This is a genomic window from Brevundimonas sp., assembly GCF_035627055.1.
Taxonomy (GTDB): domain Bacteria; phylum Pseudomonadota; class Alphaproteobacteria; order Caulobacterales; family Caulobacteraceae; genus Brevundimonas.
Genome location: NZ_DASPMM010000011.1, coordinates 1 through 48,628, shown reverse-complemented (window position 1 = coordinate 48,628; position 48,628 = coordinate 1). Strand labels below are relative to the sequence as shown.

Genomic DNA, 48,628 nt, shown 5'->3' with positions numbered 1-48,628 from the left:
CGATCGAGGAGGCCGTGCAGAAGGCGGCCCGCACGCGCTACGGCGCCGAGCACGACATCCGCGTGCACATCGACCCGAAGACCGGCGAGACCACGATCAAGCGGATCGTCACCGTCGTCCCGGACGACTACGGAACCGCAGAGGTCCCAGAGGGTGAAGAGCCGACCGAGGTCTTCAACGACTACGCCATGCGCCGGCTCTCCGACGCCAAGGCCAGCGATCCCTCCGCCGAGATCGGCACGACCTACGAGGAGGTCCTGCCGCCGTTCGAGTTCGGCCGGGTGCAGACTCAGATGGCCCGCCAGGTGGTCACGGGAAAGGTCCGGGAAGCCGAGCGCGAGCGTCAGTACGAGGAGTTCAAGGACCGGGTCGGCGAGATCGTCAACGGCGTGGCCAAGCGCGTCGAATACGGCAACGTCATCGTCGACCTCGGCCGCGGCGAAGGCATCATGCGGCGCGATCAGTCGATCCCGCGCGAGCAGTTCAACATCGGCGACCGCGTGCGCGCCTACATCTACGACGTCCGGCGCGAGACCAAAGGCCCGCAGATCATGCTGAGCCGCGCCCACGGCGGCTTCATGGCCAAGCTGTTCGCCCAGGAAGTGCCGGAGGTGTACGACGGCGTCATCGAAATCCGCGCCGTCGCCCGCGACCCGGGCAGCCGCGCCAAAATGGCGGTCGTCTCCAACGACTCGTCGATCGACCCCGTCGGCGCCTGCGTCGGCATGCGCGGCTCGCGCGTGCAGGCGGTGGTCGCCGAACTGCAGGGCGAGAAGATCGACATCATCCAGTGGAACAGCGACGAGCCGACCTTCATCGTCAACGCCCTGGCGCCCGCTGAAGTGTCCAAGGTCGTGCTCGATGAAGAAGCGGACCGGGTCGAGGTGGTGGTGCCGGACGAACAGCTGTCGCTGGCCATCGGCCGCCGCGGCCAGAACGTCCGTCTCGCCTCGCAGCTGACCGGCTGGCAGATCGACATCATCACCGAGTCGCAGGACTCGGAGCGTCGCCAGCGCGAGTTCACCGAGCGCACCGCCCTGTTCCAGGAAGCCCTGGACGTCGACGAGGTCATCGCCCAGCTGCTGGTCACCGAAGGCTTCGCCACGGTCGAGGACCTGGCCTTCGTCGAGCCCTATGAAATCTCCGACATCGAAGGCTTCGACGAGGATACGGCTGAAGAGCTGCAGGCCCGCGCGCGCGACTTCCTCGACCGCCAGGCGGCCATTCTCGACGCCAGGCGCAAGGAGCTGGGCGTCGAGGACGGCGTGCTCGAAGTTCCGGGCGTCAGCCTGCAGATCGCCGTCGCCCTCGGCGAAGGCGGGGTGAAGACCGTCGAGGACCTGGCCGATCTGGCCACCGACGAAATCCGCGGCGGCTACGAGGTCAAGAACGGCGAACGGGTCAAGGTCCCGGGCGTGCTCGAGAGCTTCAACCTGGCCCAGGAAGAGGCCGAGATGCTGATCCTGCAGGCCCGCGTCGCGGCCGGCTGGATCGACGCCTCGGAACTGCCGCAGCCCGAGCCGGAGCCGGAATACGAGGACGAGGGCGAATACGACGCCGACGCCGTCTTCGCGCCCGCCGAGGGCGAGGAGGCGCCGCAGGCTGACGAAGACCTGGGCGACGAAGACGAGGTCCTCGCCGAGGACTCCGATCAGCCCGAAAACGCGTGATGGGAGACCGGGCCCTCCATGAGTCTGCGCGAAGCGACGATCGATAGGGAACGCCGGGACCTGGTGACGCACCAGGTCATGGACGAATCTCGCCTGATCCGCTTCGTCGCCGCTCCGGACGGCTCGGTCGCTCCCGACCTGGCGCGCAAGCTGCCGGGCCGCGGCCTGTGGGTCGCGGCCGACCGCGCCTCGGTCGAGGCGGCGGTGAAGAAGAACCTGTTCTCGCGCGCGGCCAAAGCCCCCCTGAAGCCCGCCGCCGACCTGTCCGGACTGGTCGAAAGCCTGCTGTTCCGGCGCTGTCTGGACCAGCTGGGGCTTGCCCGGCGCGAGGGCGTGCTTATCTCTGGCTTCGAAAAGGCGGCCGCCGCGATCCGTTCCGGCAAGGCCGCATGGATCGTCGAGGCCGCCGACGGGTCGGCCGACGGACGGGGCAAGCTGCTTTCCCTGGCGAAACACCAGCAACCGCCCCCGAAAGTCTGCGGCGCCTTCACGGCGGACGATTTGAGTTTGGCCCTCGGGCTGGAAAATGCGATACACGCCGTCCTGCTTGAGGGCGGGCGGGCCGATCGCTGGACCTTCGAGGTCGAACGACTGGCGGGATTTCGACCGCTTCTGCCCCCGGAGTGGGGCGAGAGGCCGGCTGAGGACCCGGACAAGGATTTGAGCGGGCGGGGTTCTGCTCCCTAGGGGGCAGGGCGCCGCGCGACTTTTTGTGTTTGAACGAGACGAGGACGGATCTCCCGCCCTCCCGAGTAAAGCGACCGGATGACTGACGAGAACGACAAGACCAACGACGGCCCGCAGACCCCGACCGGGACTCCGTCCCAGACGGGACCGCGCGCGCCGCTGAGCCTGAAGCCCCGGCAGGCGGGATCGGTTTCGACCGGCACCGTGCGCCAGAGCTTCAGCCACGGCCGCACCAAGACCGTGGTGGTCGAGACCAAGCGCCGCGTCGGCGCAGTCCCCGGGCATCAGCGCCCGCAGGGCTTCGACGTCGCGCGTCCGAAGACCGAGGCGCCCGCCGCCCCGCGTCCGGCCGCCCCCTCCCGCGAAGCCGGCGGCCTGTCCGCGTCCGAGCAGGAGGCGCGCCGTCGCGCCATCGAACTGGCCACCCGCCAGCAGGCCGAGCGCGAACGCGCCGCCGCCGAGGAACGCGCCCGCCGAGACGCCGCCGCCCGCGAGCAGGCCGCCGCCGCCGACAAGGCCGCCAACGCCGCCCAGGCCGAGGCCGCCGCGGCCCGCGCCGCCGCCGAAGCCGCCCGCGCCGAAGCCGCCAAGCTGACCGCCGCCGCTCCCGCCAAGGCGCCGGCGAAGGCCGCCGCCAAGCCGGCTGCGCCCGCGCCCGAGCCGACACCCGCTCCGACGCCGGCGCCCGCGCCGACCGAGGCCGCCGCGCCTCCGGCCCGTCCGGCTCCGCCGGCGCGCCCGGTGGTCAATTTCGGCCAGCGCGCGCCCAAGCCGCAGGCCCCCGGCCGCGCCGCGGCGGAGCGTCCCGCCTTCGGCGGCCGCTCGGCCCGCGAAGCCGCCATGGGCGGCGGCGAACGCAACTACGCCGAACGTCCGCAGGCCGCCGGCCGCCCGCAGGGCGGCGCCGCCCGTCCGGCCGAGCCGGTCCGCTATTCGGCCCTCAATCCGCGTCCGGCTCCCGGCGCTGCCCGTCCCGGCGGCGCGCGCACCGGCCCCGGCGGCCGTCAGGCTCCGAACGCCCCGCCCGCGACGCCCGACGTCGCCCGTCCCGTCCGCGCCGGCTTCGGCCGCCCCGCGGGGTCGAAGGCCGAGGAGGATCGCGACAAGCGCTTCTCGGACGCCGGTCCGGGCAAGGCCGTCAGCCGCACCCGCGGCGAACCCAAGCGCCGTGAAGGCCGTCTGACCATCCAGGCCGTGGCCGGCGGCGACGAGGACGCCGCCGAACGGATGCGCTCGCTCGCCTCGGTGCGCCGGGCCCGCGAACGCGAGAAGGAAAAGCGCAAGGGCGGCTCGACCGACGCGCCGAACCGTCCGCGCGAGGTGGTCATCCCCGACGTCATCACCGTGCAGGAACTGTCCAACAGGATGGCCGTGCGCGGCGTCGACATCATCAAATTCCTGATGCGTCAGGGCCTGATGATGAAGATCAACGACGTCATCGACACCGACACGGCCGAACTGGTCGCCGACGAGTTCGGCATGGCCGTCAAGCGCGTCTCGGAGTCCGACATCGAGACCGGCTTCCTGTCCGACGCCGTCGACGACGAGGCGACCACGCCGCGCGCGCCGGTGGTGGCCATCATGGGACACGTCGACCACGGCAAGACCTCGCTGCTCGACGCGCTGCGCACCACGGACGTGGCGGCGGGCGAGGCCGGCGGCATCACCCAGCACATCGGCGCCTATCAGGTGCGTCTGGAAAGCGGCGACCGCGTCACCTTCCTCGACACGCCGGGCCACGCGGCGTTCAGCGCCATGCGCGCGCGCGGCGCCAATGTGACGGACATCGTGGTGCTGGTCGTGGCCGCCGACGACGGCGTCATGCCGCAGACCATCGAGGCCATCCAGCACGCCAAGGCGGCCAACGCCCCGATCATCGTGGCGGTCAACAAGGTCGACAAGCCGGACGCCAATCCGCAGAAGGTCGTCAACGAGCTGCTGCAGTACGAGGTCATCGCCGAAAGCCTGGGCGGCGACACCCAGATCATCGAGGTCTCCGCCAAGGAGCGCACCAACCTCAACGGTCTGATCGACGCCATCCTGCTGCAGGCCGAGGTCATGGACCTGAAGGCCGATCCGGAACGCACCTCGGAAGGCGTGGTCATCGAGGCCAAGCTGGACAAGGGCCGCGGCCCGGTCGCCACCGTGCTGGTCAAGCGCGGCACCCTGAAGCGCGGCGACATCGTCGTGGCCGGCTCGGCCTGGGGCAAGGTCCGCGCCCTGCTCGACGAGCGCAACGCCCAGCTGACCGAGGCCGGTCCGTCGGTTCCGGTCGAGATCCTCGGCCTCGACGAGGCGCCGTCTCCGGGCGAGCCCTACGCCGTGGTCGAGAGCGAGGCCCGCGCCCGCGAGCTGACCGAGTACCGCGCCCGCGTGAAGCGCGAGAAGGCCACCGGCGGCGTCAACCAGGTCTCGCTGGTCGACATGATGTCGAAGCTGCAGTCCAAGAAGGTCTCGGAACTGCCCGTGGTCATCAAGGCCGACGTGCAGGGATCGGCCGAGGCCATCGTCGGCTCGCTCGACAAGATGGGCAACGAGGAGGTCCGCGCGCGCACCGTCATGTCGGGCGCCGGCGGCATCACCGAGAGCGACGTGCAGCTGGCCAAGTCGGCCGGGGCGCCGATCCTCGGCTTCAACGTCCGCGCCTCGAAACAGGCCCGCGACCTGGCCGAGCGCGAGGGGGTGGAGATCCGCTACTACGCGATCATCTACGACCTGCTCGACGACATGAAGGGCGTGCTCTCGGGCATGCTGGCGCCGCTGCAACGCGAAACCTTCCTGGGCAACGCCCAGGTGCTGCAGGTCTTCGACATCTCCAAGACCGGCAAGATCGCCGGTTGCCGGGTCGCCGAGGGCGTGGTCCGCAAGGGCGCCAAGGTCCGCATCATCCGCGACGACGTGGTGGTGCTGGAGCTGGGCACCCTCACGACGCTCAAGCGCTTCAAGGACGAGGTCAACGAGGTCCCGTCGGGCCAGGAATGCGGCATGCATTTCCAGGGCTTCCAGGACATCAAGGCCGGCGACTTCATCGAGTGCTTCACGGTCGAAGAGATCAAGCGCACGCTGGACTAGGAGAACGGCGGCGCGCCCGCGCCGCCGTTTCGCCTTATCCTTCACGGATCAACGCCCCATGCGCCGCATCCTGATCCCCGTTCTCGCCCTGGTCTCCGTCGCCGGACCGGCCGCGGCCGAGACCCGCTACCTTGCGTTTGACGCCGCCGATCGGGTCACCCAGGCGCTGACCCGCGGCGTGACGCTGGAGGCGGACCGGGGCCTGTTCGGCGCCATCAGCGTGCGGCGGATCATCTCCACCTCGCAGCGCGGCGCGGCCGACATCCGCCGCGGCGGCCCGGACGCGGTGCGCCGCGCCCTGCCGGCGGGGGCGACGGAAAGCGCCATCTACCACGTCTCGCCGGACGGCGACGGCCGCGGCCTGTCGCGCGCCCTGTGCCCGGGCTCGGACGACGTCTGGCTGGTCGCGGGACAGGTCCGGCTGGGGCGGCCGCTGACCCTGCAGGCCGTCGGACGCTGGCCGGACGGGGCCTACCGCCACTGCGTCCAGCTGTCCTATTCGTGGCGCGGCGAGTGGTTGATGCCGCCCGCCCAGCCGCTCGACGACTCCGGCGCCCCTGTGGGGGGATAGGCGTTCACCTCGCCGCCGACCCTCGCTAGGGTTGCGGCCATGACTGCCGCGACGGCCCGTTCACAGACCGCGCTGAAACGCCTCGCCGGCGCGCTGTCGTTCGTCTGCCTGGTGCTGTTCCTGCTGGCCATCGAGCAGCGCCAGACCGTGGCCGCCTGGGAGGCGATACGCCACGAGGCCGCGCCGGCCGCCGACCGGATTGTCGCCTGGGCCGGGCGTCTGCCCGCGGCGACCGCCGACGCCTTCGAGGGGGTCAAGGCCGCGGCCCGGGGCGAGAGCCGGCCGGTCGCCGCCCGGCGCGGATCGGACGCCGTGCTCAGCGGTGAGTACGGCCCCGCCGACGTGGCGACGCGCGAAGCCGCCGGCTCCCTGACCTTCGTCGCCGCCGAACTGCGCTTCGAGACCGGCGAGCGCCTGCGCACCCGGCCGCTGCGCATCGCCTTCGGCCGCGACGCCTTCACCCCGGGCCAGACCTTCGCCGCGCGGCTGAACGCCCCTGCCGACGCCCAGATCGAGCTGCGCGAGGTGGTCGCCCCCGTCCGGGGCCGGGCCGCGGCGCCGATCAGCCTGTGCGGCGGCGAGCCGGCGCATGCGGCGGCCCTGCTGCATCGCGGATCGCGCGTCGACCTGATGCTGTTCCGCACCCCCACGATCGGGCCGGACACGCCGCCGTCGGCGCTGTGCGGCGTGTGGAGCTTCACCGCCCGATGAAACGGCCGAAACGACAGAGGACGCGCACCGGGCTCGGCCCGATCGCCGCCGCCGCCCTCGTCGGCGTGATCGCGGCGCTGTGCAGCTGGACCACGCCGGGCGATCCGGCCCTGTGGCGCGCCGGCCCGGGAGCGCCGGGGATCGAACTGCACCTCCTCGACAACGGCTTCCACACCGATCTGGCGGTTCCGCGCGCGGTGCTGGAGGCCCGGCCGGGACCGCTGGCGGGGGCGGTGCGAGCCCTGCCGCCCGGCGACTGGATCCTGATCGGCTGGGGCGACGCCAAGTTCTACGTCGACCAGAGCCCGATGGAGGGCCGCCTGCCGGACGGGCTGCGGGCCTTCTTCCGGCCGGGCAATCCCTCGGTGATCATGCTCGACCCGGCCCAGCGCGATCCGCGCGCCCTGTTCGCGGAGGACGGCCGCCGCAGCTTCCGCCTGACCCCCGCCGGCTTCGAGGCCATGGCCGCCCACGTCGAGGCGTCGCTCGACCTGTCGTCGGGAGGACCCCGCATCGCCGCCGCCCGGACCGGGGATGACGCCCGCTTCTTCGCCAGCCGGGAGACCTTCTCGATCGCCCACCTGTGCAATCACTGGACGGCGGGCGTGCTCCATGCCGCGGGCCTGCCGGTGCGCCCGTTCCGCTCCATCGTCTCGTCCGAGCTGCTGGCCGCCATCGACCGGGCCGAACTGGACACCGCCGCCCCACGCGCCTAGACCGCCGGGCTTCGCTTGCCCGTGCCGGGTCCGAACCCCGGCGGGCGATCAGGAGCCACCCCATGAGCACCCGCAAACCCAATCCGAAGGCCGGCACCGTCAGCCAGCGCCAGCTGCGCGCGGCCGAGCTGATCCGCCACGCCCTCGTCGACGTCCTGCGCGAGGAGGACATCCACGATCCGGCCCTCAAGGAGGTGTCGGTGACGGTCACCGAGGTGCGCCTGTCGCCGGACCTGAAGCACGCCACCTGTTTCGTCGAGCCGCTGGGCGCCGGCGTCGACAGCGCCCCCGTCGCCGGCCACGTCGACGAGATCATCAAGGCGCTGAACGCCCATGCGAAATTCCTGCGCGGCGTGCTGGGGCGGCGCATCGACATGCGCTTCACCCCCGACCTGCGCTTCCGCCACGACGAGAGCTTCGCGGCGGCCGAGCGGCTGAACCGCCTGCTCGACGACCCGCGGGTTCAGGCGGATATCGCCAAGCCCGACGCCGACGATCTCTGATGGGCCGCCGCAGGAAGGGAGACGTCGTCAATGGCTGGGTCTGCCTCGACAAGCCGCTGGAGATGGGGTCGACGGACGCCGTGTCGAAGATCCGGCGGCTGTTCAATGCCCAGAAGGCGGGGCACGCCGGGACGTTGGACCCCTTGGCCTCGGGCATCCTGCCGATCGCGCTCGGCGAGGCAACCAAGACCGTGCCTTTCATGATGGATGCCGAGAAGGTCTATCGCTTCACCATCAACTGGGGCGTCTCGACCGACAGCCTCGACCGCGAGGGCGAGATCACGGACTGCTCCGATGTGCGGCCGTCGGTGGAGGCGGTGCGCGCCGCGCTGCCCGCCTTCGTCGGCGAAATCGATCAGGTGCCGCCGCAGTATTCCGCCATCAAGGTCGACGGCCAGCGCGCCTATGACCTGGCCCGGGACGGCGTGGAATTCGAGCTGGCGACACGGCGGGTGACCATCCGCGAGGCGGCGGTGACGGATGCGCCCGACGCCGACCATGTCGAGATCACCATGCGGACCGGCAAGGGCGTCTATGTGCGCTCGCTGGCCCGCGACCTGGCGGCGGCGCTGGGGGCCGAGGGGCACGTTTCGGCCCTTCGCCGCGAGCGGGTCGGACCGTTCTCGACGGAAAACGCCGTATCGCTGGATTTCCTGACCGATCTGGTGCATAGGGACGCCGCCTCGGAAGGCTTGCTTCCCGTCGCGACCGCCCTGGACGACATCCCGGAGCTGGCCGTGACGGATCAAGACGCCTTCTCGCTTCGGCAGGGACGGCCGATCGTTCTGCTCCCCAGACAGGTCGAAACGTTGAAGAGCCGCCTTCGGGAGGGCTCCAGAACCGTTTCAGCCTTTCAGGGCCAGACCCTCGTCGCTCTCGGTCAGTTGCGGGCCGGTCGCTTTGAACCCGACCGCGTATTCAACCTCCAATAAGGAGTTACCCGATGTCGATTACTGCTGAACGCAAGCACGAAGTCATCGCCGACAACGCCCGCAGCGAAGCGGACACCGGTTCGGCCGAGGTCCAGGTCGCGATCCTTTCGGAACGCATCGCCAACCTCACCGAGCACTTCAAGACCCACAAGAAGGACAACCACTCGCGCCGGGGCCTGCTCAAGATGGTCTCGCAGCGCCGTCGCCTTCTTGACCACCTGAACAAGGTCGATCGCGAGCGCTACACGGCGCTGATCACCAAGCTGAACCTGCGCCGCTAAGGGGCGCCGGACGACGCGGAAGAGTTTTTTCGAGGCGCGGGCCATGTCCGCGCCTCGTTCCGCATCCAGAACCAACCGCGCGCCGCGGCAGTTTCCGGCGCAGACGCGAGGGCTGAAACCGGTCCTCAACCACTCCCGGACGGTTCGCGATGGCGCGGCCGTTCATGGACCGAAGGACTGAACGCCCGACGCTCCACCCACTGATGGGACCCCGCGCGGAATCCGCCCGCGGGATACGAAAGACGAAACATGTTCGATATCAAACGCAAGACGATCGAGTGGGCCGGACGCCCGCTGACGCTGGAAACGGGCCGCATCGCCCGTCAGGCCGACGGCGCCGTGCTGGCGACCTACGGCGAGACCGTGGTCCTGGCCACCGTCGTCTACGGCCGCGCGCCCAAGCCGGGCCTGGACTTCTTCCCGCTGACCGTCAACTACCAGGAAAAGACCTTCGCCGCCGGCAAGATTCCGGGCGGCTATTTCAAGCGTGAAGGCCGTCCGACCGAGAAGGAGACCCTCGTCTCCCGCCTGATCGATCGCCCGATCCGCCCGCTGTTCGTCAAGGGCTTCAAGAACGAGACCCAGGTCATCGTCACCGTCCTCCAGCACGACATGGAGAACGACCCGGACGTGCTCGGCATGATCGCCGCCTCGGCCGCCCTGACCATTTCGGGCGTGCCCTTCATGGGCCCGATCGGCTCGGCCCGCGTCGGCTACATCGAGGGCGAGCTGGTCCTCAACCCGACCCTCGACCAGATGCCCGAGAGCGAGCTCGACCTCGTCGTCGCCGGCACCCAGGACGCCCTGATGATGGTCGAATCCGAGGCCAAGGAGCTGTCGGAAGAGATCATGCTGAACGCCCTGATGTTCGCGCATCGCGGCATGCAGCCGGTGATCGACGCGATCATCGACCTGGCCGAACACGCCGCCAAGGAGCCGTTCGACTTCCAGGCCGACGACGTTTCGGACGTGGTCGCCTCGATCCAGTCGCTGGTTGGCGAGGACATCAAGGCCGCCTACACCCACGTGGGCAAATACGACCGCCGCTCGGGCGTCGACGTGGCCAAGAAGAAGGCCGCCGAGAAGCTGGTGAAGACCGAAGAGAACCCGGACGGCGTCGACGCCTCCAAATTCTCCACGGCCTTCAAGGAATGCGAAGCCCACGTCCTGCGCCGCGACATCATCGAGAACGGCCATCGCGTCGACGGCCGCGCCCTCGACAAGGTCCGTCCGATCGTCTCGGAGGTCGGCGTCTTCCCGCGCACCCACGGCTCGGCCCTGTTCACCCGCGGTGAGACCCAGGCCATCGTCGTCGCCACGCTGGGCACCGGCGAGGACGAGCAGTACGTCGACGCCCTGAGCGGGACGTACAAGGAGAAATTCCTGCTCCACTACAACTTCCCTCCCTATTCGGTCGGCGAGACCGGACGGATGGGCGGCGCGGGCCGTCGGGAAATCGGTCACGGCAAACTGGCCTGGCGGGCGATCCGTCCGATGCTGCCGTCGTCGGAAGAGTTCCCCTACACCATCCGTCTGGTGTCGGAGATCACCGAGTCCAACGGCTCCTCGTCAATGGCCACGGTCTGCGGTTCGTCGCTGGCCCTGATGGACGCCGGCGTGCCGCTGAAGCGTCCGGTCTCCGGCATCGCCATGGGCCTGATCCTCGAGCCCTCGGGCGAGTTCGCCATCCTGTCCGACATCCTGGGTGACGAAGATCACCTCGGCGACATGGACTTCAAGGTGGCCGGCACGCGCGAAGGCATCACCAGCCTCCAGATGGACATCAAGGTCGCGGGCATCACCGAAGAGATCATGCGCAAGGCGATCGCCCAGGCTTCGGCCGGCCGCCTGCACATCCTCGACGAGATGGACAAGGCCATGGAGGCGCCGCGCGCCGAACTGGGCGAGTTCGCTCCGAAGATCGAGCAGATCAAGGTTCCGACCGACAAGATCCGCGACATCATCGGCACGGGCGGCAAGATCATCCGCGAGATCGTCGAAAAGACCGGCGCCAAGATCAACATCGAGGACGACGGCACCGTGAAGATCGCGGCGTCCGAGCAGGAGAAGATCGACGCGGCCAAGGCCTGGATCTCGTCGATCGTGTCCGAGCCCGAGCCCGGCATGATCTACTCCGGAAAGGTCGTGAAGGTCGTCGACTTCGGCGCCTTCGTGAACTTCTTCGGCGCCAAGGACGGCCTCGTCCACGTGTCGCAGATCTCGATGGAACGCGTCGCCAACCCCGCCGACGTCCTGACCGAAGGTCAGGACGTGAAGGTGAAATTCCTGGGCATGGACGACCGCGGCAAGACCAAACTGTCGATGAAGGTCGTCGATCAGGAAACCGGCGAGGACCTGACCGACAAGATCAACGCCGAGCGCGCCGAGCGTGGCGAGCCCCCGATGTCGGAAGACACCGGCGGCCGTCCGAAGCGTGAAGGCGGCGGTGATCGCGGCGGCGACCGCAGCCGCGGCCGTCGCCGGGACTAGGCTCCGGCGTCATCGCTGAAACGAAGAAGGCCCCGGCGGAAACGCCGGGGCTTTTTTCACGCCTTGCGGCGTCCTCCAGCCCGCAGCCCCACGCCCACGGCGAAGAGCAGGGCGAACCCCGCCACCAGCAGCGAATAGGCCAAGACAAGCAGGAGTTCGGCCCAGGACGGCGCCGTCACCTCGATCCCGACAGGGCCGACACCTCTGAGAGCGGCCTGGATGTTGATCCAGCCGTAGGCGGCGGCGAGCAGACCGAGCAGGACGGAGGCCGCCGCGGCCATTCGCAGGACCATCACCATCGGTCGCGCCGCCTCGCGCGCCAGCAGGCCAATGAGGCCGATGACGGGAACGGGAAGAGTCAGCAGCATGAGCAGGAGCATCACGAGCTTGGCGATGATGTCGGCGTCGAGGAACAGACCAGCCGGCGACGCACCCGGCGCATAGGTCGACAGGAGCCAGTTCATGGCAGTGAAAGCCGCCGTGAACGCCGCGGCGACGAGCGCCAACGCGATGAGATCGATCTTCATGCCTTCCCCCACCCAGCGCGGGGAGAGTGCCTGCCGGGGCCGGCGGCGGCAAGAACCGCTCAGCGCGGCGCGCGCTTGGCCAGGATGCGCTGCAGCGTCCGCCGGTGCATGCCGAGGCGGCGCGCGGTTTCCGAGACGTTGTGGTCGCACAGCTCGTAGACCCGCTGGATGTGCTCCCAGCGGACCCGGTCGGCGCTCATCGGATTCTCCGGCGGCTCCGGGGCCTCGCCGGTGGCCAGCAGGGCCTTGACCACGTCGTCGGCGTCGGCGGGCTTCTGCAGATAGTCGACCGCGCCGGCCTTGACCGCCGCCACGGCGGTGGCGATGGCGCCGTAGCCGGTCAGCATGACGATGCGGGCGTCCTCGCGCCGGTCGCGGATGGCCTCGACGACCTTGAGCCCGTTGCCGTCCTCCAGCCGCATGTCCAGCACGGCGAAGGCCGGAAGGGTGGTGCGCAGCGCCTCGCGGGCCTCGGCCACGGAGGCGGCGGTGGTCACCTCGAAGCCGCGGCTCTCCAGCGCGCGCCCCAGCCGGGTGCGCAGGGCGTTGTCGTCGTCGAGCAGCAGGAGGGTCCTGTCGGGCAGGGCGGCGATCCGGTCTTCGGTCTCGGGCATCGGCGGTCTCCTTGGCGCTGTGGTCGGTAACGGCGCGCCTGCGGTCAAGGTTCAGATAGGGGGTGCGACATCACGGCGAAACCTCCAGCGCGGGCCGGGGCCAGCGAATGGCGACGCGGGCCCCTCTGGGCTGGCCCTTCTGCGGAGTTGGGCCGCCATCGCCGGCCCCGACCGACACGCGGCCGCCGGTGCGTTCCAGCAGGGTGCGGGCGATGAAGAACCCCAGCCCCATGCCGCCCTGGCTGGGCGCGATCTTCTCCGCGGCCGGGGCGGCCTTTTCCTTCTTCCCCTTGCGGCCCGGCGCGGCGGCGGCGACAGAGGCGGCGATCTGGGCGGCGAGGGCGCGGCGCGCCTTGCCCTGCGGCCGGCTGGTCACATAGGGCTCGCCGAGGCGGGGCAGGATGTCGGGCGGGATGCCGGGGCCGTCGTCGACGACCTCGATCTCGATGAAGCCGGCGTCGACGAGGGCATGGACCCGCACCCGGCTGTTGGCGAAGTCGGCGGCGTTCTCGACCAGGGTCGACAGGCCATGCACCACCTCGGGCAGGCGGCGCACCCGGGGCGCGGCCTCGCCCGATGCGGTCCGCACCTCGACCTCGAAGGCCAGGTCGAAGCCGCGGTGCGGCTCAACGACCTCTTCCAGCAGGGCCTTGAGCCCGACCTCGGCGAAGGCGGCGTCGCCCTCCTCGGGCTGCTGGGACAGCTGTTTGAGGATGTCCCGGCAGCGTTCGGCCTGCTGCAGGATCAGGGCCGCGTCCTCGGCGGCGGCCGCGTTGCCGGAGGACTCGCGCAGCAGTTCGCGCGCCACGACCTGGATGGTGGCCAACGGCGTGCCCAGCTCGTGCGCCGCCGCCGCCGCCAGCCCGCCCAGCGCCGCCAGCCGCTGCTCGCGCTGCAGCACATCCTGGGTCGTGGCCAAGGCCAGTTCCAGCTTCTCGGCGTCGGCCGCCACCCGCCAGGCGTAGGCGGCCGTGAAGACCACGCCGGTGATCAGGGCCAAGCCGACGCCGAAGCGGTACAGCGGCGGCAGGTCCATCTCGGTCCCGGCCTGCCACGGCAGGGGCATGGAGAAGAAGAACAGGCCGACGGTGGCGGCGAGCACCAGCAGCCCCATCAACGCCGCCTGCCGGCCCGGCAGCGAGGCCGCCGCCACCGTCACCGGGGCGACCAGCAGCAGGCAGAACGGGTTCTGTAGCCCCCCGGTCAGGGCCAGCAGGGCCGACAGCTGCAGAATGTCGAAGCCGAGGTGGGCCGCCGTCAGCGTCCCGTCCGGGGCCGAGCCGTCGCTGCGCCTGAGCCGGGCGGTGGCGTTCAGGTTCATCGCCACGCTGGCGGCGATGACGGCGAGACAGCCCCACAGCGGCAGGCGGAAATGGAACCAGGCGGTGGCCACGGCCACCGTCGCGCTCTGGCCGGCGATGGCCATCCAGCGCAGGATCACCAGGGTGCGCAGCGACAGGCCGCGGCTGCGGCGCGGCAGGTTGCGCCAGCCGGCGAAACGGCCGCCGCCTTCCTCGATGAGGGACTGCGACGACAGGGGGTCTTGGGTCGGGCTCACCGCTCTTCTATAGACCAGCCGCGCCCGTGTGGCGCGTTCGCCCGGGGGTCGTGATGCCGCGTCGTTCCATCCTGCTGTTCGCCGCCGCGTGCGTCGCCATCGCCGCCGCCCTGATCGTGGTCACCCTGGTGGTCGTCAACCGCCCGGACCGCGGCCTGCAGCCGGGCGAAGTGGTCTCGACCGGACAGGCGGATATCGGCGGGCCGTTCCAGCTGGTCGACCACAACGGCCGCCCGGTGGACCAGACGATGCTGGAGGGCCGGTGGTCGCTGGTCTTCTTCGGCTTCACCTACTGCCCCGACTACTGCCCCACCACCCTGCAGGCGCTCGACGCCACGAAGCGGCGGCTGGGCGACAAGGGCCGGGACCTGCAAATCGTCTTCGTCAGCGTCGATCCGCAACGCGACACGCCGCAGGCGCTGAAGGATTATCTGTCGGCGGACGGCTTCCCCGAGGGGGCCATCGGCCTGACCGGCACGCCGGCGCAGGTCCGCGCCGCCGCCGACGCCTACAAGGTCTATTACGCCCGGTCGGGCGAGGGCGAGGACTACACCATGAACCACTCGCTGGGGGTCTATCTGATGGGGCCCGACGGCAGGTTCCGCACCACGGTCGCCGAGCAGCTTGGGCCCGAGAATTCCGCGCGGGTGATCGAGCAGGCCATGGCGCGGGGCTGAGTCCCCCCGGAACGGAACCTGCGCCGTTCACGACAAACTGATCGCCGATAATCTTTTTGCAGTGCGGCGCGTTCTATGCTGCCCTGCCATATAACGGCGGGGGCCGTCTCAGGACACGCATGCTGTATTCGCTTCACGAGCTCGCCTACGCCTCGGCGACGCCGTTCCGGTTCGGGGCCCAGATGGCCCGCCAGTTCTGGAGTTCACCGCTCAATCCGGCCGCCGACACCGCCCTGGGGCGGACGGCCTACGCCTCGGCCGAACTGTTCGAGAGCGTCACCCGCCGCTACGGCAAGCCCGACTGGCGTCTCGAGACGATCGAGATCGGCGACCGCAAGGTGCGCACCACCGAACAGGTGGTCTGGTCGTCCCCGTGGTGCCGGCTGGTGCGGTTCGCGCGTCACCTCGGCGACCTGAAGCGGGCCGGCAAGCCGGCGGCGGCCCCGGCGGTGCTGATCGTCGCGCCCCTGTCCGGCCACTACGCCACCCTGCTGCGCGGCACCGTCGAGGGCTTCCTGCAGGACCACGACGTCTATGTCACCGACTGGACCAACGCCCGCCAGGTCCCGATGTTGGAGGGGCGGTTCGACTTCTTCGACTATGTGGATCACGTGCGGACCATGCTGGGCGTGATCGGTCCGCGGGCTCACGTCGTCGGGGTGTGCCAGCCCGGACCGCCGGTGCTGGCCGCCTGCGCCCTGATGGCCGAGGACGGGGATCCCAACCGGCCCGCCTCGATGACCTTCATGGGTTCGCCGATCGATGCGCGGCTGTCGCCGACGGTGACCAACCAACTGGCGGAGGAGAAGCCCTTCACCTGGTTCAGGTCGAACATGATCCACACCGTGCCGTGGCCCTATCCGGGCTTCGGGCGGCGGGTCTATCCGGGCTTCGTCCAGCTCTACAGCTTCATGTCGATGAACGAGGACAAGCATATCGACGCCCACCGCCGCTATTTCCAGGACCTCGTCGCGGGCGACGGCGACGGAGCCCAGAAGCACGAGGAATTCTACGACGAATACCTCTCCGTGCTGGACCTCACCGAGGAATTCTACCTTCAGACCATCGACATCGTCTTCCAGCAGCACCTGCTGCCACGCGGCCTGCTGGAGCATCGCGGGCGCAAGGTCGACCTGACCAAGATCACGGACATCGGCCTGATGACCGTCGAGGGCGCCAAGGACGACATCTCGGGCGTCGGCCAGACCCAGGCGGCGCACACGCTGTGCACGGCCGTGCCGGATGACCGGCGCCTGCTCTACGTCCACCCCGAGGTCGGCCACTACGGCGTCTTCAACGGCCGCCGCTTCCGCGACGACATCTATCCGCGCGTGCGCGACTTCATCGCCCTCAACGAGGCCCTCAGTGCAGTACCGGAACGGCCAGCGGCTGCCGCCTGAGGCGGTCGGAGTCCCGGCCCGGCTGTCGGTCAATCCGCGCGCCCGGCGGCTGTCCATCCGCATCGACGCGCGCGCCGGAGAGGCGGTGCTGATCGCGCCGTCCGAGCGCGGCCTGGCGCAGGCCGTGGCCTTCGCCCGGAGCAAGGCCGGCTGGATGCGCGAACGGCTGGCGGCGCGGCCTCAGGGGACGCCGCTGGCGCCCGGCGGGACCGTCGCCCTGTTCGGCCGACCGGTCCGGCTCGCCGCCGCTGGCGGCGCGGGCGCGGCCCGCCTGACCGAGGACGCCGAGGGCCCGCTGATCGTCTCCGGCGGCGAGGGCGAGGCCTTCGCACGGCGCGTCGAGAACCTGTTCAAGCGGGTGGCGCGCGAGACGCTCCAGGCCCGCACCGACGTGCATCTGCGCGCCCTCGGCCTGCGGCCGGTCAGGATGTCGATCGCCGATCCGAAGTCGCGCTGGGGCTCGTGCAGCCCGCACAACCGCACCATCCGCTACAGCTGGCGGGTGATCATGGCCCCGCATGCGGTGATCGACTACCTCGCCGCCCACGAGGTGGCGCATCTGGTCCACGCCGACCACAGCCCGGCCTATTGGTCGGTGGTCCAGCGCCTGATCGGCGACCATCGCCCGCATCGCAAATGGCTGCGCGACCACGGGCCGGCGCTGCACGCGGTGGGGCGGTAGTCCCCGCCTAGAAGAACAGCGGATCGGCCTTCTTCTCCGGCGGCGGGGTCGGCTGCGGCTGCGGCTGCGGCGCGGGCTGTTCGCGCGGGGGCTGCGGCTGGGTCGGGCGCAGCACGGCCGGCGGGTCGCGGCGGGGCGCGGGTTCGCGCTGCGGCGGCGGCAGCGGCTCCAGCAGGCGTTCGTCCAGCGGATCGGCCTCGTCGCCGGGCGGGTTGTCGCCGAACAGGTCGCCGATGCGGCCGATCAGGCTCTCGACGGGGCTGGGCGGCTGCCAGCCCTCGGGCATCGGCGGCCCGTTGGGGATGGCCGGGGCGTTCAGGCGCGGCAGGGCCGCCTCCATGAAGCCGCGCCAGATCGCCGCCGGCGACGAGCCGCCGGTGACGCCGCGCATGGCGCTGTTGTCGTCCTTGCCGACCCAGACGGCGGTGACGAAACCGCCCGTGTAGCCGACGAACCAGGCGTCCTTGTAGTCCGAGGTGGTGCCGGTCTTGCCTGCCGTGTCGCGTCCCGCGATGGCCGCCGAGCGCCCCGTGCCCGAGGTCATGACCCCGCGCAGCATCTGGTTCATATAGTAGAGATACGGGTTCGAGATCGCCTGCACCGGCCCGGCCTCGCGGCTGGCGCGCTGGTAGATGATCCGGCCCTGAGGGGTGCGGATGCGGCTGATGCCATAGGCCCGGACCCGCTTGCCGCCGTTGGCGAAGGCGTCATAGGCCTGGGCCATGTCGATCGGCGACACCTCGACCGCGCCCAGCGCCATGGCCGGCTCCAGCCCGATGCGTGAGGTGATGCCGAGCCGACGCGCCGTGCGGGCGACGTTGTCGCGGCCGATCTGGTCGGCCATCGCCGCCGCCACCGTATTGGTCGACTGGGCCACGGCCTGGGCCATGGTCATCTCGCCGGCGTAGCCGCCGGAATAGTTGCGCGGAGACCAGTTGCCGATGCGGATCGGCTGGTCCATCACCCGCGTCTCCGGCGTGTAGCCGCTCTCCAGCGCGGTCAGATAGACGAACGGCTTCCACGCCGAACCCGCCTGGCGGCGCGCGTCGACGGCGCGGTTGAACTGGCTGTCGGCATAGGAGGCGCCGCCGATCATGGCGCGCACCCGGCCCTCGCCGTCCAGGGCGACCAGCGCGGCCTGCTGCACGCCCTTGGACCGGTCGCGGTCGAGGATGCGGCGCACCGCCCGCTCAGCCGAGGTCTGCAGGGTCAGGTCCAGCGTGGTCTCGACGATCATGTCCTCGGTCGGCTCGCCGACCAGTTCGCGGATCTGCTTGTCCAGCCAGTCGACGAAATACTGGGCATGCTGGCTGGCCAGGGTGCGCGACACGCGCACCGGCTCGGTCACCGCCTGGGCCCGCTGCTCGGCGGTGATCACCCCCGCATCGACCATCTCGTTCAGCACCACGGTGGCGCGCGTGGCGGCCCGTTCGCTCTCCGAGACCGGGGAATAGCGCGACGGGGCCTTCAGCAGGCCGGCCAGCAGGGCCGCCTCGCCGACGGTCAGAGTCTTGGCGCTCTTGTCGAAATAGCGCTGCGAGGCCGCCTCGATGCCGTAGGCGCCGGCGCCGAAATAGACCCGGTTCAGATAGAGGGCGAGAATCTCCTTCTTGGAGAATTTCATCTCCAGCCAGACCGCCAGCATCAGCTCCTGGACCTTGCGCTTCAGGTTCTGGTCCGGGCTGAGGAACAGGTTCTTGGCCAGCTGCTGGGTCAGGGTCGAGCCGCCCTGCACCACCCGCCCGGCCCGCATGTTCGCAGCGATGGCGCGGGTCATGCCGATCGGATCGAAGCCGGGGTGGTGGTAGAAGCGCCGGTCCTCGATGGCGATGAAGGCCGCCGGCACATAGTCGGGCAGGGCGTCGAGATCGGCCGGCGGTGCCTGCTGCGTCCCGCGCACCGCGATCAGCGCCCCGTTGCGGTCGAGGTAGGTGATCGAGGGCTGGCGATCGACATTGTAGAGGGTCGAGGTGTCGGGCAGGTCGCGGGCGAAGACGGCGAAGAAAACCACCAGGAAGATGACGCCCCAGATGGCCAGCACGGAGCCCCAGTAGATCAGCCGCTGCACCGGCGTGCGCGCCGGTTTCGGCCCGCTGCCGCCGCCGCGCCCGAAGCTGAAGCCGGAACCCGCCATCGAAACCTCATCCTGTCCGAACAGCGGTCTTAGCCGTTCACCGGACGCACGCAAACGCCCCTCACGTCGTCACGAGACCGTGAGGACCATTTCCGCCGAAAGCATGGCCTGCGGCCGGCCTATTCTAAAAACGCGTTCACCTCGGCGGCGAACACCGCGGGCTGATCCAGCATGATGAAATGGGCGCTGTCGTCGATCCGCTTCAGCGTCGCGCCGGGCAGGGTGGCGAACGAGGCGCGGTAGATGCCGTCGGTGATCTCGGGCGTCATCCGGGCGTCGTTGAACTTGACGTAGAGCACCGTGGTCGGGGCGGTGATGTTGGCCAGCTCCGGCCGCAGGTCTGTGACGACCAGTTCGCGAAAGGCCGAGGCGGCCACCTTCTGGTCGGTCGTGGCTCCCGCTTCCAGCGGCCCCGCGCGCTGGGATTCGGTGTTGATCATGCTGGTGATGCTGGCGCTCGATTCCGCCAGCCATTGCTCGCGCGGTGAGTTGGCCATGCCCTGGTAGATCATGTCGCCCATCGGCGCGACGCTTTCGGGCGTGGCGTTGCCGCCGCCGAACATGGCCCCCATGAACGGGATCATGTCGACAACCATCAGCTTGCCGACGGCCTCCGGGTGGCGCGCGGCCAGCATCATGCCGATGGATCCGCCCATGGAGTGGCCGATCACGGCGGGCTTATCGAGGCCCTGTTCGGCGATGTAGCGGGCGATGTCCTCGGCGACCGGGGCGGAGACCGGCCCCTCGGCATTGGCCTCGGCCGGCGCGCCGGCGAAGCCCTGGACGTGGATGCGGTGGACGCGATAGCGGCCCTTCAGCTCCTCGGTCAGCATGTCCCAGACCTCGGGCGAGGAGGACAGGCCGGGGATCAGGATGACATCGCCGACCGGATGCTCAGGGCCATCGACGCGGACATGGAAGCGGCCGGACTCGAAGTCGGCGTGGTGATGACCGTGATCGGCGGACCGGGCGTGGCCCGCGGCCGGGTCGTGCGCCCCATGGGCGTCCTGGGCGAAGGCGGGGGTGGTCAGGGCGGCGGCGGCCATCAGGGCCATAAGGGTGGACTTCATCGGCGGTTCCTCTTGAGCTTCGGGGCCTGAATATGACATATGCTTTACAGTGTAAAGTGCTTTTCATATCCAAACATGCGGCGGCTGGCGGGGAGGCCGGGCTCGCGCCTAGAATAGCAGACATGACGCCTCCCGATACCGCCCCTGTCGACGCGCCCGCCGGCGCGAAAGCCGCCGCGCCCGCCCCCTTCGGCAAGGGGTTCGTGCTGGATGCCTGGTATTTCGTCGCCCTGTCGCGCGACGTGGCGCCGGCCTCGCTGAAGCGGCACGAGCTGCTGGGCGAGCCCGTCCTGATCGGCCGCACGCGCGCGGGTCAGGTCTATGCCATGCGCGACATCTGCCCCCATCGCGCCGCGCCGCTGTCGGCCGGGCGGCTGGTCGAGAAGCCGGGCGAGGGCGAGACCATCGAGTGCTGCTACCACGGCTGGCGCTTCCGGCCCGATGGCGTCTGCGCCGCCATCCCGTCGCTGGTCGAGGACCAGGCCTATGAGGCCGGGCGCATCCGCGTGCGGTCGTATCCGGTGCGCGAGAGCCAGGGCATGGTCTTCGTCTGGGTCGCCTCCGACCCGCGCAATCCGTCCGAGCCGGACCATGAGCCGCCGGTCTTCCCCGGCGTCGTCGGCGGCGGGACCAAACTGGTCGAGTCGATGGATTTCGAGGCCCACATCGACCACGCCGTCGTCGGCCTGATGGACCCGGCCCACGGCCCCTACGTGCATCAGCAGTGGTGGTGGCGGTCCGAACATTCGATGCACGAGAAGGCCAAGGCGTTCGAGCCGCGCGAACTGGGCTTCGCCATGGTGCGCCACGCGCCGTCGTCGAACAGCCGGGCCTACAGGATCCTGGGGGGCGCGCCCGCGACGGAGATCAGCTTCCGCCTGCCCGGCTATCGCTGGGAGCATATCCAGGTCGGCGAGAAACAGGTTCTGGCCCTGACCTGCCTGACGCCCCGCTCGGACAACCGGACCACGATCACGCAGATCTTCTGGTCCGACCACTGGGTGTTCAACATCGCCAAGCCCTTCCTGCGCATGGGCGTGGTCGCGTTCCTGAAGCAGGACGGCGGCATGGTGAACCTGCAGAACGAGGGCCTGCGCTACGACCCGGCCCTGATCTGGATCGACGACGCCGACAAACAGGCCAAATGGTACCAGCAGCTCAAGCGGGAATGGGGCAAGAGCCGGGCCGAGGGCCGGGCGTTCCAGAACCCGGTCAAGCCGGCGACGCTGCGCTGGAAAAGCTGAAGGCCGCGGCGGATGCCGCGGCCTTCAAATTTCTCGACGATCCGACCGTCTCGACTACTGCCGCGAGATCGCTCCGGCGAGGATCACGTCGACCTGCTTGCCCATGCGCTCGGTCAGCTGGGCCGTGGTCCAGCCGTCGTAGGCGGCGCGGCGGTAGTTGGCGAGGAAGGCGTCGTAGATCAGCTCGGCGAGCAGGCGCACATCGGCGTCCTGGCGCAGTTCGCCCTCGCGCACCCCGGCCTGCAGCGTATCGGTGACGACCGACAGGATCGGCTTGATGGCGTCGCGGGTGCGCATCTCGGCGGCGACCGGCTGGAACCACGAGCGGGCGATCACGGCCTGGACCAGCGGCAGCTGCTCCAGCGAGCCGTGGTAGCCGGCGCCGAGGGCGGACAGCAGGCGGGCGCGGGTCGAGCCCTCGGAGGCCGCGGCCGCCTTCATGGTCTCGGCCAGCTTGACCAGGTCCGTCGACAGGACCGCTTCGAACAGCTCGGCCTTGTCCTGGAAATTGGCAAAGACGGCGCCGGTCGACATGCCCGCGCCCTTGGCGATGTCGCGGATGGTGGCGGGCTCGTAGCCGCGCTCGGCGAACAGCTGGCGGGCGGCGTCCAGAACCTTCTGGCGGGTGCGGACCTTGGCGGCCTGGCGACGGTTCAGCCGGGGGGTCTCGGTCTCGGAATCGGATGGGGTGGCAGACAGGGCGATATCTCGCATGAAACGGGTACTCGACTAAACGGCGGCTGAGGCGCGCCATCGAAAACTTGACCGCCGAAGCGATGGGGAGGAGGCGGACGCGATGCCGTGCGCCCGCCGGGAGTCGCCTTCCGACGACAGGGGCAGTCATCATGCAACGATGACCAAAATGGGGTGCGGAGATTAACGCGGCGATGACCGCTGCGGTTAACGCCGCGACATCTTGACCGGGTCAGCTTCGCCGCGTCGAATGCAGGGCGCGGACCCGGCGCTTGCGGCCGGGGCCCTCCGGCATGGCCTGCTGGAACAGGGCCCGGAAACGGTCGCGACGTTCGTGGATCGAGGCGAGCACCAGCCCCATCGGCACGCCCAGATCGACCAGGGTGTTCTCGGCCAGCTGCAGCGCCGCCTCGGTGGTCTCGGGCACCGCGTCGGTGACCCCGAGGTGGTAGAGCCGCTCGGCGTGGCGCTCGTCGCGGGCGCGGGCGATCAGGATCAGGTCGGGCCGCAGGCCGCGCGCCGTGCGCACCACCTCGTCGACCTTGGCCGGGGCGTCCATGGTCACCACCACGGCCCGGGCCGTGTCGACGCCGCACAGCTGCAGCATCTCGGCCCGTCCGGCGTCGCCGTAGAAGACGTTGGCTCCCTCGGCCCGGCCCCTGGCCACGGTCGAGGCGTTGGCGTCCACCGCCAGATAAGACTGGCCGTGCTCGGCCAGCATCTCGCCGACCAGCCGCCCGACTCGCCCGAAGCCGACGATCAGCACCTGGTTGTCGGCGGCGACCGGCTCCAGCGCGTCGGAGGGCAGGTCGGGCGCGGCCTGGGCGACCCGCGTCAGCCGGTCGGCGATCAGCGCCATCAGCGGGATGGTGAAGATGCTGATCGTCGCCGCCAGCATCACGGTGCGGGTGAAGTCCGGCGAGGCGATGCCCTCGACCATGCCGGCCCCGAGAATGACGAAGGCGAACTCCCCCGCGGGGCCGAGGACCAGCGCCGTCTCGATGGCGGTGCGGTTCTTCACCCCCCACAGCCGCGCCGCGCCATAGATCAGCCCGGCCTTCAGCAGGGTCAGGACGAGGGCCAAGCCGAACACCCCGGCCGGGTCCGCCGCCACCGCGTCGAGGTCGAGGCCGATGCCGACGCCGACGAAGAACACCCCCAGCAGCAGGCCCTTGAACGGCTCGATCGACAGCTCGACCTCGCGCCGGAACTCGGTCTCGGCCAGCAGCAGGCCGGCGACCAGGGCGCCGAGGCTCATCGACAGCCCCGCCGCCTGCGCCGCCAGGCCGGCGCCGACCACGACCAGCAGGCTGGCGGCGACGAACATCTCCTGCCCTTGGCCGCGCGCCTTGGCCTTGGCCACGGAGCGGAACATCGGCCGCAGCACCAGCCGCCCCAGCACCACGATCAGGGCCAGGCCGACCGCGGCGGGGACGAGAGTCAGCAGCGCCGGCCTCAGCACCGACGGATCGAACTCGCCCGCCGGCGTCGCCCCCGCCAGGGCCGCGGCGGCCATGACCGTGACCGTGATCAGGATCGGGGCCACGGCGAGGTCCTGGGCCAGCAGGATGGAGAAGGTGGTCCGGCCCGACGCGCCGCCCAGCCGGCCGCGCTCGGCCATCACCGGCATGACCACCGCGGTCGACGACAGGGCGAAGCCCATGCCCAGCACCGCCGCAGAGACGAGCGTCTGCCCCATGACCATGAACAGGCCTGCCAGCACCACCGTGCAGACGGCGACCTGGGTCAGGCCGAGGCCGAAGACCAGCTTGCGCATCGACTTGAGCCGTTCCCACGACAGCTCCAGCCCGATCATGAACAGCAGGAAGGCGACGCCGAGCTCGGACAGCGAGCGGATTTGGCCGGCGTCGGAAATGGTCAGCCACGATAGCCACGGGGCGGTGTCGGCCAGCCGCGCCAGCCCGTCCGGCCCCAGCAGCACGCCGGCGGCGAGGAAGCCCAGAATCGGACTGATCTTGAGCCGGTTGAACAGCGGGACCATAACGCCCGCCGCGGCCAGGAAGACCACCAGATCCTTGTATTCGCCGCCCGAACCGCCGTGAACCGTCATTCGCCCTCCGATGGTTCAGCCTACAGGCTGAAACGCCGCGCTGTCCGCGTTTCCGTCGTTTCATGACAAAAAATTCAGGCGACAGGTCGCCCTCCCGGCGTAGGGTCGCCGCCGACCTTCCGGAAAGTGAAGTCAAGTCGAGGGAAACCCACATGAAGAAGCTGCTTATCGGCGCCGCCGTCGGCGCCCTGCTCCTGCCCGCCGCGCCCGCACTGGCGCAGCATTTCTCCGACGATGGGCATGATCACGCCTGTTTCGACGAGGCCTGCACCGTCTTCGAACTGTTCCAGACGCCCGCCGAGGGCGCCGCCGTCATGGGCTTCCAGGGCACCGAGGCGCCCAAGTACGGGACCTGGGGCTTCGACCTGGCCGGCCGCGATACCTCGGTGGCCCCGGGCGACAGCTTCTTCCGCTTCGCCAACGGCGCGGCGCTGGACGAGATGCAGATCCCGTCCGACCGCACCAGCTACGGCTCCTTCGCCCTGCTGCGCGAACTGTCCGACAACCGCGTCAAGGCGATGATCGAGGGGCTCGTCGCCCGCACCGACCTGGCCCCCGGCTCGGACGAGCAGAAGATCGCCGACGCCTACCGCTCCTACATGGACGAGGCCCGCATCGAGGCGCTCGACGCCCAGCCGTTGCAGCCCTACCTGGCCGCCATCCGCGCCGCCGACACCCATGACAAGGCCGCCGTCTACATGGGCGAGACCCAGGGCCGCGTCGGCGGCACGATCTTCGGCACCGGCATCACCACCGACCAGAAGGCCCCGACCCGCTACGTCGTCTCGACCGGCCAGTCCGGCCTCGGCCTGCCCAACCGCGATTATTATCTGGAAGAGCGCTGGGCCGAGAAGAAGGCCCTGTACCGCGCCTATATCGAGCGCATGCTGGAGATGGTCGGCTGGGAAGACCCGGCCGCCAACGCCGACGCCATCCTCGCCTTCGAGACCCGCATCGCCGAGGCCCACTGGACCCCGATCCAGAACCGCAACCGCGACGAGACCTACAACGAATACAGCATCTCCCAGCTGGCCGCCGAGGCGCCCGGCTTCCCGTGGCAGGACTACTACAACGCCGTCGGCGTCGGCGAAGTGCCGCGCCTGATCGTCCGCCAGGACACGGCCATGCCGAAGATCGCGGCCATCTACGCCGAGACCCCGATCGAGGTGATCCAGGCCTGGCAGGCCTTCCACACCACCGACGACGCCGCCTCGCGCCTGTCGCGCCGCTTCGCCGACGCCCAGTGGGAGTTCCGCTCGCGCGACCTGAACGGCCAGCCGATGCAGCGCCCCCGCGACAAGCGCGGCATCAGCTTCGCCGAAGGCATGCTGGGAGAGGCCGTCGGCCGCCAGTACGTGGCCGAATACTTCCCGGCCGAGTCCAAGTCCAAGATGGAAGAGCTGGTCGCCAACCTGCGCACCGCCCTGTCGCACCGGATCGACAACCTCGCCTGGATGGGCGCGGAGACCAAGGCGGCGGCCCAGGACAAGCTGCGCAAATTCACGGTGAAGATCGGCTACCCGAACAAGTGGCGCGACTACTCCGCGCTTGAGGTCCGTCCCGACGACCTGTTCGGCAATGCCGAGCGCGCCGGCCTGTTCCAGTGGAACTATCAGCTGAACCGCCTGAACCAGCCGGTCGACAAGGACGAGTGGGGCATGACCCCGCAGACGGTCAACGCCTACTACAACTCGACCAACAACGAGATCGTCTTCCCGGCCGCCATCCTGCAGCCGCCGTTCTTCGATCCGGACGCCGACCCGGCCGTCAACTACGGCGGCATCGGCGGGGTCATCGGCCACGAGATCGGCCACGGCTTCGACGACCAGGGCTCCAAGTCCGACGGCGACGGCGTGCTGCGCAACTGGTGGACGGACGAGGACAAGGCCAATTTCCAGGCCCTGACCGCGCGCCTCGGCGCCCAGTACGACCAGTTCGAGCCGATCCCCGGCTTCAAGGTGCAGGGCGGCCTGACCATGGGCGAGAACATCGGCGACGCCGCCGGCAATGCGGTGGGCCTGGAGGCCTACCACCTGTCGCTGAACGGCCAGCCGGCCCCGATCCTGGACGGCACCACCGGCGACCAGCGCTTCTTCTACGGCTGGGCCCAGGTCTGGCAGTCGAAATATCGCGACGACGCCCTGCGCAACCAGATCGCCACCGACCCGCACAGCCCGGCCGAATTCCGCGTCATCGGCCCTGTACGAAACGTCGACGCCTGGTACGAGGCCTTCGACGTCCAGCCGGGTTCGAAATACTACCTCGCCCCGGAAGACCGCGTCCGCATCTGGTAAGGCGGCGGTTCCATCGAACAGGAAAGGGCCGGAGCGGCGACGCTCCGGCCCTTTTCGCTGGTGGCGAGTGGCGAGTGGTGGTGAGAGAGTCGACCGAGATCAACCTGCCGAGGCAGGGCGGTGGCGCCGCGAGCTTCGCCACAGCCGCTACTCAGGGGTCACAGCCACGGGCCACCCGCGCGCTTCAGGCACGAAAAAGCCCGCCGCGGGGGATACATCGCGGCGGGCTTCTTTCGCTCTCTACGGAGCGGACGTTTCCTCCCCGAAACGCCTCCGAAAGGCCGCTGCGTTTGAACGTCACGGCTTTCGAGTGGCCGCAGAATGACGACATTCCAACGGCCAAGTCAATGAAGTCGCGGGCGAAACAGCCGGTTTTCGCCCCTTATCAATGATAACTCACGCATCCGTGTGCGCGGCGTCGACGATCCGGCGAACGGTGGCGACCAGCTCGGTCCGCGCGGCCACGACCTGCCCCGGTCGCTCGGCCTTCCAGGCGTCGTTGTCGGCGATGCCGGCGGCGAGGGCCCGACCGGCGTCGAGGTCCTTGACCGTCACCTGACCGGCGGCGATCTCGTCGCCGCCGAGGATGACCACCGCCGGCGCCCCGCGGCGGTCGGCGTATTTCATCTGCGCCTTCATGCCGGCCCGGCCCAGGTAGAGCTCGGCGGCGATGCCGGCGTTGCGCAGCTCCGACACGGCGTCGAGGTAGTGCTGCATGTCGGCCTCGGAGAAGACGATCACCACCACCGGCCCGCGCACCGCGTCCGCCGCGCCGCGACCGGCCGCGCGCAGGGCCGAGGCCAGCCGCGACACCCCGAACGAGAAGCCCGTCGCCGGCAGTCGCTCGCCGGTGAACCGCGCCACCAGGTCGTCGTAGCGTCCGCCGCCGCCGATCGAGCCGAAGCGCACCGCCCGGCCCTTGTCGTCGGTGGTCTCGAGCAGCAGTTCGGCCTCGAACACGGCCCCGGTGTAGTATTCCAGTCCGCGCACGATGGTCGGGTCGAAGCGCACCGCCGCCTGTCCGACCCTCATGGCGTTGAGCGCCGCGTCGATGGCGGCCAGTTCGGCCAGGGCGGCCTCGCCCGCGGCGCCGACGTTCCCCGACCGGGCCACGGCTTCCAGCGTCCCGGAGCGCGAGGCCTGTCCGTCTCCGGCCGAGGCGAGGAAGCCCTCGATGGCGCCGATGACCCTGGAGGGCAGGCGCGCGCCCTTCGTATAGTCGCCGGACTCGTCCAGCCGTCCCTCGCCGAGCAGGGCGGCGACGCCCTCCCAGCCCAGCCGGTCGTATTTGTCGATGGCCCGCAGAGCCGTCAGCTTCTGGCCTGCGTCCTCGATCCCGCCGGCCTCGAACAGGCCGTCGAACAGCTTGCGGTTCGAGACCCGGATGACCGCCTGTTCGGGCGACAGGCCCGCCGCGTGCAGGCCTTCGCAGGCCATGGCGATGATCTCGGCGTCGGCCTCGGGCCGGTCCGAGCCGACGGTGTCGGCGTCGCACTGGACGAACTCGCGGAACCGTCCCGGGCCGGGCTTCTCGTTGCGCCACACCGGCCCGAAGGCGTAGCGGCGGAACGGCTTGGGCAGGATCTCCCAGTTCTGCGCCGCGAACCGTGCCAGCGGGGCGGTCAGGTCGTAGCGCAGCGCCATCCATTCGCCGTTGCCCGCCTCGCCCGGATCGTCCTGCAGGGCGAAGACGCCTTCGTTCGGACGATCGGCGTCGGGCAGGAATTTGCCCAGGGCGTCGGCGTATTCGAAGGCGCCGGTGTCCAGCGGCTCGAAGCCCCAGCGCTCGTAGACGGCGGAGACCCGCGTCACCAGCCGGCGCTCGGCGACCAGGTCGCGGCCGCGGCGGTCGGCGAACCCCCGGGGGCTGCGGGCTTCGGGGCGGAGAGGGGCGTCGGTCATGGCGGGCTTTTAGAGGGGCGAGGGTGAAAAGTGCTAGTGCTGGTGAGCAGGGCCGTCCTGCTCACTAGCACTATTCACCGCCGCCGGGCCGTTTCGCCCCTCGACCCACGCTTCAGATCGCCACCGGACTGGCCTGGGCCGCCGCCGCCGCCGACTTGCGGATCGGCAGCAACCGGCCGTAGGTCAGGCAGCGCCAGATCCACTCCAGCGGTCCCATCTGGAACACCGACAGCCACAGCGGCGACCAGATCAGCTGGGCGACCCAGACCGCGCCGACCACCATCCACATCTCGGCGGGATGATGCGTGCCGAACCACATCGGCCCCCACGGCGCATAGTAGAGGGTGACCATGATCAGGGTCTGGGTCAGGTAGTTGGTGAAGGCCATCCGCCCCACCGGAACGAGCACGCCGGTCAGCATCCGCAGCCCAAATTTGGTGATCAGGATCAGCACGCTGGCGTAGAAGAGGGTGATCAGGAAGGCCATGCCTCCCGCCCCGGCTGCCAGTCCGTGGGTGGGGTCGACCGCTTCGCCGGCCATCAGGTCCTGCCAGCGCCACAGGGCGAAGAGCGCCAGGTTCGCGCCGCCGATCACGACGGCCAGCAGATAGGTCCAGATCGGCGCCCGGCCCGAGAACCAGCCCGACTTGAACAGGCCCAGGCCGAGCATCATCAGCGGCACGGAGATCGGAATCAGGAAGGGGCTGGCCATCAGCTGGAAGGTCGCCCAGTTCGTGACGTTCTCCAGCAGTCCGGCCGGCCAGCCGCTGCGGTAGACGTCGATGGCCGCCGCGATCGAGGCGGCGTCCGCTGTCGGCATGCCGGCCTGCATCTGCTCGGCCATTTCAGGGGGCAGGTTCTCCATGCCCCAGTAGCCGAGGCTGGCGACGACGCCCCACAGGACGGTGATCGCACCGCCGATCCAGAGCAGGCGCGAGGCCTTCCACGACCGCATCAGCATCATCAGCAGGCCGCAGTAGGCGTAGTGGAACAGGATGTCGCCGTACCAGAACACCATGCCGTGGATCAGGCCGAAGACTCCCAGCCAGATCAGCCGGCGCCACAGCGCCCTGCCGCGCTCCCGGTCGGGCCGCTCGCCGCCGACCAGGAACACCGACACGCCGAACAGCATCGTGAACAGGGTGCGGAACTTGTCGGCGAAGAAGACGTCGGTGACCCACAGTCCCACCGTGTCGGCGTAACTGAGACCGCCGGGCGGCGGCGCGTCGGACATGGTCAGTTCGACAGGCCAGGCGAAGGAGACGGCGTTGACCGCGAGGATGCCGAGGATGGCCCAGCCCCGCAGCATGTCGAGGTTGAAGATCCGGTCCTTCGGCGCGATCGGCGCCTGCGCGGGCTTCAACGGAAGCGTGCTGTCGGCAGCGGCCATGGCGTTTTCCCCCCACTCTGGCGAGGGCCAACTTGGCCTGAACGGCCGGCTCGTCAAACTGAATTTCCTGTAACCGCCGGCCGCGGCGGTCAGTCGGGCTCGCGCTGGCCCATCAGGCCGAGACGGTCGCGCACCTCGGGCTGCGGCCGGAAGGCGATGAAGGCGGCGCACAGCCCGGCCCACAGCGCATAGCTGACCCCGACCAGCACAGCGACCGACAGGCCGCCGACCCCGTAGATCAGCAGCGAGGTCTCGCTGCCCCCCACCGCCTCGCCGACATTGGCGGCGTGCAGCCACTGCAGCACCGACTGGACCACGGCGAACAAGGCGCCGAGCGCCGCCGCCAGCAGGCCCCCGTAGAACATGAAGCGCCAGATCACCCCCAGCCGGGTCGCCGGCCGCCCGGTCGCCCGCCGCTCCCGGTCCAGCAGCCACAGTCCGCCGGGCACGGCCAACAGGCCGATGAACAGCACCAGCAGCCGCCAGTCGACCTCCAGTCCCGGCATCCAGTTGCTCGGCGGCCAGATCGGCAGGGTGATGACCAGCGGCGGCCACAGCGCCCCGAGCACCGCGGCCAGAAAGATGGCGTGCGGCTCGCGCCGCCACGTCACCCGGGTCTGGCCGGGGAAGTCCTCCGGACGCTCCAGCGGGGGCAGCTTCGGGCGGATCATCGGGTCGGCGCCGGCGTGTCGCCGGAATAGTCGTAGAAGCCGCGCCCGGACTTGCGTCCCAGCCAGCCGGCCTCGACGTATTTCACCAGCAGCGGGCAGGGCCGGTATTTGCTGTCCGCCAGTCCGTCGTAGAGCACGTTCATGATCGCCAGCACCACGTCCAGGCCCATGAAGTCGGCCAGCTCGAGCGGCCCCATCGGATGGTTGGCCCCCAGCTTCAGCGCCTTGTCGATCGAGGCCACGTTCCCGACCCCCTCATAGAGGGTGTAGATCGCCTCGTTGATCATCGGCACCAGGATGCGGTTGACGATGAAGGCCGGGAAGTCCTCGGCGTTGGTGGTGGTCTTGCCCAGCGATTCCGCAAACGCCACCGCGGCGTCATAGGTCTCCGCCGAGGTGGCGATGCCGCGGATGATCTCGACCAGCTTCATCACCGGGGCCGGCTTCATGAAGTGCAGGCCGATGAAGCGCTCCGGCCGGTCCGTGGCCGAGGCCAGACGGGTGATCGAGATCGAGGAGGTGTTCGAGGCCAGCAGGGTGTCGGGGCCCAGGTGCGGGACCAGGTCGGCGAGAATCGCCTTCTTGACCGCCTCGTCCTCGACCGCCGCCTCGATGACCAGGTCGGCCCTGGCCGCCTCGGCCAGCGATTTGGCCGGGCGGATCCGGGCCAGCGCCGCATCGGCCTCGGCCTGGGTGGTCAGGCCGCGCGCCGTCTGTCGCGCCAGGCTGGCGGCGATCGCCCCCTGGGCCTGCGGCACGCGCTCGGGCGCGGCGTCGTGGAGCAGCACCTCATAGCCGCCGGCGGCGACGGCCTGGGCGATGCCGGCCCCCATCTGGCCCGCGCCGACGATGGCGACTGATCGGATCGTGGTCATGAAGTCCGGTGAACTGGCGGGCGCTGGGCCCGATCGGAGCGGCACCCTAGACGGCCTGCCGGGCCGTGCAAGCGCTCGCCGCCGGTGGCGGCCTCGCGCCGTCCCGCCTGTCGCCCCGCGGTCACGCCTAGCCCAGCATCTGGATCAGGAAGGGCGCGCTCATCCGGTTGAACAGGATGCCCAGGAACTGCAGCGTCAGGATCGCCACGATGGGCGTGATGTCCAGCCCGCCCAGCGGCGGAATGATCTTGCGGAACGGGGCCAGGATCGGCCCGGTCAGGGCGTCGAGGAACGCCGCCACCTGGTTCACGAACCGGTTGCGGTGGTTGATGACGTCGAAGGCGAACAGCCAGCTCAGTATGGCCGACAGGATGATCGCCCAGGTCATCAGCCCCAGGACGGTGTTGACCAGCCAGACGATGGCGTAACCCATGGTGCGCGCGCTCCCGCAAATTCGTTCCGCTTCTAGCGCGCGTCGTCCGGCCGTGTCCAAGGATTCGCGGCCCGTCGCGACGTTCGGCGCCGAACACCGTTGACACCACCGGCCGCCCGCTCGTATGTCGCGCCCTCGCCTGCACCCGGAAAACGGGGCCGTAGCTCAGTTGGTAGAGCGCGTCGTTCGCAATGACGAGGTCAGGGGTTCGACTCCCCTCGGCTCCACCATCCCGCGCAGCGCCGACGCGCCTCGCGGGATGGACGAGTTTCCCGGCGGCCACACCTTCCCACGAAACCTGACAACGCCGTTCGGTCAGCTTGACGGACGCCGGTGATTGGCGTGGATTGGCCTCCGGGCTGAACCACAGCAATCTCTTCGGGGGAATCACAAATGAAACGTCTCATCGCAGCGCTCGCGCTGGCCGCCGTGCTCGCGCCCGGCGTCGCCGCCGCCCAGAACGCGAACCTCACCGCCAATTTCGGCGAGGTGCGCATCAACGCCGGCTTCACGCCGGACCCGTACCGCGTCAACATCACCGCCGGCGGCTCGATCGACGCCTACACCGACACCAATCTGCCGGCCGCCTGCGTCGGGGACATCTCCAACGCGCCGGACTATGAGGTCACCTACAGCGCCGGTTCGCTGCCGCTGGTGTTCCGCACCCGCTCGTCGACCGACACCACCCTGATCATCAACGGCCCGGACGGCCGCTGGTACTGCGACGACGACAGCTGGGGCGACGGCGACGCCGAGGTTCGCTTCAACCGCCCGTCCAGCGGCACCTATGACATCTGGGTCGGCACCTTCAACGGCGGCACCGCCTCGGCCGCCCTGCTGATCACGGAAACGCCGTAACGCGAGCGACCGCGCCGCGAGCGCCAGCGCACAAGCCGCGCTCAGGCAGCGAGCGACCGCGCCGCGAGCGACAGCGCATCAAAAAGACGCCCCGTCGGTCCGCCGGCGGGGCGTTTTCGCTACTGGTCCTCGTCGAAGCGGCGTCCGACCAGCTCGACCAGGGCCGCCACCGCCGCCTCCGCCTCGGGGCCCTCGGCGACGATCTCGATGCCGCAGCCGTTGCCGGCGCCCAGCATCAGCAGGCCCATGATCGACAGGGCGTTGACGGTGACCCCGTCGCGGGTGACGTGGACCTCGGCGTCGAAGCTGGAGGCCAGCTTGACGAATTTCGCGCTGGCCCGGGCGTGCAGGCCGCGGGTGTTGCAGATGTTGGCGGTCGCCGCCGCCCGTTCCCCCGGGTCGCTCACCGGGTCGTTCGCCGAGTCGGTCATTTCTCGCCCTGCAGCACCCAGCTGGCCACGGAGATGTATTTGCGGCCCGCGTCCTGGGCGTGGGCGACGCAGGCCTGCAGCGGCTCGCGGCCGCGCACGCTGGCCAGCTTGATCAGCATCGGCAGGTTCAGGCCCGCAATGACCTCGGCGTGGGTTTCTTCCATGACCGAGATGGCCAGGTTCGAGGGCGTGCCGCCGAACATGTCGGTCAGCAGGATGACGCCGTCGCCGTCGTCCACCGCGTGGGCGGCGTCGACGATGTCGCGTCGGCGGCGCTCCATGTCGTCCTCGGGCCCGATGCAGATGGCCGCGACGCCCCGCTGGGGCCCGACGACGTGCTCCATGGCCGACAGGAATTCGGAGGCCAGTCCCCCGTGGGTGACGATCACCAGGCCGATCATGAAGGCTTCACCAAGACTCGCGCCCCCGCGTCCCGGCCGTCCTCTGAACCGGCCGCAAGCCGCGCGGAATAGCCCAACTCCGTCCCGGGTTAAAGCCGGGCGAGCGCGGTCGCGACCTTTTCGACCGCCGAGGCCTCGAATCCGTTGAGGCGAAGCAACGGCAGGGGCACGCCCTGCAGCGTCCGCGACTCGGGCTCCGGCAGGCGCTCGACCGGCTCGTCGACCAGCTCGACGGCCAGGGCCAGACGCGTCAGGCCACGGGCGCAGACCGGGACGATGCCCAGTCCCCGCACCTCCATCCGCCCGGCGATGGTCTCCGGCGCGATGGCGTACAGCCGGCCGCCCGAGGCCGTCACATGGGTGTAGTCGTCGGCCACCAGTCGCCAGCCGCGCCCGATCAGCCTCAGGGTCAGGTCGCTCTTGCCGGCCGCGGACGGACCGGTGATCAGCACCGCGCGCCAGCCGACGCCGGGCGCCCAGCGCGCCGCCACTGCGCCATGCAGCGGCTGCGGGCTGATCACGAGCGGCGTCCCGCCGGCACGGCCGGCAAGGCGACCTCGAAGCGCGCCCCGATGACCTCGCCGCCGGGCCCCCGCCGGTTTTCCGCCCAGACCCGGCCGTCGTGGGCCTCGACGATCTGTTTGACGATCGACAGGCCGAGGCCGGAGTTGGTCCCGAACGCGGTCCCGCGCGGTCGTGCGGTGTAGAAGCGCTCGAACACCGTCTCGAGGTTTTCCGGCGGGATGCCGGGGCCGTCGTCTTCGACCCGCACGCGCACCGGCCGGTCGGGGTCGATCTCGTCACGCGACAGGGTGACCCGCACCTCCCCGCCCGCAGGGCTGAACGAGCGGGCGTTGTCGATCAGGTTGCGGAACACCTGTCCGAGCGGCCCGTCGCGGCCGCGGATCATGGCGTGTTCCGCCGCCGCCGTGCTGAAGCGCACATGCACGCCGCCGTCCGGCTTGATCCCCGCCTCATAGACCCCGACGATCTCGCTCAGCAGCACCGTCAGGTCGATGGCGCGCGGCCGGTCGCGGTTCAGCTCGGCGTCCAGCCGCGAGGCGTTGGAAATGTCGGTGATCAGCCGGTCCAGCCGCCGCACGTCCTGCTGCAGCAGGGCGGTCAGCGTCTCCCGCTGCGCCTCGGTCCTGACCAGCGGCAGGGTCTCCAGCGCCGAGCGGATCGAGGTCAGGGGATTTTTGATCTCGTGCGCCACGTCGGCGGCGAACCGTTCGATGGCGTCCATCCGGTCCGACAGGGTCTCGGTCATGGTCTCCAGCGAGCGCGCGAGATCGCCGATCTCGTCCTTGCGGCCGTCAAGGTCGGGCAGGGAGATGGCGCGGGCCCGCTGCAGCCTCACCGCGTCCGCCGCCGCCGACAGCCGCATCACCGGCCGCGCCACGAACAGGTGCAGCAGCAGGGACGACAGCAGCGACACGGCCAGGGCCACCAGGGCGAAGGGCGTCAGCGCCAGCCGCTGCGCCGCCAGCGTCTCGTCGACGTCGCCCGCCTCGAGCGTCAGCACCCCCAGCACCTGTTCGACGTGACGCACAGGGACGGAGACGGAGACCACCCGGTCACCGCTTTCCGACAGCCGCAGGGTGGCGGACGAGCGCCCGTCGAGCGCGGTCTCCACCTCTTCGGCCAGCGCCCTTTGGGCCTCGGCAAGCCTGCGTGAGTCCTTCGCCTTCTGTTTCGGATCCGGAACAACGGGCGGCGTGCCGGCGGGCAGGGCCGGCGGCAGGGGCTCGCCCGAGATGGCCTCGGTGACGTCAAAGCTGTCGGCGACCATGATGCCGTCGACGTCGAACAGGCGCGCCCGCTGGCCCTCGGGGATGAAGTTGTCGCGCAGCCAGCGGCTGGCCTCGATGTAGTTGAGCTCGGGGGTCGGCTCGCCCCGGGTGACGCCCAGACGCTCGTCGCCCAGCACCTGAACCAGCAGTTCGGCCTGGGCCGCCAGCGTCTCCTGACGCGCCTCGATCAGGCCGCGGCGCCACTCGTTCAGGGCCAGGGCGCCGACGAACAGGATCAGCAGGCTGAGCAGGTTGAGGGCGAGGATGAAACCGCCCAGCCGCGAGCCGCCGAACCGCTTGGGGCGGCGCGGCCGGTCGTCGTCGGCCGGGTCGGCCGGCTCAGCTTTCGCGGTATCGGTAGCCGACGCCATACAGGGTCTCGATCGCGTCGAACTCGGGATCGACCACCCGGAACTTCTTGCGCATGCGCTTGACGTGGCTGTCGATGGTGCGGTCGTCGACATACACCTGGTCGTCGTAGGCGGCGTCCATCAGGTTGTCCCGGCTCTTCACGAAGCCGGGCCGCTGGGCCAGGGCCTGCAGCAGCAGGAACTCCGTCACCGTCAGCTTGACCGGCTTGCCGTCCCAGGTGCTCTCGTGCCGGGCGGGGTCCATCGACAGCTTGCCGCGCTTGATCGCCTTGGTCGAGGTGTCGCCCGAGGCCTCCGGTTCGCCGCCGTCGGCCCCGGTGCGCCGCAGCAGGGCCTTGACCCGCTCGATCAGCAGCCGCTGGCTGAACGGCTTGTGGATGTAGTCGTCGGCGCCGAGGTTGAAGCCGAGAATCTCGTCGATCTCCTCGTCCTTGGAGGTCAGCATGATCACCGGGATCTGGCTGGTCTGGCGCAGGCGGCGCAGCACCTCCATCCCGTCCATGCGCGGCATCTTCACGTCTAGGATGGCCAGGTCCGGCGGGTTCGACTCCAGCGCTTCCAGGCCCGAGGCGCCGTCGTGGTAGGCGGTGATCTTGTGGCCATGGCTTTCCAGCGCCAGCGAGACGGACGCCACGATGTTTTCGTCGTCGTCGACCAGGGTGATGTTGGCCAAGGCGGTCTCCTTGCAGGTTTCCCGTTCCCGCACTCAACGCGCGGCAAGCGTTACCGTTCTAAATCAACTGGGTCAGATTACGGCGACAAAATGGGCCGCGCCGCCTGAATGCGCAATGAAACCCGGCCTTAAAGCCTTGGCGCCATGATGCGGGGTCATCAGTGCGAGCGTTCCATGGCCGGCCCCGTCCACTACGAAGTCTATATCCGCAAGACCGCGCCCGCCCCCTGGAGCCTCCAGATGGCGACGGAGGACCGCGCCAACGCCATCGAGACGGCCGAGGAACTGCTTCGCGACGACCGCGCCGCCGCCGTCCGGGTGACCAAGGAAACGCTCGACCCCGACACCATGGCCTTCAACAGCGTCACCGTCCTGACCCGCGGCGCGCCCGAGGTGCAGCGCAAGCGCGTGGTGCCCGAGGACGAGGCCGGCCCGCGCTGCGGCTCGCCCCAGGATCTCTACGCGCCAATGGCCCGCGACCTGATCGGCCGGGTGCTCGAGGACTGGCTGAACCGCCAGGGCGTCACCGCCTTTGAACTGCTGCACCGGCCCGACCTGGCCGAGAAGCTGGAGGCCTCGGGCGTCGAGCTGCAGCACGCCATCCAGAAGGTCGCCGTGCCCGAGAGCCAGGCCGTCGGCCAGCCGGTCCACGACCTCGTCCGCCACTATCAGAAGCTCAGCGAGCGGGCCATCGAGCGCCTGCTGTTCGCCGGTCGCAAGAACCAGTTTCCGGACCTGGAGAACCATTCGCTCGCCGACCTGGCCCACCGCCTCGCCGGCCAGTCCGACCGCGCCTTCATCATGGGCGGCATCATCTCGGGGGCGCTGAAGGGCGTACGCGGCGGCCGCGCCCGGCTGGACCGGCTGATGGACCTGGCCGACCGCGCGCCGATGGACGGCCCGCCCCACGCCATGGTCATGGTGGCCGTCGAACAGGTGATGTGCGAGCTGTTCGCCGCCCGCACCAATCTCGCCGACGTGCTCGGCCCGGCGCTGGACCAGGGCGCCTCCCTGGCCGCCGTGGTGCGGATGGTCGCCCCGCGCGAGGTCGCCGCCCTGATCAGCCAGGACCCCCGCCTCGCCCTGCAGGTGCCGATCGTCGACGGCCCCGCGGCCCGGCTGGGCGAGCGCGTCGCCTCCGGCCAGTTCCCGCTGCTGTCGGCCAGTCTGGCCCGCATGGTGGTGCGCGAGCTGATGAGCCCGCGACGCCTGCGCCCCAACGACGCCGGCGGCGAGATCGACATCCTGCGCACCCTGGCCATGACGCTGACCGCGACCGCCGGCCGGCTGCTGACCCTCGAAGAAGTCCAGTCGGCCTTCAACGAACGTTCCAAGGCGCTGGTCACCGCCGATTTCGTCGCCGCCTACGTCAAGTCCTGCAACACCGTGCTGTGCGAGGCCGAGGCCCTGACCCGGCTGTGCGAGAACGTCACCGGCACGGCCAACAAGCGCGCCGCCGCCCGCTGGCTGTCGGCCTGCGTCGGCTCGCTGCGCTTCGAGGGCGAGATGCGCGCCGCCTCGGCCGAACAGACCGCCGCCCAGAAGCTGGGCGTGCTGGCCAATCTGGTCCGGGCCGTGCGCGGCTGCGGCCTGTCCGAACGCGACGAGACCGAGATCGCCGCCGCCATCGGCGCCGTCGGCGGGACCGTCGAGGCGGAAGCGAGGATCACCGCCATGCTGGCCCGCTCGCCCGCCCCGCTGCAGTCGAAGCTGTCGGTGCTGCTGCGCATGGCCGCCGGCGAGACGGCGCCGCCCGGACCCGCCGCGGACCGCGCCCGGGCCGAGGCGCTCAAGCTGTTCCGCGCCCCCGACAACCGCGCCGCCCTCGCGGCCGCGCCCGACGCCCTGGTCCCGCTGCGCGGCCTGATGAAGGCCGCGGGCCTGGCCGCCTAGTCGAAGATGTCGAAGATGCTGTCGCGCTTCTTCTTGCGGTATTTGTAGTCGTCGTCGCGGTAGCGCGGCGGCTCGCGATAGCCCTGCTGCGGCTGCTGGCCCCACGGCTGCGGCGCGGCCTGCGGCGGATAGGGCTGCGGCGCGGCCTGGGCCGGCGGCGCGGCCGAGGCCCGGCCTTCCTCGGTGGCGGCGGCCATCAGCTTCTCCAGCTCGCCGCGGTCCAGCCAGACGCCGCGACAGCTCGGGCACATGTCGAATTGCACGCCGCCGCGCTCCAGCGTCTGCATGGCGGCGTTGTCATTGGGGCACATCAGCAGGGGCATCGGGACAGTCTCCGTGAAGCTGGGTGAAGAGCTATGGCCGGACGGGGGTTCCGGCAACAGGCCCGGCCCTGCGAGGCCCGCGACAAATGCGCCTCAGCAAGCCTGCCCGGCCGCCCAGCCCGACGACCACGCCCACTGGAAATTATAGCCGCCGAGCCAGCCGGTGACGTCCACCGCCTCGCCGATCACGTACAGGCCCGGGACCGCCTTGGCCGCCATGGTCTGCTGGTCCAGCTGATCGGTCGCCACGCCGCCCAGCGTCACCTCGGCGGTGCGGTAGCCCTCGGAGCCCACCGGCTTGACCGTCCAGCCGTTCACGGCGGCGTCCAGCCGGCGCAGGGTCTTGTCGCCGACCTCGGCCAGCTTGCCCCGGACGCCCTCGCGCTCGCAGACGCTCTCGGCGAGGCGGCGGGGGATGATGTGGCCCAGCGCCGTGTGCACCATCTGCTTGCCGTTCTCCTCTTTCGCCGCCTTGAGGCGCTCGTAGACGGGCTCGCCGGGGGCCATGGCGACGGTGATGGCCTCGCCCTCGCGCCAGTAGCTCGAAATCTGCAGGATGGCGGGGCCCGACAGGCCGCGGTGGGTGAACAGCATGGCCTCGGCGAAGCTGGCGCCGCCGCCCTGGACCACGGCGTCCACGGCGACGCCGGCGAGGGGCTTGAGCGTCTCCAGCAACCCGGCCTCGAAGGTCAGGGGAACCAGCGCCGGCCGCGTCTCCGTCACCCGCAGACCGAACGCCCGCGCGGCGTCGTAGGCCCAGCCGGTGGCCCCCATCTTGGGGATCGACTTGCCCCCGGTCGCCAGCACCAGCGAGGCGCAGCGCACCGTCGATCCGTCCGACAGCCCCGCCTCGAACCCGTCTCCGGCCCGCGCCACCCGCTCCACCGAGAGGCCCAGCGACAGCCGCGCCCCGGCCTCGCGCATGTCGTCGGTCAGCATGCGGATGATCTGCTTCGCCGAGTCGTCGCAGAACAGCTGCCCCAGGGTCTTCTCGTGCCAGGCGATCCCCGCCCGATCCACCCGCTTGACGAAGTCGTGCTGGCTGAACCGCTTCAGGGCCGAGGTCGCGAAACGCGGGTTCTCGCCGAGGAAGTTGGCGGGGCCGGTCCCCAGGTTGGTGAAGTTGCACCGCCCGCCGCCCGAGATGCGGATCTTCTCGCCCGGCGCCCGGGCGTGGTCGAGGAGGCGCACCGACCGCCCCCGCCGCCCGGCCTCGACGGCGCACATCATCCCGGCCGCGCCGGCGCCGACGATCAGGACATCCACGGTCTCAGGCTTCATGCGGCGGCTCTAGCATGCCCGGCGCTCAAGCCGCGAGCCACCCTGCCAGGCGCCTGTCCCGACCCCTAATGCGCCTCGTCCCAGTTCGCCGCCGCCCGAGCCTCGACCACCAGCGGCACGGTTAGCGCCACGGCCGGTTCCGCCGCCCCCTCCATCACCCGCTTGATCACCGGGATGGCGGATTCCGCCTCCGCTTCCGGCGCCTCGAACACCAGTTCGTCGTGGACCTGCAGCAGCATGCGGGTCTTCAACCCCGCCGCCGCCAGCGCGCCGGGCATCCGCACCATGGCGCGGCGGATGATGTCGGCGGCGGCGCCCTGGATGGGGGCGTTGATGGCGGCGCGTTCGCCGAACTGGCGCTCGGCCCCCGACTTGGAGTGGATGGCCGGGATGTGGATGCGGCGGCCGAAACAGGTGTGGACCATGCCGTGCTCGCGGACCTCGGCGCGGGTGCGGTCCATGTAGGCGCGGATGCCGGGGAAGCGCTCGAAATAGGTCTTGATGTAGGCGCCGGCCTCGCCCTGGTCGATGTTCAGCTGGGCGGCCAGGCCGAAGGCGCTGATGCCGTAGACGATGCCGAAATTGATCGCCTTGGCGCGGCGGCGGGTCTCGGGGTCCATCTGGTCGACGGGGACGCCGAACATCTCGCTGGCCGTGGCGGTGTGGATGTCGATGCCGGCGGCGAAGGCGCGCTTGAGCTCGGGGATGTCGCCGATGTGGGCCAGCAGGCGCAGCTCGATCTGGCTGTAGTCGGCGCTGATCAGGACATGGCCAGGGGCGGCGATGAAAGCCTGGCGGATCTGGCGGCCGGTCTCGGTGCGGATCGGGATGTTCTGCAGGTTGGGGTCGCTGCTGGCGAGCCGGCCGGTGGTGGCGGCGGCCAGCTGGTAGGAGGTGTGGACGCGGTCCGTCGTGGGGTCGGCGGCCTCGATCAGGGCGTCGGTATAGGTGCCCTTGAGCTTGGACAGCTGGCGCCAGTCGAGCAGGACGCGGGGCAGCTCGTGGGTGAGGGCCAGCTCCTCCAGCACGGAGGCCTCGGTGCCCCACTGGCCGGAGGCGGTCTTGCGGCCGCCGGGCAGCTGCATCTCGCCGAACAGGATGTCGCCGATCTGGCGCGGGGAGCCGACGTTGAACGGGCGGCCGGCGAGGGCGTGGGCGCGGGTCTCCAGCTCGGCCATGCGCATGCCGAACTCGGACGACAGGCGCTTGAGGCGGTCGGGGTCGACGCGGATGCCCGCCCGCTCCATGTCGGCGAGGACGGCCGGCAGGGACCGCTCCAGGGTCTCGTAGACGGTGGTCAGGCGGGCCGCGGCGAGGCGGGGCTTGAGGATGCGCCACAGGCGCAGGGTGACGTCGGCGTCCTCGGCGGCGTAGCAGGTGGCCGGTTTCAGCTCGACGTGTTTGAAGGATTTCTGGGCCTTGCCCGTGCCGGCGACGGACTTGAAGGCGATGGGCTCGTGGCCGAGGTGGAGGCGGGCCAGTTCGTCCATGCCGTGGCCGTGCAGCCCGCCCTCCAGCACGTAGGAGATCAGCATGGTGTCGTCGATCGGGGCGACGCGGATGCCCCTCCGAGCCATGACGGCGAGGTCGTATTTGCCGTTCTGGGTGACCTTGAGGACGGCGGGGTTCTCGAGCAGCGTCTTGAGCCGGGCGAGGGCTTCGGGCTTGCTGATCTGGGTCAGGGGTTCGCGGCTGTCGGTGTCGCCGCCGAAGTCGAGGCCTCCCGCGTTGGCCGCGGGCGGATGCTCATGGGTCAGCGGCACATAGCAGGCCTCGTTGGGGCCGATGGCGAGGGAGACGCCGCACAGGCCGGCGTGGGTGGCGCTCAGCGCATCCGTCTCGGTGTCGAAGCCGACCACGCCGGCCAGGGTGGCGCGGGCGATCCAGTCGTCCAGCTCCTCCAGCGTCTGGATGCAGCGGTAGGCGTCGGTGTCGAAGCTCTGGACCTCGGTCGGGCCGGTCGGGACCTGGCCGTAGCGGGGGGTGATGACGGGCGCGGTCAGGGGCCTCGGGCGGGCGACGAAGGCCGTCCCGTCCCTGGCCGTCGCCTTGCCGTCGCCGACGCGGGTGCGCAGCGAGCGGAACTCCATCTTGTCGAGGAAGGCGGCGAGGACCTCGGGGTCGGGGTCGCGGACGGCGAAGTCGTCGATCGGCTCGGGCGCGGGGGCGTCGCAGGTCAGGCGGCACAGCTCGCGCGACAGGCGGATCTGGTCGGCGAATTCGATCAGGGTCTCGCGCCGTTTGGGCTGTTTGATCTCGCCGGCGCGGGCCAGCAGCGCATCAAGGTCGCCGTATTCGAGGATCAGCTGGGCGGCGGTCTTGGGGCCGATGCCGGGGGCGCCGGGGACGTTGTCGACGCTGTCGCCGATCAGGGCCTGGACCTCGACCACCTTGTCCGGCGTGACGCCGAATTTCTCGAACACCGCCTCCTCGGCCAGGCGGCGCTCCTTCATCGGATCCCACATGACCACCGAGGGGCCGATCAGCTGCATCAGGTCCTTGTCGGAGGAGACGATGACCGCCTCGCCGCCGGCGTCGCGCGCCTTGCAGGCATAGGTGGCGATCAGGTCGTCGGCCTCGTAGCCGGGCAGTTCGACGCAGTGGACGCCGAAGGCGGCGGTGGCCTCGCGGACCAGCGGGAACTGCGGGATCAGGTCCTCGGGCGGGGCGCTGCGGTTGGCCTTGTACTGGTCGTACATCTCATTTCGGAAGGTCTTCTCCGAATGGTCGAAGATGGCCACCAGATGGGTCGGGCCGTCCGCGCCCTTCATGTCGCGGATCAGCTTCCACAGCATGTTGCAGTAGCCCTGCACCGCGCCGACGGGCAGGCCGTCGGACTTGCGCGTCAGGGGCGGCAGGGCGTGGTAGGCGCGGAAGATGTAGGCGCTGGCGTCGATCATCCACAGCCGCAGCGCGGGCCCGTCCTGGGTCAACTCGCGTTCTGGGGGCAGGTCGATGGTTTCGGGCGCGGCGGTGTCGGTCATGGGCGGAACATAGGGGCGCGAGCCGCCGCCGTCACCGCCCGTGGATCACGACACCCAGGTGTTGCGGCACTCGCCGACGGTCCAGCCCGCGAAGCCGGAGTGGACGCGGCATTCGTAGCCCATGCCGGCGAGGGGGCCGTGCATGATGCCGGTCTCGATCACCGCGCCGCGGCCGTCGTAGCTCGGGCGGGCGAAGCTGACCCAGCGCACGCGCTCGCGCGGGTCGCCGGGGCGGTCGGGATCATAGGCCTCGAAGGCGAGGCCGTAGCGGCTCCACTGGCAGCGCGGGGCGTAGTCGCCCTCGAAGCGGATCGGCAGCGGCGGGTTATCGGTGCCGTTGAAGCGGTAGTGCTCCTTGGCCACGGCGGCGATGACGGCGCAGTCGTCGCTGTCGGCGTGAGGGGTGGGCACGTCCGGGCCGGAGGGCGGCGGCGTGGCGCAGGCTCCGAGGAGGCTGACGGCGGCGAGAGCGGCGACGCGGCGCATGGTGGCTCCTACTTCTGACGCAGGCCCGAGATGGTGCGGTTGGGGGCGATGTCCTCGGCGGAGGTGATCAGGTGAACGAGGGCGGGGCGGCCGGCGTTCCGGGCCGCCTCGAGGGCGGCGGGGAAGTCCTCGGTGCGTTCGCAGCGGATGCCGAAGGCGCCGAAGGCCTCGGCATAGGCGACGAAGTCGGGGTTGCGCAGGTCGGTGGCGATGGTCCGCTGGGCGCCGGGATAGTGGGTTTCTTGGTGCATGCGGATGGTGCCGTAGGTCCCGTTGTCGACGACCACGACGACGGCGTTGATGCCATACTGGACGGCGGTGGCGATCTCCTGGCCGGTCATCAGATAGTCGCCGTCGCCGGCGATGCAGATGACGTCGCGGTCGGGATGGACGCTCTTGGCGGCGAGGGCGGCGGGGTAGCCGTAGCCCATGGCTCCGGAGGTCGGGGCCAGCTGGGTGCGGCAGGCGCGGTGGCGATAGAAGCGGTGCAGCCAGGCGGCGAAATTGCCCGCGCCGTTGGTGACGATGGCGTCGGCCGGCAGCACCTCGGCCAGATGGGCCATGCACTCGCTCATATTGACGGCGCCGGTGACCGGCACGGGCGTGGAGAAGGCCTGATAGTCGGCGTGGGCGGCGGCGCCTTCGTCGGCCCATGTGCGGCCCGGGTCGATGGAAGCGAGCGCGAGGGCGGCCAGCGAGTTATCGGCGGTGGCGCTGAGCAGCGGCGTCCAGACCCGGCCCAGCTCTTCGGCGCCCGGATGAATGTGGATCAGGGTGTCGGCCGTGCGGCCGCGCTCGAACAGGGTGTAGCCCTGGGTCGGGTTCTCGCCGAGGCGGGCGCCGATGGCGAGGATCAGGTCGGCGGCCTTGGCGCGCGCTGTCAGCTTCGGATTGCAGCCGAGACCGAGGTCGCCGGCGTAGTTGCTGCGGTCGTTGGAGATCAGGTCCTTGCGCCGGAACGACAGCGCCAGCGGCAGGCCCAGCCGTTCGGCCCAGTCGCCGAGGGCGGCGGCGGCCTCTTCGGTCCAGCCGGAACCGCCCAGCACCAGCAGCGGGCGCTCGGCCCCGGCGAGACAGTCGCGGACCTGTTCGACGAAGGCCGCATCCAGCGCCGCCTTCGCGGGAACAACCGGGCGCAACGGGGCCGGGCCGCCGTCCTCGTGCAGGATGTCCTCGGGCAGGGCGATGACCACCGGACCCCGGCGGCCCTGCAATGAGGTGGCGATGGCGCGCTCGACCACCTCGACGGTGCGGGCCGGCGTCTCGATCTCGGTGGCCCATTTGGCGAGGCCGCCGAACACCTCGCGGTAGTCGACCTCCTGGAAGGCGCCGCGGCCCCGGTCGGCCATGGCGATCTGGCCGACGAACAGGATCATCGGCGTGGAGTCCTGATGCGCCGTGTGCACGCCGATCGAGGCGTGGGTCGCCCCGGGCCCGCGGGTCACCATGCAGACGCCCGGTCTGCCGGTCAGCTTGCCGTAGGCCTCGGCCATGTTGGCGGCTCCCGCCTCGTGGCGGCAGGCGATGACCTGGATGCGGTCGCGCACGTCGGCCAGGGCGTCCAGCACCGCCAGATAGCTCTCGCCCGGCACGCAGAAGACGCGGTCGATGCCGTTCACGACCAGGGTTTCGATGAGGCGGCGGGCGGCGGTGTTGGGCGGCTGCAGGGTCATCCCGGCGGGTTAGCAGACGGCTCCAAACTTGACCATGCAACCCCACGGCCACGCTTGGCGTTTGAGGCGCGACATTTCACGTCGAAGGGGACCCTCCATGAAGAAGATCATCGCCCTCGGGCTTGTCGCCGCCGCCCTGGCGGTCTCGGCCTGCAACACCGTCGCCGGGGTCGGCCGCGACGTTCAGGCCGCCGGCTCGGCGGTCGCCGGCGCCGCTGACGACGCCCGCAACTGACGCTCAGTAGCTGACGCCGGTCAGGTAGAGGCCGTCAGACGGCGCCACAGGCCCGCAGGCGGCGCGGTTCCTCGCCTCCAGCGCCCGCGCCACATCCGCGACCGCCCAGCGGCCCTGACCCACTTCCGCCAAGGTGCCGGTCATGGAGCGCACCTGCCGGTGCAGGAAGCTGCGCGCCTCGAACTGCAGACAGATCTCGTCGCCGTTGCGGAACACGCGGGCGACGTCCAGCGTCTTCTCGGCCGATTTCGACTGGCAGTTCACATCGCGGAAGGTGGTGAAGTCGTGCAGTCCGACCAGCGACTGGGCGGCGTCATGCATGGCCTCTTCGTCCATCCGTTCGCGGATGTGCCAGACCCTGCCCTTGTCGAGCGCCGGAGGACCGCGACGGTTGAGGATCCGATACAGATAACGCCGCCCCGTCGCCGAAAAACGGGCGTGAAATCCGTCGTCCACCGACGCGCACTCCAGCACCGACGCCGCCTCTCCGACCAGATGGGCGTTCAGGGCGTTCATCACGGTCCGTTCGGGCCAGGCCTTGTCGAGATCGAAGCTGATGACCTGGCCGGTGGCGTGCACCCCTGTGTCCGTCCGCCCGGCCGCCGCAATCCGCACGCTCTGGCCGCAGAAGGCGGTGATGGCGCGCTCGACCGCGCCCTGCACGGTCGGCTGGCCCGGCTGGGCCTGAAAGCCGTTGTAGCCGGAGCCGTCGTATTCGAGCGTGAGCCGATACCGGGGCATCAGGCCAGCGAAGTCCCGGCCGGGATTGCGAAGCCGCGCAGCATCTCGTCCGCCGGCTGGGCGGCCTTGCCGGGGCGCTGGACGGTCAGCAGGCGGACGACGCCGTCGCCGCAGGCCACGCGCAGACCGCCCTCCAGCACCTCGCCGGGTTCGCCCTCGCCCGGGCCGGACACGCGCGACATCAGCGCCTTGATGCGCACCGGGCCGTCGGGCCCGGGGGCCTCGAACCAGGTGCCCGGGAAGGGCGACAGGCCGCGGATGTGGGCGTCGATCTCGGCCGCCGGACGGGTCCAGTCGATACGCGCCTCGGCCGGGGTGATCTTGCGGGCGTAGGTCGGTTCGCCGGTCTGGGGCGTCCCTTCGACCCCGCCGCGCTCGATGGCGGCGAGGGCGCGCGGCCACAGGCTGGCGCCGGTGTGGGACATGCGCTCGGACAGGGTCGCGGCGGTGTCGTCGGGGCGGATGTCCAGCACTTCGGAGAGCAGGATCGGGCCCTCGTCTAGGCCTTCGGACATGCGCATGATCTGGACGCCGGTCTGTTTGTCGCCGGCCATGATCGCGCGCTGGATCGGGGCCGCGCCGCGCCAGCGCGGCAGCAACGATCCGTGCAGGTTGAAACAGCCCAGCCGCGGTGCCTCCAGCACCTCGGGCCTGAGGATCTGGCCGTAGGCGACGACGCAGGCCGCATCGACCTCAAGGCTGCGGAAGGTCTCGATGGCGTCGGCGGCCTTCATCGAGGCGGGGGTGAAGACCGGCAGGCCCATGGTCTCGGCGAAGGCGTGCACCGGCGACGGGGTCAGCTTCTGGCCCCGGCCCCGCGGCTTCGGCGGCTGGCTGTAGACGGCCACGACCTCATGGCCGCTGGCGATCAGCTCGGCCAGCGAAGGCACGGCGAAGTCGGGGGTTCCCATGAAGGCGAGGCGCATGGGCGGCGGTGTGCCCTATGCGCGGGACGGCGACAAGGCGCGGGCCGGATGGCGCGGACCGGTTCTGACGCGTGACTGGCGGCGTTCGCCGCTGGTCGGTCAGCTCCCAGGCATCCGCCACTTGCCCGGCGGCTGCCAGACCGGGGCCCTCGTCGCTGGATTCAGGATGGCCAGAGGGGCTTTCGGCTGGGCAGGCGCCGGGATCAGTCCCGGCGTCGTGACGGGCGGATACAGCTCAGGATAGATGTGCGGGTCCGCCTTGCGCTTATCGAAGGTGTAGAAGGCGGGCATGGTGATGCGACGCCCCCGCGTGACCTTCAGCACGCCGTGCTCGTGGTGATAGCCGGCGCTGAACGCCACCAGCATCCCCCGTCGCGGCTTCAAAATCCGGTCCTGGGCGGTGAAATACAGTTCGCCGCCCTCATAATCGTCGTTGAGATAGACGATGCTGGAGAAGTCGCGCCACGGGGTGCTGTGCGCGCTGCCGTCAGGATTGCTGTTGTCGGTATGCGGCGGCAGGCAGGAGCCCTTCTCCCACACATTGAGCTGCACCGTGTCCGTCCACAGCGGGCTGGTCAGGGCGTAGAATTCGCCCAGCATGGCGGTGGCCCGCTTCTGGAAATCCCCCATGATGGCGGCCGCCGAGGCGTCGTGCTCGGCCACATCGCCCATGTAGACGATCCGGCCCTCCCAGAAGGCGATGCCGATCCGGCGATGCTTCACCAGCCCGTGCAGGCGGTCGAACATGGCCGTCAGTCGATCGCATTCCTTCGACGTCAGGAAATCCGGGATGATGATGAAGTCTTGGGCGGCGTACTCCATCGGAGTGATCGCGGCCGTGGCGCCGGACGCAGTCAAAACGCCATCGACGACCCGTTTGCGCCCGAGGAGGTTCGCCTGGGTCTGTTGAGGATTGATTGCGGCCATGCGGCTGTCGGCCGCCCACGCCCTGCGATCAACCATAGCTCCACCTCAACTCACCAGCCGCTCATGTCATCGGGCTACACGATCACGCGGGAGTTGAAAACTGACAAGGGCGCCAGCGTCGACCGGACCGCAGTCTCAGTCGAAGCGCGTGAAGACGCCGCCGCCCTCGTCCCATTCGCCGCCGGCGTCGAGGGCGTCGTCGAAGCTCAGCAGGCGGTCGATCAGCAGGCCGGCGACCACGCCCACGGCGGCGACCGCGACCAGCGAGACGATGCTGGCCACGCCGACCTTTTCATTGCGTGTCAGGCGGCGGCGGCCGGAGGGGTCGATGATGCGGTCGCGGTTGCGCTTGAGGCGGGCCATCAGGCGGCCAGCCTCGCCGCCTTCTTGACCTTGGCCACGGCCCGGTCGCGCTTCAGGCGCGACAGGTGGTCGATGAACAGCACGCCTTCGAGGTGGTCCATTTCGTGCTGGATGCAGACGGCGAAAAGACCCTCGGCGTCTTCCTCCGCCTGCTCGCCGGCGTAATTCAGGTAGCGCAGCTTCACCCGCGCCGGACGCTCGACCTCATCGTAGACTTCGGGGATCGAAAGGCAGCCTTCCTCGTAAGGCGCCGTCTCTTCGGAAGCCCACAGGATCTCGGGGTTCACGAAATAGCGCGGCTGGGGCTCCTCGCCCTCGCGGGCCAGGTCCATGACGATGATCCGCACCGGCTCGCCGATCTGCACGGCGGCCAGGCCGATGCCGGGCGCGTCGTACATGGT

Annotated in this window: 45 protein-coding genes and 1 tRNA gene; 19 read left to right on the top strand and 27 right to left on the bottom strand. The window is 70.2% G+C overall.

Annotated features, from left to right (window positions below; all coding sequences use genetic code 11):
* From nusA to pnp, 10 genes are all read left to right on the top strand, one after another.
* Positions 1–1,670 (top strand): transcription termination factor NusA (gene nusA / locus VEA98_RS05575; protein ID WP_324811567.1); only part of this gene is annotated, 1,670 nt, incomplete at its 5' end.
* Positions 1,671–1,688: 18 nt separating this feature from the next.
* The gene (locus VEA98_RS05570) at positions 1,689–2,357 is read left to right on the top strand and encodes an RNA-binding protein (RefSeq protein ID WP_324811565.1); all 669 of its coding nucleotides are present in this window, start codon (positions 1,689–1,691) and stop codon (positions 2,355–2,357) included.
* 78 nt (positions 2,358–2,435) lie between these two features.
* Positions 2,436–5,429, top strand: coding sequence for a translation initiation factor IF-2 (gene infB, locus VEA98_RS05565; protein WP_324811563.1), 2,994 nt, complete (start codon positions 2,436–2,438; stop codon positions 5,427–5,429).
* 58 nt (positions 5,430–5,487) lie between these two features.
* The gene (locus tag VEA98_RS05560) at positions 5,488–6,000 is read left to right on the top strand and encodes a hypothetical protein (RefSeq protein ID WP_324811561.1); all 513 of its coding nucleotides are present in this window, start codon (positions 5,488–5,490) and stop codon (positions 5,998–6,000) included.
* Positions 6,001–6,039: 39 nt separating this feature from the next.
* A complete protein-coding gene (locus VEA98_RS05555) occupies positions 6,040–6,711 on the top strand; it encodes a hypothetical protein (RefSeq protein ID WP_324811559.1) in 672 nt (223 codons plus the stop codon).
* Positions 6,708–7,427, top strand: coding sequence for a DUF2459 domain-containing protein (locus VEA98_RS05550; protein ID WP_324811557.1), 720 nt, complete (start codon positions 6,708–6,710; stop codon positions 7,425–7,427). Before VEA98_RS05555 ends, VEA98_RS05550 begins: the two co-directional genes overlap by 4 nt.
* A gap of 62 nt (positions 7,428–7,489) precedes the next feature.
* On the top strand, positions 7,490–7,930 hold the full coding sequence (rbfA, locus tag VEA98_RS05545; protein WP_324811555.1) for a 30S ribosome-binding factor RbfA: 441 nt from the start codon (positions 7,490–7,492) through the stop codon (positions 7,928–7,930).
* Positions 7,930–8,862 carry a tRNA pseudouridine(55) synthase TruB gene (gene truB / locus VEA98_RS05540; protein ID WP_324811553.1) on the top strand — a complete coding sequence of 311 codons (933 nt, stop codon included), beginning with the start codon at positions 7,930–7,932 and terminating at the stop codon, positions 8,860–8,862. Before rbfA ends, truB begins: the two co-directional genes overlap by 1 nt.
* Positions 8,863–8,873: 11 nt before the next feature.
* Positions 8,874–9,143 (top strand): 30S ribosomal protein S15, encoded by a 270-nt coding sequence (gene rpsO / locus VEA98_RS05535; protein ID WP_324811551.1) that lies wholly within the window; start codon positions 8,874–8,876, stop codon positions 9,141–9,143.
* 249 nt (positions 9,144–9,392) lie between these two features.
* Positions 9,393–11,633 (top strand): polyribonucleotide nucleotidyltransferase, encoded by a 2,241-nt coding sequence (gene pnp, locus VEA98_RS05530; RefSeq protein ID WP_324811548.1) that lies wholly within the window; start codon positions 9,393–9,395, stop codon positions 11,631–11,633.
* A gap of 56 nt (positions 11,634–11,689) precedes the next feature.
* Here pnp and VEA98_RS05525 read toward each other — a convergent pair whose 3' ends face one another.
* The 3 genes from VEA98_RS05525 to VEA98_RS05515 form a co-directional block, all read right to left on the bottom strand.
* Positions 11,690–12,160, bottom strand: a complete 471-nt coding sequence (locus VEA98_RS05525) for a hypothetical protein (RefSeq protein ID WP_324811546.1) — start codon at positions 12,158–12,160, stop codon at positions 11,690–11,692.
* A 59-nt stretch (positions 12,161–12,219) separates the two neighbouring features.
* Complete coding sequence (locus VEA98_RS05520) at positions 12,220–12,774, bottom strand: ActR/PrrA/RegA family redox response regulator transcription factor (RefSeq protein ID WP_324811544.1); 555 nt, start codon at positions 12,772–12,774, stop codon at positions 12,220–12,222.
* Between the two features lie 70 nt (positions 12,775–12,844).
* Positions 12,845–14,332 carry an ActS/PrrB/RegB family redox-sensitive histidine kinase gene (locus tag VEA98_RS05515; RefSeq protein WP_324811542.1) on the bottom strand — a complete coding sequence of 496 codons (1,488 nt, stop codon included), beginning with the start codon at positions 14,330–14,332 and terminating at the stop codon, positions 12,845–12,847.
* A 53-nt stretch (positions 14,333–14,385) separates the two neighbouring features.
* Here VEA98_RS05515 and VEA98_RS05510 point away from each other — a divergent pair, with 53 nt between their 5' ends.
* The 3 genes from VEA98_RS05510 to VEA98_RS05500 all read left to right on the top strand — a co-directional run bounded on the left by VEA98_RS05510 (position 14,386) and on the right by VEA98_RS05500 (position 17,091).
* Complete coding sequence (locus VEA98_RS05510) at positions 14,386–15,009, top strand: SCO family protein (RefSeq protein ID WP_324811540.1); 624 nt, start codon at positions 14,386–14,388, stop codon at positions 15,007–15,009.
* 119 nt (positions 15,010–15,128) lie between these two features.
* Positions 15,129–16,409 (top strand): polyhydroxyalkanoate depolymerase, encoded by a 1,281-nt coding sequence (locus VEA98_RS05505; RefSeq protein ID WP_324811538.1) that lies wholly within the window; start codon positions 15,129–15,131, stop codon positions 16,407–16,409.
* Positions 16,375–17,091 (top strand): SprT family zinc-dependent metalloprotease, encoded by a 717-nt coding sequence (locus VEA98_RS05500; protein ID WP_324811536.1) that lies wholly within the window; start codon positions 16,375–16,377, stop codon positions 17,089–17,091. Before VEA98_RS05505 ends, VEA98_RS05500 begins: the two co-directional genes overlap by 35 nt.
* A gap of 7 nt (positions 17,092–17,098) precedes the next feature.
* Here the strand turns inward: VEA98_RS05500 and VEA98_RS05495 are convergent, their stop codons facing one another.
* The gene (locus VEA98_RS05495) at positions 17,099–19,225 is read right to left on the bottom strand and encodes a PBP1A family penicillin-binding protein (RefSeq protein ID WP_324811534.1); all 2,127 of its coding nucleotides are present in this window, start codon (positions 19,223–19,225) and stop codon (positions 17,099–17,101) included.
* Between the two features lie 119 nt (positions 19,226–19,344).
* Positions 19,345–20,295, bottom strand: coding sequence for an alpha/beta hydrolase (locus VEA98_RS05490; RefSeq protein ID WP_324811532.1), 951 nt, complete (start codon positions 20,293–20,295; stop codon positions 19,345–19,347).
* Positions 20,296–20,417: 122 nt separating this feature from the next.
* Between VEA98_RS05490 and VEA98_RS05485 the strand changes: the two genes are divergently transcribed.
* On the top strand, positions 20,418–21,539 hold the full coding sequence (locus VEA98_RS05485) for an aromatic ring-hydroxylating dioxygenase subunit alpha (RefSeq protein ID WP_324811530.1): 1,122 nt from the start codon (positions 20,418–20,420) through the stop codon (positions 21,537–21,539).
* Positions 21,540–21,593: 54 nt separating this feature from the next.
* Here VEA98_RS05485 and VEA98_RS05480 read toward each other — a convergent pair whose 3' ends face one another.
* Both VEA98_RS05480 and VEA98_RS05475 read right to left on the bottom strand, forming a co-directional pair.
* Positions 21,594–22,253 (bottom strand): TetR/AcrR family transcriptional regulator, encoded by a 660-nt coding sequence (locus tag VEA98_RS05480; RefSeq protein WP_324811528.1) that lies wholly within the window; start codon positions 22,251–22,253, stop codon positions 21,594–21,596.
* 211 nt (positions 22,254–22,464) lie between these two features.
* On the bottom strand, positions 22,465–24,303 hold the full coding sequence (locus tag VEA98_RS05475) for a cation:proton antiporter (protein ID WP_324811527.1): 1,839 nt from the start codon (positions 24,301–24,303) through the stop codon (positions 22,465–22,467).
* Positions 24,304–24,455: 152 nt separating this feature from the next.
* Here VEA98_RS05475 and VEA98_RS05470 point away from each other — a divergent pair, with 152 nt between their 5' ends.
* Entirely contained in the window at positions 24,456–26,597 is a 2,142-nt protein-coding gene (locus VEA98_RS05470) for a M13 family metallopeptidase (RefSeq protein ID WP_324811525.1), read from the top strand.
* 396 nt (positions 26,598–26,993) lie between these two features.
* On the opposite strand, the gene hisS is transcribed toward VEA98_RS05470, so the two are convergent.
* The 5 genes from hisS to VEA98_RS05445 all read right to left on the bottom strand — a co-directional run bounded on the left by hisS (position 26,994) and on the right by VEA98_RS05445 (position 31,868).
* The gene (gene hisS, locus VEA98_RS05465) at positions 26,994–28,499 is read right to left on the bottom strand and encodes a histidine--tRNA ligase (RefSeq protein ID WP_324811522.1); all 1,506 of its coding nucleotides are present in this window, start codon (positions 28,497–28,499) and stop codon (positions 26,994–26,996) included.
* 112 nt (positions 28,500–28,611) lie between these two features.
* The gene (locus VEA98_RS05460; RefSeq protein ID WP_324811520.1) at positions 28,612–29,889 is read right to left on the bottom strand and encodes a DUF418 domain-containing protein; all 1,278 of its coding nucleotides are present in this window, start codon (positions 29,887–29,889) and stop codon (positions 28,612–28,614) included.
* 89 nt (positions 29,890–29,978) lie between these two features.
* Entirely contained in the window at positions 29,979–30,560 is a 582-nt protein-coding gene (locus VEA98_RS05455) for a phthalate transporter (protein ID WP_324811518.1), read from the bottom strand.
* The gene (locus VEA98_RS05450; RefSeq protein ID WP_324811516.1) at positions 30,557–31,435 is read right to left on the bottom strand and encodes a 3-hydroxybutyryl-CoA dehydrogenase; all 879 of its coding nucleotides are present in this window, start codon (positions 31,433–31,435) and stop codon (positions 30,557–30,559) included. Before VEA98_RS05450 ends, VEA98_RS05455 begins: the two co-directional genes overlap by 4 nt.
* A gap of 127 nt (positions 31,436–31,562) precedes the next feature.
* Positions 31,563–31,868, bottom strand: coding sequence for a YggT family protein (locus tag VEA98_RS05445; protein ID WP_324811514.1), 306 nt, complete (start codon positions 31,866–31,868; stop codon positions 31,563–31,565).
* Positions 31,869–32,022: 154 nt separating this feature from the next.
* Between VEA98_RS05445 and VEA98_RS05440 the strand changes: the two genes are divergently transcribed.
* Positions 32,023–32,098: transfer RNA gene (locus VEA98_RS05440), tRNA-Ala, on the top strand.
* A gap of 163 nt (positions 32,099–32,261) precedes the next feature.
* Complete coding sequence (locus VEA98_RS05435) at positions 32,262–32,726, top strand: peptidase S1 (RefSeq protein ID WP_324811512.1); 465 nt, start codon at positions 32,262–32,264, stop codon at positions 32,724–32,726.
* A 119-nt stretch (positions 32,727–32,845) separates the two neighbouring features.
* On the opposite strand, the gene VEA98_RS05430 is transcribed toward VEA98_RS05435, so the two are convergent.
* The 5 genes from VEA98_RS05430 to VEA98_RS05410 form a co-directional block, all read right to left on the bottom strand.
* Positions 32,846–33,157 carry an HPr family phosphocarrier protein gene (locus VEA98_RS05430; RefSeq protein WP_324811510.1) on the bottom strand — a complete coding sequence of 104 codons (312 nt, stop codon included), beginning with the start codon at positions 33,155–33,157 and terminating at the stop codon, positions 32,846–32,848.
* On the bottom strand, positions 33,154–33,558 hold the full coding sequence (locus VEA98_RS05425; protein WP_324811508.1) for a PTS sugar transporter subunit IIA: 405 nt from the start codon (positions 33,556–33,558) through the stop codon (positions 33,154–33,156). Before VEA98_RS05425 ends, VEA98_RS05430 begins: the two co-directional genes overlap by 4 nt.
* Before the next feature lie 89 nt (positions 33,559–33,647).
* Complete coding sequence (locus VEA98_RS05420; protein WP_324811506.1) at positions 33,648–34,079, bottom strand: HPr kinase/phosphatase C-terminal domain-containing protein; 432 nt, start codon at positions 34,077–34,079, stop codon at positions 33,648–33,650.
* Positions 34,076–35,722 (bottom strand): HAMP domain-containing sensor histidine kinase, encoded by a 1,647-nt coding sequence (locus VEA98_RS05415; protein WP_324811504.1) that lies wholly within the window; start codon positions 35,720–35,722, stop codon positions 34,076–34,078. The genes VEA98_RS05420 and VEA98_RS05415 overlap by 4 nt, the downstream gene beginning before the upstream one ends.
* On the bottom strand, positions 35,691–36,395 hold the full coding sequence (locus tag VEA98_RS05410) for a response regulator transcription factor (protein ID WP_324811502.1): 705 nt from the start codon (positions 36,393–36,395) through the stop codon (positions 35,691–35,693). Before VEA98_RS05410 ends, VEA98_RS05415 begins: the two co-directional genes overlap by 32 nt.
* 174 nt (positions 36,396–36,569) lie before the next feature.
* On the opposite strand from VEA98_RS05410, the gene VEA98_RS05405 reads away from it, so the two are divergent.
* Positions 36,570–38,288, top strand: a complete 1,719-nt coding sequence (locus VEA98_RS05405; RefSeq protein WP_324811500.1) for a hypothetical protein — start codon at positions 36,570–36,572, stop codon at positions 38,286–38,288.
* Here the strand turns inward: VEA98_RS05405 and VEA98_RS05400 are convergent.
* The 5 genes from VEA98_RS05400 to VEA98_RS05380 form a co-directional block, all read right to left on the bottom strand.
* Positions 38,285–38,611 (bottom strand): zf-TFIIB domain-containing protein, encoded by a 327-nt coding sequence (locus tag VEA98_RS05400; RefSeq protein WP_324811498.1) that lies wholly within the window; start codon positions 38,609–38,611, stop codon positions 38,285–38,287. The two genes, VEA98_RS05405 and VEA98_RS05400, sit on opposite strands and share 4 nt — an antisense overlap.
* 93 nt (positions 38,612–38,704) lie before the next feature.
* On the bottom strand, positions 38,705–39,892 hold the full coding sequence (locus tag VEA98_RS05395) for an NAD(P)/FAD-dependent oxidoreductase (protein ID WP_324811496.1): 1,188 nt from the start codon (positions 39,890–39,892) through the stop codon (positions 38,705–38,707).
* Between the two features lie 65 nt (positions 39,893–39,957).
* Positions 39,958–42,876 (bottom strand): DNA polymerase I, encoded by a 2,919-nt coding sequence (polA, locus tag VEA98_RS05390; protein WP_324811494.1) that lies wholly within the window; start codon positions 42,874–42,876, stop codon positions 39,958–39,960.
* Between the two features lie 45 nt (positions 42,877–42,921).
* Complete coding sequence (locus VEA98_RS05385) at positions 42,922–43,362, bottom strand: hypothetical protein (protein WP_324811492.1); 441 nt, start codon at positions 43,360–43,362, stop codon at positions 42,922–42,924.
* An 8-nt stretch (positions 43,363–43,370) separates the two neighbouring features.
* Complete coding sequence (locus tag VEA98_RS05380; RefSeq protein WP_324811490.1) at positions 43,371–45,035, bottom strand: thiamine pyrophosphate-binding protein; 1,665 nt, start codon at positions 45,033–45,035, stop codon at positions 43,371–43,373.
* 97 nt (positions 45,036–45,132) lie between these two features.
* On the opposite strand from VEA98_RS05380, the gene VEA98_RS05375 reads away from it, so the two are divergent.
* Entirely contained in the window at positions 45,133–45,270 is a 138-nt protein-coding gene (locus VEA98_RS05375; RefSeq protein WP_324811488.1) for an entericidin A/B family lipoprotein, read from the top strand.
* A gap of 3 nt (positions 45,271–45,273) precedes the next feature.
* Here the strand turns inward: VEA98_RS05375 and truA are convergent, their stop codons facing one another.
* The 5 genes from truA to def form a co-directional block, all read right to left on the bottom strand.
* Positions 45,274–46,011, bottom strand: coding sequence for a tRNA pseudouridine(38-40) synthase TruA (gene truA, locus VEA98_RS05370; protein ID WP_324811486.1), 738 nt, complete (start codon positions 46,009–46,011; stop codon positions 45,274–45,276).
* Positions 46,011–46,937 carry a methionyl-tRNA formyltransferase gene (gene fmt / locus VEA98_RS05365; RefSeq protein ID WP_324811483.1) on the bottom strand — a complete coding sequence of 309 codons (927 nt, stop codon included), beginning with the start codon at positions 46,935–46,937 and terminating at the stop codon, positions 46,011–46,013. Before fmt ends, truA begins: the two co-directional genes overlap by 1 nt.
* 99 nt (positions 46,938–47,036) lie before the next feature.
* Positions 47,037–47,900: a 2OG-Fe(II) oxygenase gene (locus tag VEA98_RS05360; protein ID WP_324811481.1), complete on the bottom strand. Its 864-nt coding sequence runs from the start codon at positions 47,898–47,900 to the stop codon at positions 47,037–47,039.
* Between the two features lie 99 nt (positions 47,901–47,999).
* Entirely contained in the window at positions 48,000–48,227 is a 228-nt protein-coding gene (locus VEA98_RS05355; RefSeq protein ID WP_324811479.1) for a hypothetical protein, read from the bottom strand.
* Positions 48,227–48,628: peptide deformylase (def, locus tag VEA98_RS05350; RefSeq protein ID WP_324811477.1), on the bottom strand; the 402-nt coding region annotated here is incomplete at its 5' end. The genes def and VEA98_RS05355, both read right to left, overlap by 1 nt.

Coding starts and splice junctions, on each gene's coding strand:
- VEA98_RS05425 (WP_324811508.1), bottom strand. CDS start 33,558: ATGATCGGCCTGGTGATCGTCACCCACGGGGGACTGGCCTCCGAATTC.
- VEA98_RS05435 (WP_324811512.1), top strand. CDS start 32,262: ATGAAACGTCTCATCGCAGCGCTCGCGCTGGCCGCCGTGCTCGCGCCC.
- rbfA (WP_324811555.1), top strand. CDS start 7,490: ATGAGCACCCGCAAACCCAATCCGAAGGCCGGCACCGTCAGCCAGCGC.
- VEA98_RS05385 (WP_324811492.1), bottom strand. CDS start 43,362: ATGCGCCGCGTCGCCGCTCTCGCCGCCGTCAGCCTCCTCGGAGCCTGC.
- infB (WP_324811563.1), top strand. CDS start 2,436: ATGACTGACGAGAACGACAAGACCAACGACGGCCCGCAGACCCCGACC.
- VEA98_RS05415 (WP_324811504.1), bottom strand. CDS start 35,722: ATGGCGTCGGCTACCGATACCGCGAAAGCTGAGCCGGCCGACCCGGCC.
- VEA98_RS05445 (WP_324811514.1), bottom strand. CDS start 31,868: ATGGGTTACGCCATCGTCTGGCTGGTCAACACCGTCCTGGGGCTGATG.
- VEA98_RS05510 (WP_324811540.1), top strand. CDS start 14,386: ATGCCGCGTCGTTCCATCCTGCTGTTCGCCGCCGCGTGCGTCGCCATC.
- VEA98_RS05470 (WP_324811525.1), top strand. CDS start 24,456: ATGAAGAAGCTGCTTATCGGCGCCGCCGTCGGCGCCCTGCTCCTGCCC.
- VEA98_RS05455 (WP_324811518.1), bottom strand. CDS start 30,560: ATGATCCGCCCGAAGCTGCCCCCGCTGGAGCGTCCGGAGGACTTCCCC.
- VEA98_RS05450 (WP_324811516.1), bottom strand. CDS start 31,435: ATGACCACGATCCGATCAGTCGCCATCGTCGGCGCGGGCCAGATGGGG.
- polA (WP_324811494.1), bottom strand. CDS start 42,876: ATGACCGACACCGCCGCGCCCGAAACCATCGACCTGCCCCCAGAACGC.
- rpsO (WP_324811551.1), top strand. CDS start 8,874: ATGTCGATTACTGCTGAACGCAAGCACGAAGTCATCGCCGACAACGCC.
- VEA98_RS05460 (WP_324811520.1), bottom strand. CDS start 29,889: ATGGCCGCTGCCGACAGCACGCTTCCGTTGAAGCCCGCGCAGGCGCCG.
- hisS (WP_324811522.1), bottom strand. CDS start 28,499: ATGACCGACGCCCCTCTCCGCCCCGAAGCCCGCAGCCCCCGGGGGTTC.
- VEA98_RS05490 (WP_324811532.1), bottom strand. CDS start 20,295: ATGAAGTCCACCCTTATGGCCCTGATGGCCGCCGCCGCCCTGACCACC.
- VEA98_RS05475 (WP_324811527.1), bottom strand. CDS start 24,303: ATGACGGTTCACGGCGGTTCGGGCGGCGAATACAAGGATCTGGTGGTC.
- VEA98_RS05380 (WP_324811490.1), bottom strand. CDS start 45,035: ATGACCCTGCAGCCGCCCAACACCGCCGCCCGCCGCCTCATCGAAACC.
- VEA98_RS05520 (WP_324811544.1), bottom strand. CDS start 12,774: ATGCCCGAGACCGAAGACCGGATCGCCGCCCTGCCCGACAGGACCCTC.
- VEA98_RS05570 (WP_324811565.1), top strand. CDS start 1,689: ATGAGTCTGCGCGAAGCGACGATCGATAGGGAACGCCGGGACCTGGTG.
- VEA98_RS05480 (WP_324811528.1), bottom strand. CDS start 22,253: ATGCGAGATATCGCCCTGTCTGCCACCCCATCCGATTCCGAGACCGAG.
- VEA98_RS05485 (WP_324811530.1), top strand. CDS start 20,418: ATGACGCCTCCCGATACCGCCCCTGTCGACGCGCCCGCCGGCGCGAAA.
- truA (WP_324811486.1), bottom strand. CDS start 46,011: ATGCCCCGGTATCGGCTCACGCTCGAATACGACGGCTCCGGCTACAAC.
- VEA98_RS05400 (WP_324811498.1), bottom strand. CDS start 38,611: ATGCCCCTGCTGATGTGCCCCAATGACAACGCCGCCATGCAGACGCTG.
- truB (WP_324811553.1), top strand. CDS start 7,930: ATGGGCCGCCGCAGGAAGGGAGACGTCGTCAATGGCTGGGTCTGCCTC.
- pnp (WP_324811548.1), top strand. CDS start 9,393: ATGTTCGATATCAAACGCAAGACGATCGAGTGGGCCGGACGCCCGCTG.
- VEA98_RS05505 (WP_324811538.1), top strand. CDS start 15,129: ATGCTGTATTCGCTTCACGAGCTCGCCTACGCCTCGGCGACGCCGTTC.
- VEA98_RS05360 (WP_324811481.1), bottom strand. CDS start 47,900: ATGGTTGATCGCAGGGCGTGGGCGGCCGACAGCCGCATGGCCGCAATC.
- fmt (WP_324811483.1), bottom strand. CDS start 46,937: ATGCGCCTCGCCTTCATGGGAACCCCCGACTTCGCCGTGCCTTCGCTG.
- VEA98_RS05355 (WP_324811479.1), bottom strand. CDS start 48,227: ATGGCCCGCCTCAAGCGCAACCGCGACCGCATCATCGACCCCTCCGGC.
- VEA98_RS05430 (WP_324811510.1), bottom strand. CDS start 33,157: ATGACCGACTCGGCGAACGACCCGGTGAGCGACCCGGGGGAACGGGCG.
- VEA98_RS05395 (WP_324811496.1), bottom strand. CDS start 39,892: ATGAAGCCTGAGACCGTGGATGTCCTGATCGTCGGCGCCGGCGCGGCC.
- VEA98_RS05375 (WP_324811488.1), top strand. CDS start 45,133: ATGAAGAAGATCATCGCCCTCGGGCTTGTCGCCGCCGCCCTGGCGGTC.
- VEA98_RS05525 (WP_324811546.1), bottom strand. CDS start 12,160: ATGAAGATCGATCTCATCGCGTTGGCGCTCGTCGCCGCGGCGTTCACG.
- VEA98_RS05405 (WP_324811500.1), top strand. CDS start 36,570: ATGGCCGGCCCCGTCCACTACGAAGTCTATATCCGCAAGACCGCGCCC.
- VEA98_RS05560 (WP_324811561.1), top strand. CDS start 5,488: ATGCGCCGCATCCTGATCCCCGTTCTCGCCCTGGTCTCCGTCGCCGGA.
- VEA98_RS05550 (WP_324811557.1), top strand. CDS start 6,708: ATGAAACGGCCGAAACGACAGAGGACGCGCACCGGGCTCGGCCCGATC.
- VEA98_RS05555 (WP_324811559.1), top strand. CDS start 6,040: ATGACTGCCGCGACGGCCCGTTCACAGACCGCGCTGAAACGCCTCGCC.
- VEA98_RS05495 (WP_324811534.1), bottom strand. CDS start 19,225: ATGGCGGGTTCCGGCTTCAGCTTCGGGCGCGGCGGCGGCAGCGGGCCG.